This is a genomic window from Alcaligenes sp. SORT26, assembly GCF_017377875.1.
Taxonomy (GTDB): domain Bacteria; phylum Pseudomonadota; class Gammaproteobacteria; order Burkholderiales; family Burkholderiaceae_B; genus Alcaligenes; species Alcaligenes parafaecalis.
Map to the genome: position 1 here is coordinate 3,672,200 of NZ_CP070975.1, position 54,930 is coordinate 3,727,129.

Consider the following 54,930-nt stretch of genomic DNA (forward strand, 5'->3'; position numbering starts at 1 on the left):
AGTCAGGCATCCCCTGTCTTGAAAGAGGCTCGTCATTACTTAGCGAGCTAAGCAAGCCGCCTTTTTTCATGGGCGGCTTCGCTCTGTTTGCTTTCTTGATAAGGGGGTTCTGTGCTTCAAGCTGTTTCGCTGACCTGTAGACGGGGCCAGCGTCGTGTGTTCTCCGAGCTGAGCCTACGGCTTGATGCTGGCCAATGTTGTTTGGTCAGTGGGCCCAATGGCAGCGGCAAAACCAGCTTGCTGCGTATCCTGGCCAATATCGCCCAGGCGGATGAAGGCCAGCTTATCTGGCGTGACCAGCCCGTGCAACGTAACGATAGCGACTACCGACGACAGCTTGTGTATGGCGGTCATGCGGCGGGGCTGAATGGCAGTTTGTCAGTACAAGAAAACCTGGACAGCTTGCTCTTGCAGGATCGTGTCCCGCTGGAACAGGACGCCTGTGATCAGGCGCTACGGGCAGGCGGTTTGCTGGCATACCGTCGTGTTCCTGTGCGGCAGTTATCCGCTGGACAGCGCCGTCGCGTGTTTCTGGTGCGCTTGTCTCTAAGCAATCGCCCTTTGTGGATTCTGGATGAACAGTTAACCGCGCTCGATAGTGCCGGTCAGAAGTTTCTAGGCGAGCTGATCGCACAGCATTTGCAAAAGCAGGGCGCCGTTATTTTGACCAGTCACCAGACTTTGCCGTGGGATCTGGATGTGCAGCACCTGGATCTGGGGCAAGCATGTTGAGTCTCTTTGCCGCCTTGATGAAACGCGAGTGGCGCTTGGCGATGCGTCGCCCCGGTGATGTTCTGATTCCTCTGGTTTTCTTTCTGGTGGTGTGCAGCCTGTTCCCTTTGGGCGTCGGAGCCGATGCGGCCCTCTTGTCCAAGATGGCTCCTGGCGTGCTGTGGGTGTCGGCCTTGCTGGCTACCATGCTGTCGCTAAGCCGTTTGTTTGAACAGGACGAACAGGACGGTGCGCTGGAACAGGTTCTGTTTTCCCATCTGCCACTTAGCCTTTGGGTCTTGGGCAAAGTGCTGGCGCATACCTTTTTAACCGGCGTGCCTTTGCTTTTGCTGGCTCCGATTCTGGGGCTGCAATTCAGTTTGCCCATGTCCAGCCTGGGCGTGCTGATGCTGTCTTTAGCGCTGGGGCTGCCTGTTCTGACCTTGCTGGGTGCGATTGGTGCCGCGTTGGTGCTGGGCCTGCGCTCGGCAGGTGTGCTATTGGCTTTATTGATTTTGCCCTTTTACGTGCCCGTGCTGGTCTTCGGGGCGGGGGCGGTGCAAGCGGTTCAGGCCGGATTGGGTGCGCAAGCGCATCTGTCCGTTCTGGCCGCTTTTTTACTGTTGGCTTTGTTCTTTGCGCCACCTGCTACGGCAGCGGCGTTGCGCCTTGCTCTTGAGTAAATTCCATGAACTTTTTGTATCGCTACGCCGCTCCTCAAAACTTCTATGTCCTGGCCGGTCGCATCGTGCCTTGGGTTGCCACCCTGGCATTTCTGCTGTTTCTTGTGGGTGCTTATGTAGGCTTTTTTCTGGCCCCCACTGATGCCCAGCAAGGCGAAGGCTATCGCATCATTTTCCTGCACGTTCCTGTGTCCTGGATGTCCATGCTGATCTATCTGGCGATGGGCTTCTGGTCCTTGCTCAGTCTGGTGTTCAACAGCCGCACTGCTGCCATGATGGCCGCCGCCCTGGCTCCTACTGGCGCGATCTGTACGGTGCTGTCGCTGGTCACCGGAGCCCTGTGGGGCAAGCCCATGTGGGGGGCCTGGTGGGTCTGGGATGCCCGACTGACTTCCGAATTGTTGCTGCTGTTTTTGTACATGGGTTTCATGGGCTTGCGGGGCGCGATTGATGACCCGCGCCGCGCGGATAAAGCCGCATCCATCCTGGCCCTGGTCGGGGTGGTGAATGTGCCCGTTATCTATTTCTCGGTGCAGTGGTGGAACACCTTGCATCAGGGGGCTTCGGTATCGCTGACCAGCTCGCCGTCCATGGCCACCGTCATGTTGACGGGCATGTTGCTGATGAGTCTGGCCATGTGGTGCTACAGCATTGCCATCGCACTGTATCGGGTGCGCAATTTGATTCTTGAACGTGAGGCGCATACCGCCTGGGTTCGCAACTTGACGGAGGGCTGATGATGCATTGGTCGAGTGTGGGCGATTTTTTCGCTATGGGCGGCTATGCCGTGTATGTGTGGGGCTCGGTGCTGGCCTGTACCGTGTTGATGCTGGGCGAAGTGCTCAGCGTCCGGGCAGGGCGGGCAAGGGCCTGGCAGCGGGTGCGTGATGAGCGTGCTTTGGGAGAAAGCCGTCATGACTAAGCGACAGAATCGTCTGGCCCTGATTCTGGGCGCTTTGGTGGTGCTGGGTGCAGCGACCGCCCTGATCCTGAATGCTTTTCAAAGCAGCCTGGTGTTCTTTTTCACCCCTACCGAAGTCAGTCAGGGGCAAAGCCCCGAGAACCGAACCTTCCGAGTTGGCGGCATTGTGCAGATGGACAGCATCCGCCGTGGCGGTGATCAAGGTATGGCCGTGAACTTTGTGGTGACGGACGGTGCCGCGCAAGTGCCCGTTAGCTACACCGGTATTTTGCCGGACCTGTTCCAAGAGGGGAAAGGGGTGGTTGCCCAGGGCCGTTTGAATGAAAAAGGTCATTTTGTGGCTGAAGAAGTGCTGGCCAAGCACGATGAAAATTACATGCCGCCCGAGGCCATGCACGCCATGGAGCAGGCCGAGCGCGCGAAACAAGGAGCCCAGCCATGATCCCGGAACTTGGGCACTTTGCCCTGATCCTGACTTTTGTGCTGGCGCTGGCGCAAGGTGTGGTGGCTTTATACGGTGCCTGGCGCGGCAATCTGGCCTGGATGGCGTTTGCCCGTCCGGCCGCACGCTGGCAGTTCGGCCTGGTGGCCTTTAGCTTGTTGTGTCTGGCCTGGTCTTTTGTCAGCTTTGATTTCTCTGTGGCTTATGTGGCGCAGAACTCCAGTACCAAGCTGCCTTTGTTCTACCGCATCGCCGCAGTGTGGGGCGGGCATGAAGGCTCGCTGTTGCTGTGGATGTTCATGCAAACGGGCTGGGCCTTTGCCGTCAGTATCTATTCGCGTTCTCTGCCTGAAGCCATGCTGGCTCGAGTGCTGGGCGCGTTGGGCCTGATCACCGCCGGTTTCCTGCTGTTTGTGCTGATCAGCTCCAACCCCTTTGAGCGCATGTTCCCGGTGCCAGCAGAAGGCCTGGATCTGAACACGCTCTTGCAGGACATTGGCCTGATTGTTCACCCGCCCTTGCTGTATATGGGCTATGTGGGTTTTTCGGTCGCTTTTGCTTTTGCGATTGCCGCTTTGCTGGCCGGTCGTCTGGATGCCAGTTGGGCGCGCTGGTCCCGCCCTTGGACAACCTCTGCCTGGCTATTCCTGACCTTGGGTATCGCCGTCGGTAGCTGGTGGGCTTATTACGAGCTGGGTTGGGGCGGCTGGTGGTTCTGGGACCCGGTAGAGAACTCGTCTTTTGTGCCTTGGCTGGCGGGTACGGCCTTGATCCACTCTTTGGCGGTTACTGAAAAACGCGGCAGCTTCAAGAACTGGACTGTTCTGCTGGCGATCAGCACCTTCTCCCTGTCTATTCTGGGTGCCTTCCTGGTGCGTTCGGGGGTTCTGACTTCCGTCCACGCTTTCGCAACTGATCCTGCCCGTGGCGTCTTTATTCTGGCCTTGTTTGCAGTCATCGTCGGCAGCTCTCTGATCCTGTTTGCCTGGCGTGCTCCACGTGTCGGTGCAGGTGGGCAATTTGCCGTGGTGTCGCGCGAGTCCTTGCTACTGGTGAACAACGTCCTGTTGGTAGTGGTTACCGGTACGGTTTTGTTGGGCACCTTGTATCCCTTGATTATGGACTCCCTGGGGCTGGGCAAGATTTCGGTAGGCCCGCCTTATTTCAATAAGGTTTTTGTCCCCCTGATGATCCCGGCCCTGGTCTTGATTGTCTTTGGTGTCATGGCCAACTGGAAGCGGGCCAGCTTGATGGATATGGTGCGGCAACTGGCGCTGGTCATTGTGTTCAGCGTGGTGCTGGGTGCGGCTGTCCCTCTGCTTTATGGTCAATGGCAGGGGACGGCAGCCTTGGGGGCGGGCCTGGCGATCTGGATTGTGCTGGGTAGCCTGTTTGATGTGGTCAAGCGTGTGCGCGCTACCCGTATGGGTGTGTTTGCGCAGCCGCGTAGCTGGCTGGGACAGCACCTGGCGCATATCGGGGTGGCCGTCTTTGTGTTGGGGGTGACCATGGTCAGCCATTACGAGACGGAAACCGATGTCTTGTTAAAGCCAGGCCAAACCGCGCAAGTGGGTGCTTATGACGCTCGTTTCCAGGGTGTACGCATTGTGCCCGGCCCGAACTACTCTGCTGAACGTGGCACGGTAGAACTGCTGCAGGATGGCAAAGTCGTCTCCACCTTGTACCCGGAAAAACGTACCTATCTGTCCTCGGCCTTGCCGATGACAGAGTCGGCCATCAATGCCAATGGCTTGCGTCATATCTATGTGGCTTTGGGGGACAACTTCGATCAGGGCGGCTGGAGCGTGCGTTTGTACTACAAGCCTCTGGTGGACTTTATCTGGCTGGGTTGTTTGTTGATGGCTTTCGGGGGCGGATTGGCTATTAGTGACCGACGCTACCGTGCCAAACAAACTCGCACTGCGGCACAAAACAAAACTTTGGATACGCAGGTGCAGGCATGAACCGCTTTACCGTTCCCTTGATCGGCTTTGTACTGCTGCTGGTTTTTCTGGGTATTGGTTTGACCCTGAAGCCCAGCGAAGTACCGTCGCCTTTGCTTGACAAGCCTGCTCCGGCTTTCAGCCTGCCTCAATTGCACAATCCCGAAGCCAGTTTTTCGGGCGAGCAAATGAAGGGCCGTGTCTGGTTGCTGAACGTCTGGGCTTCCTGGTGCTACCCATGTTTGACTGAGCATCCCTTTATCAAGGAATTGTCTACCAAGCACAAGGTGCCGGTGGTGGGCTTGAACTATAAGGACGTGCCCGAGGAAAGCCGTGAGTGGTTGCTGCGCAATGGCAACTCTTACGAGGTTTCTGTCATGGACAGGGATGGCCGTGTGGGCATCGATTTTGGTGTGTACGGCGTGCCGGAAACCTTTGTGATCGACAAGCAGGGTATTGTGCGTTTCAAGCACATAGGTCCTGTATCGCGCGAATCCATGGAGGAAACCTTGTTGCCTTTAATTCGTCGTTTGGAGCAGCAGCCATGATGATGCGTCAATGGATGCTCGCCTTGGCGGCCAGCTTCTGGTTCCTCCTCCCGTCCGCTCAAGCCCAGTCGGGAGCACAAGGTGCCCAGGAGTCGGTGATGCTGGAAATAGCGGCCGAGCTGCGCTGTCTGGTGTGCCAGAACGAATCAATCGCAGCCTCGCGTGCCGAACTGGCTGTGGACTTGCGCCATCAGATCATGGAGCAACTGGGGCAGGGGCGTAGTCCGGACCAGATTCGGACGTATATGGTGGATCGCTACGGTGACTTCATCTTGTATCGCCCGCCCTTCAAATCCACCACCTTGCTGCTCTGGTTCGGGCCAGCCCTCTTGTTGCTGACGGGCTTTCTGATCTATGCCCTGACCCTGCGCCGCCGCCGCCGTGCGGGTGAGGACACGGCGCTGACCGAGCAACAACGCCGTCAAGCCGATGCCCTGTTGCAGGGCTCTTCTCGGGATGAACAATCGTGATTATTGCTTTTTATATCGTGGCCGCGCTACTGGTGCTGGCGTGCGCAGCGTATTTGATGTTGAGCGTCAAACGCAAACCCGCCTTGCAGCGGGTGGTGGAACACAAGCAGGCCAATCTGGCGATTTTGCGTGAGCAGCTCAAGGAAATTGAACGCGACAAACAGGCGGGTGTGCTCTCTGAGCAGGACTTCGAGCAGGCGCAGATGGATTTGCGCCAGCGCGTGCTGGAAGAGAACGAAGGGTTGAAAACGGAATCCGTGCAGCAAACAGGTGCGCCCAAGCTGGCCTGGACCCTGATGGTCAGCATTCCGGTCGCGGCTGTTGCGCTGTACTTTTACCTGGGGAATCCGGCCATGCTGGACCCGGCGGCCTTGCAGCAGCAGGCCAACGCACAGCCTGTGGATATTGAGGCTATGGTCGCCCGTCTGGAACAACGTCTGAAAGAAAACCCGGATGATCCCGGTGCCTGGTTGATGATGGCTCGTTCACATCGTTATTACGGTCGCCATCAGGAAGCAGCGCAGGCGTATGCCAAGGCCATGCCGGTAGTGGACGGCGACCCGACCGCCTTGGCGGAATATGCGGAGTCCATGCTCCTGGCCGGGGTCGACACCCTGGATGGTTTGCCAGGGCGTCTGGTCAAGCGTTCGCTGGAGCTGTATCCCGAAGAACCTTTGGGCCTGATGTTGGCTGGAGCGGCTGCCTTGCATAAAGAGCAGTACCCCGCTGCTATCGACTACTGGCAGCGTTTGCTGGCACAGTTCCCGCCGGATTCCGAAACCGCCAAGGTCGTCAACCAGGGTTTGCAATTGGCGCGTGAGCGTATGCGTCTGCCCGCCAACGCTGCACCGGAACCTGCCACGGCCCCCTGATATGGAAATTGTGTCTTTGGATTTGGGCATGATTGCCCTGATAACCGCGTTTCTGGCGGGGATGGCGTCGTTTTTGTCCCCGTGTGTCTTGCCTCTGGTCCCCGGCTATTTGTCTTATCTGGCGGGGGATGGGCAGGCGTATACGGAAGTCAAACGCAGCCATTTGCTGGGGCGCAGTGTTTGCTTTGTAGCTGGTTTTTCGCTGGTTTTCATTGCTCTGGGAGCCAGCTTGTCCTATCTGGGACAAATGCTGCTGTCTTATCGCTATCAGCTCAATATCGCCGCCGGGATTATGGTGGCCTTGGCAGGCCTGAGTGTGATGGGGGTACTGCGCATGCCCATGAGCCTGCAACGCTACTACCGCTTTGAGTCCGGCAAGGCGGCGGGCCCTGGCGGAGCAACGGTGATGGGGCTGGCGTTCGGTTTTGGCTGGACGCCCTGCATTGGCCCGATTCTGGCGGGCATCCTGATGATGGGGGCCAGTACCGCCAGTGCAGGCAAAGCCAGTATTTTGTTGTCCGTCTATGCCTTGGGCCTGGGTGTTCCTTTTATTCTGGCTGCCTGCTTTGTGACGCCGTTTTTGCAGCGCATGACACAGATCAGGAAGGTCGGGCGCTATATGCGTTGGGGCGCGGGTCTGGTATTGATTGTGATGGGCTGGGCCATGGCAACCGGCGAGCTGGCGCGTTTTGCTATCTGGGTACTCAAGACCTTCCCGGTGTTAGGGCAACTGGGCTAATACGCTTCAGTCTTCGCCTGCCATTAGTGCGGTGCTTCATCGACTATCAGGAAGCACCGCATGCTTATTTCACGGCCGCATTGCCTCCATCCGCGAACAGGGCGGAGCCGGTCACAAAACTGGACATGGGGCTGGCAAGAAAAAGTGCAGCGGACGCAATTTCTTCAGGTTTGGCGATTCGCTTCATGGCGTGCAACCCCGCCGCCCAGTCCTTGGTGCTCTGGTCCCCTGCGATGTCTGTATCGGTTCCACCAGGTAAAAGGGCGTTGGCCCGTATGCCTTTAGCCGCATAGTCCGCCGTGATGCCTTTGACCAATCCCATGAGTGCCGCTTTAGAAGCACCATAAGCACTCATGCCGGGCAGGCCGACACTGGTGCCCACAAAGCTCGACGTGAAAACAATCGAACCGCCACCGCGTTTGAGCATGGCTGGAATCTGGCTGCGGGCACCCAGAAAGGCTGCCCCAAGATTGGTATCCAGTGTTGCTTGCCATTCATCTGGCCTCAGCTCGGCCAGTGGCTTGAGGGCACCGACAATACCGGCGTTATTGATCGCAATATCCAGCCCTCCGAATTTGCGTGTCGCGACCTCCATCGCCTGCTCATGGGTTTCAGCTCGTGTGATGTCCCCCGCCACACACTCAGCACGGCCACCATGCTGCCGGATCTCCTTGGCGACCTCGTCAAGCAGGGCGCTGCGCCTTGCCGTCAGGACAATGGCTGCCCCGTGTTCGGCAAACATCAAGGCTATGGCGCGTCCAATACCGGAGGATGCGCCGGTAATTAGAGCAACCTTTCCATCAAGCAAAGCCATGAGTGAAATCTCCTGCGGTTTCTTTGAGAATTCACATCGTATTTGTCCCGGCCTGAGGGGGAACTCCGTTTCTTGCCCTCAAACCCGTTCTTGACGATTGGGCAGTCAGCCGATCATCAGTCTTGTACTTCGCGGCGTAGCAGTTCACGTTTGCGGTCTATACCCCAGCGGTAACCAGCCAGATCGCCATCACGCCGCACGACGCGGTGGCATGGAATGGCTACCGCAATGTGGTTGTTGGCGCAGGCCTGGGCCACGGCGCGCACTGCTTTGGGTGAGCCTATGCGTTCAGCGATCTCGGTGTAGCTGACGGTGGTGCCTGGCGGGATCTCGCAGAGCGCACGCCAGACACGTTCCTGGAAGGCTGTGCCTTGTACGTCCAGAGGCAGGTGCAAGCCAATTGAGGGGCTTTCGATAAAGCCTACGACTCGGGCGATCAACTGCTCGAAATCACCGTCGCAGCCGATGATTTCGGCCTTGGGAAACTGATCCTGCAAGTCGCGCAGCAGTTGATCGGGGTCCTCACCAAGCAATATGGCGCAGATACCACGTTGGCTCTGGGCGACCAGAATTGCTCCCAGCGAACACTGGCCTACCGCGAAACGGATAATCGCACCGGCACCACCGGCCCGGTAGTCGCGTGCACGCATGCCCAACAACTGTTCAGAGGCTTCGTAAAACCGGCTGTTGGAGTTGAATCCACTGTCGTAGATCGCATTCGTGATGGAGGTATCGGGCCTGCTGCTCAGTTCCTCGCGCAGTCTGCGAGCCCGGTAGGCCGAGCTGTATGCCTTGGGCGTCAGGCCGGTTTCAGCCTTGAACAGTCGATGAAAATGAAAGGGACTCTTGCCCACCTCGGCTGCCAGCTTGTCCAGCGATGGCTGCGTCTCCGAGGTCTCGATCAGTCGGCAGGCGCGCGCCACGATTGCGGCCCGTTCGGCTGCGGCGCTGGTCTGATCTCCATGGGCGCGACGGCTGTAACGGTAGCCCGCTGCTTCAGCGTCCTGGGGCGAATTGAAAAACTCGACGTTCTCACGCTTGGGAAGCCGGGTTGTCGAACTGGGCTGGCAGTACACGCCGGTGGTACGTACCGCATAGACGAACAGGCCGTCGGCAGCGGGGTCTCGCGCTTGCACGGCTGCCCAGCGTTGATCGTCGGTTTCGTAAGCACGGTTCGCAGTCATGAGGCAAAAGTCCTGACAACATTAATTACGAAGCCAGAATACGCTGGTCTTTCATCGCAAGCACTCCGATTCTTGCGGTCAATATCGACAGTCTGGGCTGGGACGGTATCGAGACCGGACGGCCACTGCAGGTAAGGGCATCAAGGTATCGATAAAAAAAGGCCGGTTGATACCGGCCTTTTTATTTTCTCTGTCTGACTGACGCCTTGGCAGGCGTGTCGTCCTTACAGGGCGCTGGGGGTGTAACCCGCTTCTTCAATCACTTTCAGGGCTTGCGCGCCATCCAGACCTTGAACGGTAACCTGGTGTTTTTCCAGATCCGTGCTGACGGTAGCTTGAGGGGCGACAGCCTGAATGGCTTCGGTGATGCTGCGCACGCAATGGCCGCAGGTCATGTCGGGTACGGAGAAGGTGGACATAGCTGACTCCTTTGATAGAAACAATGGAGTCAGCTTAAGGCTTGCCACGGGGGCAAGGTCAAGCGCTGTTTTTTTTAAAACAGGGCAGGTGACATCAGGCGGATCTGGTCGAACTCGGGATTCCCCAGCCATTGAATCTGGCTGCTGGCCAAACCTGGGCCTGATTCCTTGTTTTCCACAAAAGCGCCATAGGTAATGGTCTGCTTTTGGGTATCCAGCAGCACCACATAGCTGGAGCTGGTGCAGTCATGGGGCTTGCAGCCCTGGAACACTTGATAGTTGCGACCATCCAGAGAAACGGTCTCGCCCGGCGAAGCCGTACCGAAGTCCTTGACCCAACTCGCGTTTTTGGCGACGTCCTGCATCAGGCTTTGATATTGCTGGGCCACTTGCTTGTTGGACTTGGCCAGATCGGCCAGATAAACGGATTCCGAGGACTGTGCATTGCTCAGGAAAGGAACGAGCAGGGCGCTGCCAAGGACAAGGCGGCACAGAGAGTGGGAAATACGCATGGGATCTCCAAGATTGAGGCGAGCCCCCAGTTTAGCAGCGCGTCTGGCGCGGCATTGTTAACAAAATCAAGGAAAACGTGCATAAACGGCTATCTCTACAGTCGTTATAGTGCTTATCCGTCTATGGGATTGGCACAGGGGTGTGTTTCCTGTCGAATTACCAAGGCATTTAAGGGGTGTAGGTAAAAACCACAGCTTGCCAGCAAAATTGTTTCATAACTAAACTATTTATAAATGAATGGTTGGCATAGTTGAATTTGTAGTTCGATCTGCTGTGCATCTTATTTAAAGACAGCCTATAAGCGCGGTGGCGCAAGGAGATAACATGAAACGTATTGCATTGACTGTAGCTTTGGCTGCGGCTTTTGGCGGTTCTCTGGCTCACGCCGATACCATCAAGGTGGGGATGGCAATGGACACATCCGGTCCGTTTGCTGCCGTTGGTGGTGAGGTTCGTGATGGCTTTAATCTGGCCATCAAACAACTGGACGGCAAGCTGGGTGGTTTCCCGGCCGAGTTCATCGCGCAGGATATGGCCGGTAACCCCGACCAGGCCCGCCAATTGGTCAATCGCTTCGTGCAGCGTGACAAGATCGACTTCTTTACGGGTCCAGTGGGCTCCAACGTAGCCCTGGCAGTGGCGCCCGCCCTGTTCTCGGCCAAAGTGCCTTACCTGACCAGCAACCCAGGTCCCAGCCAGTTGGCCGGTGCCGGTTGTAATCCGTACTTCTTTGGCGTGTCCTACCAGAACGACGCCTTTGACGAAGCTGCCGGTAAAGTGGCTGCGGATCGCAACTACGAAAAAATGTTCATCCTGGCCCCGGACTACCCGGCCGGTAAAGATCACCTGAACGGCTTCAAACGTGGCTACGGCAAACCTGTTAGCGAAGAGCTCTACACCAAGCTGGGCCAGATCGATTACTCGGCGGAATTGGCACAGATTCGCGCTGCCAAGCCTCAGGCCGTGTTCTTCTTCCTGCCCGGTGCCATGGGCATCAACTTCATCAAACAGTTTGTGGCCGCTGGCCTGAACAAGGATGTGGTTCTGCTGGGCCCAGCTTTCTCGGGTGACGAGGACATTATCCCCGCCGTGGGCGAGCCTATCCTGGGCATGTTGAACACCGCCCAGTGGTCGCCTGACTTGGATATTCCTGCCAACAAGACCTTTGTGGAAGAGTTCCGCAAAGCCTACGACGGCCGCTACCCTTCGGTGTACGCCGCCCAGGCTTATGACGTGATTCTGGCTATCGACGCCGCCGTCAAACAAGTGGATGGCAAAGTGTCCGACCGCGAAGCTGTGCTCAAGGCATTGAAGGCCGCCGACTACAACTCGGTTCGTGGCCCATTTACCTACGGCAACAACAACTTCCCCATTCAGGCTTACTACCTGCGTGAAGTGGTCAAGGATCAGGACGGACGTCTTGTGAACCGCATGGTCAGCAAGGTGTTCGACTCCTACCAGGACGTCTACGCCAAAGAATGCAAACTTAATTAAGATTCACAGGTGGTAAAAGCATGTCGCTCATTCTGATTAGCGAGCAATTGCTGAATGGTTTGCAGTTTGGTTTGATGTTGTTTCTGATTGCCGCGGGCCTGACTCTGGTCTTCGGCATTATGGATATCATGAACCTGGCCCACGGCTCCCTCTATATGGCGGGAGCCTATGTGGCCGCGGAAACCATGCAGCGTACAGGGTCTTTTACCGCCGCCATTGTGGTGGCGGTGGCAGTGACAGCCCTGGTCGGTATTGCCCTGGAAATTCTCATTCTGCGCAAGCTGGTCACTCGTGATCACCTGGCTCAGGTACTGGGAACCTATGCCGTTATTTTGATCGCCAATGATCTGGTCAAAATGATCTGGGGCCCAACTCCCGTAATGTTGAATATGCCTGCCTTGTTGTCCGGGCCGGTAGAAATTTTGCCTGATTTCCTCTATCCCGCTTTCCGCCTGATGATTATCGCGGTCGGTCTGGTGATGGCGCTGGCCCTGTATGCCTTCGTGACTAAAACACGGGCTGGGGTGCTGGTGCGAGCAGGTGCCTCCAACCGACAAATGGCGACCCTGATGGGGGTGCGTGTGCCTATTCTGTTCCTGGGTGTGTTCACCTTGGGTGCTGCTCTGGCTGCGCTGGCCGGTGCCTTGCTGGGCCCGATTACCGCCGTTCAGATTGGTATGGGCGAGGACATTCTGATTCTGGTTCTGGTCTGTATCGTGATCGGTGGGATTGGCTCGATTCGTGGTGCGTTTGTAGGTGCCTTGCTGGTGGGTATGGTCGACACCGCTGGCCGTGCGTTCCTGCCCATGTTGCTGCGTAACGTCTTCCCGGCTGATGTGGCTTCCAGCGTCGGTCCTACGATTGCTGCCATTTCGATCTATGTCCTGATGGCTGTTGTTCTTGTTTTCCGTCCTTCGGGCCTGTTCCCGGCGCGAGGTTAATGTATGTCTACTTCGCGTATTTTGTCGGCCCTGGTGCTGGTAGCCTTATTGGCTTTCCCATTGATTGCACCGATGTACGGGCTTGAGTTCTACATTTCGTTTGTACGCCGTATCTTCATCTATGCCCTGGCTGCCAGCGCCTTGAACCTGGTTCTGGGTTATGGCGGGATGGTGGCCTTGGGCCATGCTGCGTTTTTCGGGGCAGGAGCCTATACCGTCGGTATTCTGGCTACTGAAGGCGTGCAAAGCGGCCTGATCGCCTGGCCTGCTGCCATGCTGATTTCCGGCTTGCTGGCTTTCCTGACCGGTGCGGTGTCGCTGCGTACTCGCGGTGTGTACTTCATCATGATCACGCTGGCCTTCGCACAGATGATCTTCTACCTGTTCATCTCCTTGCGCCAATACGGTGGTGAGGATGGCCTGAACATGTACAGCCCATCTACCTTGCCCGGAATTGATCTGGGTAATGACCTGAGCTTTTACTACCTGGTTCTGGCCATTCTGATTACGGTTCTGTTCCTCTTCAATCGCCTGGTTAATGCTCGTTTCGGGCAGGCCTTGATGGGTACCCGTGAAAACGAAAGCCGCATGACGACTTTGGGTTACCCCGTCTACCGCATTCGTTTAACGGCTTACACCTTGAGCGGTGCCATCATGGGTCTGGCCGGTGCTTTGCTGGCCAATCACAATCTGTTTGTCTCGCCTAGCCTGATGAACTGGACCCAGTCGGCTGACCTGATCATTATGGTTCTGGTAGGTGGTATTGGCTTGCTGTATGGCGGTGCCCTGGGCGCGTTTGTCATGCTGGTGCTGGAAGAGATGCTGCGTAACTGGACCGAGTACTGGCACATGCCTTTGGGTATTTTGTTGCTGCTGGTGGTGTTTTTTGCACCCAAGGGGCTGGCTGGACTGGTGCGTATCCGTTCGGCTGCCGATCCCGCTACTGCCGCCAAGGAGCAAGCATGACGAACACGATAGCAGCCGCCTCCACGGCGGGCAGCGGCACGGCCGCGTTGCAGGCCCGTGGTCTGATGAAGCGCTTTGGTGCTTTGCAGGCCACCAACGATGTGTCCCTGGATCTGGTGCCGGGTGAAATTCATGGTTTGATCGGTCCTAACGGCGCGGGCAAATCCACACTGATTCACTTGTTGTCGGGCACCTTGACCCCGGATTCGGGACAGCTCTTGTTGGGTGGGCGTGATGTGACTTCCTTGTCGGGTCACCAGCGCGTTGCCGCCGGTCTGGCACGTTCGTTCCAGATCACCAATATCTTCAAGAACTACACGGTGCTGGATAACCTGGTGCTGGCCTTGCAGGCATGCAGTGGTAGCAGTTTCCGCTTCTGGCGTGCTCGTCAGGCTGAAACCGAGCTGTACGAGCAGGCCCGTGCCTTGGCCGCTGAATGCGCCATTGATCCCACGCTTTTGCATACTCAGGCCGGTGTCTTGCCTCATGGCGAGCAGCGCAAAGTGGAGTTTGCATTAGCCTTGGCCAGCCGTCCGCAAGTCCTGTTGCTGGATGAGCCGATGGCAGGGATGGGGCCGGATGAAACGCTGCGTCTGACTGAATTGATTGAAACCATGCGTGGCAAAGCCACCATGTTGCTGGTCGAGCACGATATGGAAGCCGTTTTCCGTCTGGCTGACCGGATTTCTGTATTGGTGGCAGGTCATATTATTGCGACCGGTACGGCTGCCGAAATCCGCGATAACGAGGCCGTGCGTCAAGCCTATCTGGGTGATGACGACACGCCAGTTCCAACCAAGGTGGAAAGCCATGCTTGAAACGACTCAATTACAAAGTGGCTATGGTGCCAGCCAGGTGCTGTTTGGGGTAGATCTGTCCATTCGTAGTGGGCAGGTAGTGACGGTGCTGGGCCGTAATGGCATGGGCAAGACCACCTTGCTGAAAACCATTCTGGGCCAGTTGCCGGTGCGCGGTGGCGATGTGAAGTTCGACGGCCAGTCCATTGCGGGCTGGAACCCGGACCGTATCGCCCGAGCCGGGATTGCCATTGTGCCCGAAGGGCGTCAGTGCTTTCCTAACCTGACGGTGGCCGAGCACTTGACGGCCTTTGCCTGCAATCGCAATCCCAAAGCCAACAAGACCTGGACGCCCGAGCGTGTCTATGACTTTTTTCCGCGCTTGCGCGAGCGTGCGTCCAATATGGGCAACCAGCTCTCGGGCGGTGAACAGCAAATGCTGGCCATTGGCCGTGCGTTGGTCACCAATCCCAAGCTGCTGATTCTGGACGAAGCTTCCGAGGGTTTGGCACCCAAGGTTCGTGAAGAGATCTGGAACTGTCTGGCTGTACTGCGCGAAGAAGGACAGACCATCTTGCTGATCGACAAATACGTCGAGCGTTTGATGGCCTTGTCGGATCACCACATTATTCTGGAACGTGGCAAATTGGTCTGGCAGGGGAATTCTGAAGCTTTAGGGGCAGACCGCACCTTGTGGACACGCTATTTAGGCGTCTAAAAAACACAATTTGCAATAAATCTGACATGCCGCCTGTTTGAAAACAGGCGGCATTTTTTATGCCTTTCGTCAAGGCGCTATAGGCGATTGTTGCGGGGTAGTTGCACTTTCACCCGAAAGTTCCCTAAGGATCTCAGGAAAGATTCTTTCCTTGCGATGTATCAATGTGTAATGAAATGGCATTCCTTACGATGTCCATAAGGCCAGCAGGGTTATGGGTCCTACCCGGACCTCTTACTGGCAGGAAGCTCTGTCATCCCATAAGGAAGTTGTTATGAAATTACGCCTGTTCACTCTCTCTGCTCTGGCCGCCGGTTTATTGCTCGGCACCGCCGCGCAAGCCCAGGAAAATGAGCCTGTACAGCCGATCCCCGCTGCGGTTGTCACCGACCCGGCACGCGTTGAACTGGGTAAAAAGCTGTGGTTTGAACCCCGCTTGTCCCGTTCGGGCTTTATCTCCTGTAATTCCTGTCACAACCTGAGCATGGGTGGCACGGACAATATCCGTACCTCCATTGGTGACCGTTGGCAGGAAGGTCCCATCAACTCGCCTACCGTCTTGAACTCCAGCCTGAACGTGGCCCAGTTTTGGGATGGTCGTGCCAGCGACCTGAAAGAGCAGGCCGGTGGCCCGATTGCCAACCCCAAGGAAATGGCGTTCACGCACGAACTGGCCATGGAGTTCCTGAGCTCCATCCCCGAATACAAGGCCGAGTTCAAGCAAGTCTTTGGCAAGGCTGACTTTGGTATTGATGAAGTCACCACCGCTATTGCCGCCTTTGAAGAAACCCTGGTGACGCCGGATTCGCGCTTTGACCTTTGGTTGAAGGGCGATAAAAAAGCCATTACCGATCAGGAATTGGCGGGCTACCAATTGTTCAAGGGTAGTGGTTGTGTGGCGTGCCACAACGGCCCCAACCTGGGCGGTACGTCCTTCCAGAAAATGGGTCTGATCGAGCCCTACCAAACCAGCAACCCAGCCGAAGGCCGTGTCGCTGTCACAGGCAAGGACGCTGACCGTTTCAACTTCAAGGTTCCTACCTTGCGTAACGTCGAGCTGACCTACCCCTACTTCCACGATGGCGCGGTCAATACCTTGACCGAAGCCGTGGATACAATGGGTCGTCTGCAGTTGGGTCGCAGTTTCTCTGCAGAGGAAAATGCCCAGATCGTCGCGTTCCTGAAAACGCTGACGGGCAAACAGCCTGAAATCATGCTGCCAATCCTGCCACCTTCGCGTGACAACACACCACGTCCGGTGCCATTTGGTTCTTGATAGCAGACTGTTCAGGCGGCTTGTCATGAGCTAGGCCGCCTTGAAGTGACCCAGGTCCTGGATTTTATTTTCCAGGCCTGGGTTTTTGTATTTGGCTTTGGATTCATGGCCTTGCTTTGTTTTCAGGACACGAATCCCCTGCTGCTATTGTTGATGCTCGATCAGGCGGGCTAAAAAAATAGTACCATTTAGATACTATTTCAATGACTGGAACCATCATGAGTCGCATTGTCCTGTTTGAGAACATTCATCCTAGCGCCCGTGAAGTTTTTGAGGCTGCTGGTTTGACCGATATTCAGACCTACAAGGGAGCCTTGTCGGGTCAGGAGCTGCTGGACGCTGTCAAAGGCGCCGAAGTTGTCGGAATTCGTTCCCGTACCCAGTTTGACAGCCGGGTGCTGGAGCACGCAGACCAGCTCAAAGTGCTGGGATGTTTTTGTATCGGTACCAACCAGGTGGATCTGGATCAGGCCCAGAACCACGGTGTGCCGGTCTTTAATGCGCCGTTCTCCAATACCCGCTCCGTTGCCGAACTGGTGTTGGGCGAAGCCATCTTGTTGCTGCGTCGTATCCCCGAGAAGAACCTGCGTGTACACCAGGGCTTCTGGGACAAAAGTGCCGATGGCGCTTTCGAGATCCGTGGCAAGACTTTGGGTGTGATTGGTTACGGCAATATTGGTTCTCAGGTCGGTACTCTGGCCGAAGCGTTGGGTATGCGCGTGCTCTACCACGATGTGGAATCCAAACTGCCACTGAGCAATGCCCGTGTTTACGGTAGCCTGAAGCAGATGCTGGCCGAGTCCGATGTGGTCACCTTGCACGTACCAGGCGGGCAGGGCACACAGAACATCATGAATGCCGAGACGATTGCGGCCATGAAGCCAGGTTCCATCCTGATCAACGCTTCGCGCGGCACAGTGGTAGATATTGAGGCCTTGCACCAAGCTCTGGTTAGCGGTCATTTGGCCGGTGCTGCCTTGGACGTGTTCCCGACCGAACCGAAGAGCGTGGATGAGCCGTTGAAGAGCCCGCTGATCGGTATGCCTAATGTGATCCTGACGCCGCACATTGGCGGTAGCACTCAGGAGTCGCAAGAGAATATTGGCCGTGAAGTGGCCGAGAAGATGGTCAGCTACTTGCGTAGCGGCGCGACTAAAGGCGCGGTGAATTTCCCTGAAGTGTCGTATTACGATATTCAGGGTGCGGTTCGTCTGCTGCATGTACATCGCAACGTACCCGGTGCGATGGGTGGGCTGAACAATATCCTGGCGCAGCACGGCATCAATATCACCCGTCAGCAATTGCAGACGCAGGGCGAGCTGGGCTATGCCATGACGGATTTGGATCGTGTTCCGGCCCAGGACTTGCTGGATGCGGTGCGTGCCCATCCTGGTACAGTCCGTAGTGATCTGATCTTCCCGGCTTAAGGCCAGCGTCAGACCGTAAACAAACGGCCCCGGATTCAAAAGAATCCGGGGCCGTTTGCTATCCGTCCGTTTGCTATCCGTCCGTTTGCTATCCGTCCGTTTGCTATCCGTCCGTTTGCTATCCGTCCGTTTGCTATCCGTCCGTTTGCTATCCGTCCGTTTGCTATCAGGCCGAATGCATGGACTTGGTAGGCCAGGCAATCGTCTGTTCCGGGCTGCTGCCTGGAACAATAATATCCTGCAGGGTGTAGTTGTCCAGATAGCTTAGAAACTGAACCAGAGCCTGTTTGAGAATATTGCTCAGATTGCAGCGTCCGCTCAGGATGCAGTGGGTGCCGCTGCCCAAGCACTCCACCACGGCCAGATCGGTTTCGGTATAACGCACCAGTTCGCCCAGATTGATTTCTTCAGGGGCGCGAGCCAGCCGCATGCCGCCGTTTTTCCCCCGTTGCGTCTGAATCCACCCGCCTTTGGCGAGCAGGTGGGTGACTTTCATCAGGTGGGCTTGGGAAATCTGGTGGTACTGGGCAATTTCCGCGATGGTACAGAGCCTGTCTTCGTTCTGGCCCAGGTACATCAATTGACGCAGGGCGTAGTCGGTCAGATTAGTCAGGCGCATGATTAAGGCAGTTGCAGCTCGCTGGCCACTTTGGTGGGGTTGTGCTGAAACTGGTAACCAAACCAGAAGCTGCGGGCGATACGTTGAGCGTACTCCAGCGCCAGCTCGGCCATTGCCTGGTTCTCGCGTTCCTGACAGGTTTCCTTGAACAGACGCAGCCATTGTTCAAAGTGGCTGGCCTGGATGTGGCTAAGCGACAAGTGCTTGGCCATCGGGTTGCCGTTAAAGCCGTCTGTCTTGAGCAGCAGGGAGGACCAGAATTCCTCCATCACGCCCAGGTGCGTATCCCAATCCTTGATGCGCTCGGAGAAAATGGGGCCAAGGACTTCATCCATGCGGATGCGATCATAAAAGTCCCAAACCAGATCATGAATTTCCTGGCGGGTACACAAAGCATTGAGAGCCATAATATTTTGAATTTAAAGATATATATTTTATCTATCTTATTGGCCTGGCTCTTTGGGGTCAAGCCGGAAAGAAAATGGCTGAAAAACCTGCGGCTTTTACGTCTGATTTCACGCAGATTCAACGCGCGCCTTCCTACACTGGCTGCGAGTTTCAGAGTATCGATGTTGCGTGTTCAAGTAGGTGGCCCGTCTTGCGGCGTGCAAAGGTCGCAACGGTGGTCCGAGGCGTTCTTTATGAAAGATAAATATCACGGAAGGTAAATTGCACTAGGCGGTCTGGCGGGCTACGATTACTTTTTGTTGGCTGGATCCTGATTTTGTTACAGCATGGTGCTCAAGAAATAATGATTACAAAAAGACAGGCCCAAACGCTTTCCTGCGTCATCCCTGGTTTGAATGAAGCAGAAAACCTGCCCGCTTTGTTGCCGGTCCTGGTGGCAAAGCTGCGCGAACTGGTCCAGGATTTTGAAATCATTTTCGTTGACGATGGCAGCACTGACGCGACGCCGTTGGTTGTTGAGCAATTGCGTCAAACCTATCCTCAATTGGTCTATCTGCAGTTGTCGCGCAACTTTGGTAAAGAAGCGGCGTTGACAGCAGGGCTGGAGGCCAGTCGCGGGCAGGTGGTGGTGTGTATGGATGCGGATTTGCAGCATCCTCCTGCCTTGATTGAAGCCATGCTGGAGCGTTGGTCTACAGGCCTGGAAATGGTCTATGCCGTGCGGGAAACCCGCGACGACGAGACCTGGATGAAGCGGGTAGGCACCAGCTTGTTCTACAAGTTGATGCGCACCTCCAATGGCCTGCGGGTACCCCGGGATGCGGGCGATTTTCGTTTGATGGATCGCTGCGTTGTGGATGCCTTGCTGGCTTTGCCCGAGCGCAGCCGTTTCATGAAGGGGCTGTTTGCCTGGGTGGGCTTTCCTTCCGAGCCTATTTACTATTCACCTGCCGAGCGCCTGCATGGTGTCAGCCGCTTCAAACCCGCCAAGCTGTTGCGCTTTGCGGTAGACGGTTTGACTGCATTTACGACCTGGCCGCTGCGTTTGCTCAGTCTGGCTGGCGCTGTGTTGGCCATGCTGTCTTTCAGCTACGGCTTGTTCATCATCTTCAAGCATTTGATCTATGGGGATGCGGTCCGGGGATGGGCGACCCTGATTACGGTTGTTCTGTTCTTTGCGGGCGTGAACATGCTGTCGCTGGGGGTGGTAGGCGAGTACGTTGCCAGCATCTTTGCCGAGGTTAAAAACCGGCCTTTGTATCTGGTGCATCGTCGCCGGGGGCAAGGCTTGGCTCAGAGCGCTACATTGGCCTCAGACCAAGAGCAGAGGGCGACGTCTGGTCCGGCCCAGCAGCAGGATTGAAAGCAAATCCCGCCGTTTAATTGGCAGTTTGCTCTTAGTTGTAATTGAACGCTACATCGATACTCTGAATCGTTTTTTGACAGCCACGCGGGTGGCTGCCTAACCCTATTGGTTTGGCTTTGAACGATGAGTATCGAGAATTCCTATTCCCCTTCTGTAGCCACCTTGCCGCTGGGACAGCAGCGAGGCCCGGTCTATTGGCTGCGACGCTCTGTGCAGGGTCTGGGCACGCTTTCCAGTGTGTCGGTGGGCCTGTTGGCGTTGCTGTGGTTTGCGCTGACCTTGGGGGCCTACCCCTTGTTGATCCCGGATGAAGGGCGCTACGTTGGTGTGGCTTTGTCCATGCTGGAGTCGGGCGATTATCTGGTGCCGCGTCTGGACGGTCTGCCGTTTTTTCATAAACCTCCTCTGCATTACTGGCTGAGTGCGCTAAGCCTGAAAGTGCTGGGTGTGAATTTTGTCGGTGCCCGTTTGGTGCCTGCCCTGATGGCGGCCTTGCTGCTGGCCGGGATGCATGCATTTCTGAAGCGTCACGCCAGCCAGCAACATGCGGGCTGGACGGCTCTGATTCTGATCAGCAGCCCTTTGCTTTTCGGCGCCTCTCATTACGCCAATCTGGATATGACGGTAGCGGCCTTGATCAGTAGCTGTGTGTTGCTGGGCGGGCACGCTGCCTTGCAGATGGAGCAGGGGCGTCCGTACCGTTTGGCCTTGATGGGTCTGTATGCCACAGCAGGCTTGGCTTTCCTGGCCAAGGGCTTGATCGGGATTTTGATACCCGGTGGCATTCTGGTGTTCTGGTTGCTGGGTCGTGCCCAGTGGCGCATTTTGCTGCGTATGTTTTCTGTCACCGGTTTGGGGGTTTTGCTGTTGGTGGCCACTCCCTGGATGTGGGCCATGCAGGCGCGCTATCCCGGTTTTTTTGATTACTACATTGTTTATCAGCACTTTCAGCGTTTTCTGGAAACGGGCTTCAATAATCCCCAGCCTTTCTGGTTCTACTTTGCCCTGATGCCTGTCGCCACCTTGAGCTGGACACCTTTCTTGTTCCGGCGTGTGCGTGGAGTGGCTAGTGCCCCTGATGGCTTGGGTGCCGTGCGTGGCCTGATGCTATCTGCGCTGTTGACCGTGCTTGTGTTCTTTTCTATCCCCACGTCCAAGCTGGTGGGCTATGTGTTGCCTGCTATTGGCCCTTGGGCCTTCTTTCTGGCGGATGTCGTGTTACGTCAAAGTCAGCGCGAAGGTGAGCCCGCAGTGGGACGCCGTGCCATCTGGAGCCTGGCTATCGGCGTGTTGTTATGTCTGGCTGCTGTGGTGACGATGGTGCTTCGCCCTCAGGTGAATAGCCGTGAGCTGGGCCGGGTTCTGGCGGCAGAATATCAGCCCGGTGATCGTGTCGTGTTTCTGAATAACTACCGCTACGATCTTGGTTTTTACGTTCCCGGTTTGCAGAGTATCAGCGTCATGGGACGTTGGGATGACCCTGACATCATGCGTACCGACAGTTGGCGTAAAGAGCTGCTGGAAGCGGCTCGTTTCGAGCCGCAGCGTGGGGCTTTGACCTTGATTGATCGGGAGACCTTACGCAAGCAGCTTTGCCAGGACAGCAAGGCGGTTTTCTGGTTGATCGGCGGGCCCGATGCGGTACGTCAAAGTCAGGTGCTGAATCATGCTCAGCGCCTGTACGAAGATCAGCGCATTGCGCTGTGGCGCTTTGATCAGGACGATCACGAGCTTATGTGCGGCGGAACGCCCAAAGCCGCCCAGCCACAAAGGTCAGTACTGCGAGACCAATAAGAATCAGGCCCAGCAGCAGGTCGTAGCGCAGGCCGGAGTGATTCAGTAAAAACGCATAGCTGGCTTCGTTGACCGCGAAGCCAGCGGCTGACACCAGAAAAAAACGTGACAGTGCAGGCAGAAAACGGGCATTCTGGGATCGGAACGTCAGCCAGTAATGGCCACCAAAGGACACCAGAAACGCAATCAGCCAGCCAAAAAGATTGGCCAGCAGCGGAGACAGGCTCAGCGTTTGCACCAGGGCGATTACAATGCCCCAGTGCGTGAAGGCGGCCAGGGTGCCGACCAGAATGAACAGAATGATTTGACGAGACATAAAGAGAAAGCGGAGCGAGCAGTGGCCAAAGACAGGCAAATCAGTATATGCGCGGATGATTTTGGCATGGCCCCTGCCGTGGACGAGGCCATTCTGAAATTGGCCCAGGCCCGACGCCTGACAGGAACGTCCTGTTTAGTGGATGGGGACAGCTTTGAACAAAATGCACCGGCACTGCGCCAGAGCACGCTGCAAAAAGGTTTGCACCTGAATTTTACCGAGTTTGCCTCGCAAGCGGGCGTCTATGCCATGCCGCTCAAGCAGGTGATTCTTCGTAGCCTGCTGCATCGCCTGGATAGTGACAGAGTTAAGGACAGCGTGGCTCGTCAGCTCGATCGTTTTGAGGACGTCATGGGGCAGGGCCCGGACTATATCGATGGGCATCAGCACGTGCATCAACTGCCCATGATTCGCGAGGCCTTGCTGGCGGAAATGGAATGCCGTTATGCCGCTTCCATGCCCTGGTTGCGCTACACGGGAGCTCAGCGTCTGGCAGCGGGTTTTGCGTTTAAAGACAGATTCAAGGCGCAGATTATTGCTGCCCTGGGTTCCAGGGAGTTGCTGCGTCAGGCCAGGGCCAAGGGCGTGACCTTGAATAGCAGCTTTACCGGTGTTTACGACTTCCAGGGCGGCAAGGAACGCTATAGCGCCTTGGTACAGGCCTGGCTGGCCGTGATGCAGCACGGTGACAGCATGATGTGCCATCCGTCCTTGAGCAGCGTGCAGGACGATCCTGTGGGCATACAGCGTCTGGCGGAGTATGAGGTGTTGGCAGGCAATGACATGCAGCACTGGCTGGATCAATACAGCCTGCGCATTGCCTGAGAGAGACGCTTAGGCCGATTGGGCAGGCTGGCTGTGGCTGCCTTCGCCCAGACTGCGCTGCATGATGACCACATCAATCCACTGCTGGAATTTATAGCCCACGGCTGGCTGGGTGCCCACATGGGCAAAGCCCAGCGAACGGTGCAGGGCAATGGAGCCTCGGCTGTCATGGCCGGAGATGATAGCCACCATTTGCCGCCACGGACCTTTTTCACATTCCAGCAGTAATTGCTCCAGCAATGCTTTGCCCAGGCCTTTGCCAATCTGACCCTGAGCCAGATAGACGGAATCTTCCACGGTGAAGCGATAGGCGGGACGGGAGCGATACGTGCCTGCGTAGGCATAGCCCACGATTTGCCCGTCCAGTTCCGCGACCAGCCAGGGCAGATTCTGTTCGCGCACTTGTGCATAGCGCGCACGCATCTCCTGTTCGTCCGGCGGGCTTTGTTCAAAGGTCGCCGTACTGTGCAGCACGTGATAGGCATAGATGTTTTGCACCGCGGCCATATCGTCCACGGTGGCGTGACGGATCAGCAAGGCACTGGCGTGATTGCCTTGTGGCAGGGACGCAGAGAAAGGGGCTTGCGTACTCTCGGGGGGGAACATACTATTTTTCCTTTGAACTGATTTAGTTTATCCCGATTCCAGGAGTTTCTATGCCCTTCCCACACCAGTTTTTGACCGAGCAATTGGCCGTCGCCCCTCAGTTATCGGGAGAGGATATGCAAGCCGTGGCCGATGCCGGTTTTAAAAGCGTCATTATCAACCGGCCCGATATGGAAGGTGGTCCCGACCAGCCTTTGTCCGCCGACGTAATGCAAGCAGCCCAGGCGGCCGGTTTGCAGGTAGAGTATCAGCCAGTAGTGGGTAGCGCTATTACTTCTGCTGATGTTGCCCGTTTTGGCCAATTACTTGAAGCCTTGCCAGGCCCGACTCTGGCTTACTGCCGCACGGGCACTCGTTGTGCCGTATTATTCCGTGCATTGAACGAATCCTGACCTGGCTCAAGGTTCAGGTCTGTACTAGCTTGTCCTGTGCTGGTATGCAGCGGTAAGCTATCTGTCTCCATTCAAAGGGGTTATGCCATGTTCAAGAAAATTCTGATTCCAACTGACGGTTCCGAGCTCTCCTCCCAAGCAGCCAACAAAGGCGTGACCTTTGCCCGCCAAATTGGTGCCGAGGTTCTGGCTTTGCACGTGACGCAGCCATTTGCTGCCACAGTTGGCTTTGATGGTATGGCGGCTGCCTACGCCATTACCGACGAGGACTACGACAAGACCGCCAAAGAACAGTCGCAGAAATACCTGCAACAGATTCTGGACCGTGCCGAGACCGCTGGCGTCAAGGCAACCGGTAAATCCGTATCGAACTTCAACGTAGCCGACGGTGTGGTTCAGGTAGCCGAGCAAGAAGGTTGCGACCTGATCTTTATCGGTAGTCACGGCCGCAGTGGTCTGTCTCGCCTGTTGCTGGGTAGCGTGACTATCAAGGTGCTGAATATGGCCAAGAACACCGTGCTGGTGTACCGCGTTAAAGAACACGATTAATCGTTGTTCAGCCCAAAGAAAAAACCCGCCTAGGCGGGTTTTTTTTTGTGTCTGCGCTGTGTCTTACTGGCTGCGTGGTTCCAGTTGCTGCTTGTGGGCGACGACCGCCTGCAAAACAATGGGCAAGAGCTCGCCATCAGCGCTTTTGCCACTGGGGTTCTCTGCAACGAAATCCAGCAGGGAACGGCGCATGCGCGGGTCCCAGAACTTCTGGATATGTTCCGCAATCTCGCGCAGGCCTTGTTCCCGATTGCTCAGGATTTCAAAGAACTGGCCGATCTGGTTGGCCATAGGAATCAAAGGAACAATATTCATGGTGATGTGGCCGAGCGGGACTCGGCAGAATTCAGGTAGTGGGGATGGCTGTACAGCGTAAAGCTGCGGTCACGGGCAAAGGCGGCCAGCATGACACCGAGTTCATCGGCAATCTGCACGGCATAGGCGGTGGGGGCGGAGACGGCCACCACAAAGTTGATGCCCATGGCAGCGGCCTTCTGGACCATCTCGAAGCTGGCACGGCTGGAGATCAGCACCATGCCAGAGCGGGGATCAATATCGTTGCGCAACATGTGGCCCAGCAGCTTGTCCAGCGCGTTGTGGCGGCCTACATCTTCGCGCACGGCCAGGATGTTGCCTTGCAGATTGCACCAGGCGGCGGCATGGGTAGCCCCCGTCAGTCGATGCAAGGGCTGGCTGGAGCGCAAAGCATCCAGCGCCTGGAAGATGGCGGCAGCATCGGGACTGTGCTCGGGAGCATCCAGACGAGGTAGCTGTCGGCGTACCTCGTCCAGACTTTCCAGACCACATAAACCGCAGCCTGTGCGACCGGCCAACTGGCGGCGACGGGCTTTGAGCTGATGCTGGCAGGCACTGGCAATTTCGATTTGCAGCAGGCTGCCGCGCTCGCCTTCCAGCACATCCACGCCGCGTATATCGTCAGCCGTACGGATGATGCCCTCGGTCATGGAGAATCCGTAAGCCAGATCCTCCAGATCGCTGGGGCTGCACAACAAGGCGCTATGGCTGATGCCGTTGAATTCCAGGGCAACTGCCTGCTCGCGCGCCAGCGCATCCTGATCCTCTTGGGGCAGGTTCTCAGCTTGTGCTTCAGCTTGGGTACGCGCCTGCCGCCATACGGTGGCAGGGGCGCTGGCATCACGAAAATCTGCCTGGCTCACGCGGCAACTCCTTAAGGCCTGTTTAGACGCATCATACTTTCGCGACGGCCTCGTCAGGCTCATGCTGGTGGCTGTGATCCGCATGGGCCAAATCTTCGGCCGATAGGGTCTCGCCTTGCAAGAGACGCTGCTGAATATCGTGGAAACGGTTCCAGCGATTTTGCCAGGCCGACTCGGACGTGACGCGCTGAATCTGTACCGCTGTCACCTTGTACTCGGGGCAGTTGGTTGCCCAGTCCGAGTTATTGGTGGTGACCACGTTGGCACCCGACTCGGGAAAGTGGAAAGTAGTATAGACCACCCCTGGCTGCACTCGTTCGGTCACCGTCGCACGCAAGGCGGTCTCGCCCGCACGACTCTTGACCGAGACTTTGTCGCCACTGCGAATGCCACGATCTTCGGCATCCACCGGGTGAATTTCCAGCAAGTCTTCCGCATGCCAGGCCACGTTGTCGGTACGGCGGGTTTGTGCACCCACGTTGTATTGCGACAGGATGCGGCCAGTCGTCAGCAACAAGGGGAACTTGCGGCTGCTGCGTTCCTCGGTGGGCACGTATTGGGTCAGCATGAAGCGGCCCTTGCCACGCACGAACTCGTCGATGTGCATGGTGGGGGTGCCTTCAGGGGCTTGCTCGTTACAAGGCCATTGCACGCTGCCACCCAGTTCCTGGATGCGATCGTAGGACACGCCGGTAAAGGTCGGTGTCAGGCGGGCGATCTCGTCCATGATCTGGCCGGGATGCTCGTAGCTCATGGGGTAGCCCAGAGCACGGGCCAGGGCGCAGGTGACTTCCCAGTCAGCCATGCCAGCTTTGGGCTCCATCACTTTGCGTACGCGCGAAATGCGGCGCTCGGCGTTGGTGAAGGTGCCGTCTTTTTCCAGGAAGGAGGAACCGGGCAGGAACACATGGGCGTACTTGGCGGTTTCGTTCAGGAACAGGTCCTGCACCACCACACACTCCATGGCGGCCATGGCGGCGGCCACGTGCTGGGTGTTCGGGTCGGACTGAACAATGTCTTCGCCCTGGCAGTACAGACCCTTGAAGCTGCCACTCAGGGCGGCGTCAAACATATTGGGAATGCGCAGGCCGGGTTCGGATTGCAGAGGCACGCCCCAGGCTTGTTCAAACAGCGAACGAACCTGATTGTCCGAGACGTGACGGTAGCCAGGGAACTCGTGCGGGAAGGAGCCCATATCGCAGGAGCCTTGCACGTTGTTCTGACCACGCAGCGGGTTCACACCCACGCCTTCGCGGCCCACGTTGCCGGTGGCCATGGCCAGGTTGGCAATGGCCATCACGGTGGTGGAGCCCTGGCTGTGTTCTGTCACGCCCAGACCGTAGTAAATCGAACCGTTGCCGCCGGTGGCGTACAGACGGGCTGCGCCACGGATGTCGTCGGCGGATACACCGCAGATCTCGGCCATGGTTTCTGGCGAGTTCTGGGGCTGGCTGACAAAGCTGCGCCATTCATTGAAGGCAGCAGTATCGCAGCGCTCGGCCACATAGGTTTCGTTCACCAGATTTTCGGTGACGATAACGTGGGCCATGGCGGTGAGCATGGCGGTGTTGGTGCCTGGACGCAGGGGCAGGTGGTAGTCGGCCTGGATGTGTGGCGAGCTGACCAGTTCGGTCTGGCGCGGGTCGATCACGATCAGGCGGGCGCCTTGGCGCAGGCGGCGTTTCAGGCGCGATGCAAACACGGGGTGGGCGGCGCTGGGGTTGGCACCCATCACGATCACCACATCGGTGTGCATCACCGAGTCAAAGGTTTGCGTACCGGCGGACTCACCCAGGGTCATCTTCAGGCCGTAGCCGGTAGGGGAGTGACACACGCGGGCGCAGGTGTCCACGTTGTTGGTGCCAAAGGCGGCGCGAACCAGCTTTTGCACCAGATAGGTTTCTTCGTTGGTGCAACGCGAGGAGGTAATACCGCCTACGGCGTCACGACCGTGTTGGTCCTGAATGCGACGGAATTCGGAGGCGGCGTAGTTGATGGCCTCGTCCCATGACACTTCCTGCCAAGGGTCCGTAATGCTCTTGCGGATCATGGGGCTCAGGATACGGTCCTGGTGAGTGGCGTAACCCCAGGCAAAACGGCCTTTCACGCAGGCGTGGCCACGGTTGGCCTTGCCGTCTTTCCAGGGTGTCATGCGAATGACTTTGTCGCCCTTCATCTCGGCCTTGAAGCCACAACCCACACCGCAGTAAGCGCAGGTGGTGATGACGGCGTGTTCGGGCTGACCCAGATCGATGACGGATTTTTCCATCAGGGAAGAGGTCGGGCAGGCTTGGACACAAGCACCACAGGACACGCAATCGCTGCCCAGGAAGCCATCGTTCTGACCGGCGGTAACACGCGATTCAAAACCGCGCTTGTCGATAGTCAGTGCAAAAGTGCCTTGAACTTCCTCACAGGCACGTACGCAGCGATTGCAGACAATGCACTTGCTGGAGTCGTAGGCAAAATAAGGGTTGGAATCGTCGGTGGTGTCGTCCAGGTGGTTGGCACCATCAAAGCCATAACGCACGCTGCGCAGGCCCACGACACCGGCCATGTCTTGCAGTTCGCAATTACCGTTGGCAGGACAGGTCAGGCAGTCCAGCGGGTGATCGGAGATGTACAACTCCATCACGTTGCGGCGCAGCTTGTGCAGGGTGTCGTTTTCGGTTTGGACAACCATGCCTTCTTCCACCAGGGTGGTGCAGGAAGCAGGGTGGCCGCGACGGCCTTCAATGTCCACCAGGCACAGGCGGCAGGAGCCAAACGCTTCCAGCGAATCGGTGGCGCACAGCTTGGGAATATTGATGCCGGCCAAGGCGGCCGCGTGCATCACGGAAGTGCCAACGGGCACTTCAATCAATTTGCCATCAATGGTCAGGTTGACCATCTCGGTCTGGGTCGAGGCTGGGGTGCCCAGGTCACGTTCGCGTACGGCGACTGTTTCTTTCATGGTGATCTCCGTCTTAGACCTTGGCCAGGTCCTGCTCGGTTTGCGGGGCCAGTCCAAAATCCTGGGGGAAGTGTTCCAGCGCGGACAGGACGGGATAAGGGGTCATGCCGCCCAAGGCGCACAAGGACCCGGAGAACATGGTGTCGCACAGGTCGCGCAGCAGCTCGACATGGTTGTCCATATCTTCGCGGCGACGGATCTTCTGAATGGTCTCCACGCCACGCGTAGAGCCAATGCGACAGGGGGTACATTTGCCACAGGATTCAATGGCACAGAACTCCATGGCGTATTGCGCCATGTGAGCCATGTCCACCGTATCGTCAAAGGCCACCAGACCACCGTGGCCGACCATGGCATTGATCTTCATGTAGGCTTCATAGTCCAGCGGGACATCCCACTGGTGCTCGGGCAGATAGGCACCCAATGGGCCACCTACTTGCACCGCACGCAAAGGACGACCACTGGCGCTGCCGCCACCGTAGTCGTACAGCAATTCGCGCAGGGTGACGCCAAAGGCTTTTTCCACCAGGCCACCGTTTTGCAGATTGCCGGTCAACTGGAACGCCAGGGTGCCACGCGAACGGCCCATGCCGTAGTTCTGGTAGTAAGCACCGCCTTTGGCCAGAATGACAGGCACGGAGGCCAGCGACACCACGTTATTGATCACGGTGGGCAGGCCAAACAAACCCTTGATGGCGGGCAGAGGCGGCTTCACACGCACCACGCCACGCTTGCCTTCCAGGCTGTCGAGCAGGGCGGTTTCTTCGCCACAGATATAGGCACCGGCTGCCTTGCGTACTTCCAGATCGAACTCGCAGCCGCTGCCCTGAATGTTCTTGCCCAGCCAGCCTGCTGCGCGCGCCGCCACAATGGCTTCGTTCAGCGCTTGCACGGCCAGTGGATATTCGGAGCGTACGTAGATGTAGCCGTAGGTCGCCCCGACGGCCAGACCGGCAATCGCCATGCCTTCAACCAGACACAGGGGATCGCCTTCCATCAGCATGCGATCAGAAAATGTGCCCGAGTCGCCTTCGTCGGCATTACAGACAATGTATTTCTGTGGAGCCGGTGTGTTCAGTACCGTGTTCCATTTGATGCCGGTCGGGAAAGCCGCACCACCACGACCACGCAGGCCGGAGTCAGTGACTTCTTTCACAATCGCGGCTGGCTCCATGGCCAGCGCTTTGCTCAAACCTTCAAAGCCGCCACAGGCCTGGTAATCGGCCACGCTGATTGGATCAATAATCCCCACGCGGGCAAAAGTCAGGCGTTCCTGGTTCTTCAGGTAGGGGATGGCGTCCGTCAGGCCGTGGCTCAACTTATGTGCACCGCCTTGCAGGAAACCGGCGTCAAACAGACCGGGCAAATCTTCGGTCTGGACAGGGCCGTAAGCCACACGGCCTTCTGCCGTCTGGACTTCGACCATGGGCTCCAGCCACAGCAAACCGCGCGAGCCATTGCGCACAATCTGTACATCCAGACCACGCTCTTTAGCCTGCGCTGCCAGTTGCTGGGCAACTTGATGGGCGCCCATTGCAACGGCCGCGGTATCGCGCGGAACATAAACGGTAATCGTGCTCATGACTGGGCCTCCTGGCTGCTTAGCAGGGCGTCCAGTTTTTCCGGGGTGACGCGTGCATGGGGTACGCCATCGAGCATGACGGCGGGGGACTGGGCACAGAGGCCCAGGCAGTAGACCGGCTCCAGGGTGTACTGGCCGTCATTACTGTTTTCATGGAAGTCGCAGTTCAGGCGGCGACGGGCATGAGCCGTCAGCTCCAGCCCGCCCCGCGCCTGACAGGCTTCAGCCCGGCAGATTTCCAGGGTATGAGTCGCGTGGGGCTGGGTACGGAAGTGGGCGTAAAAGGAAATAACGCCATGGATTTCCGCCCGGGACAGGGCTAGCTGTTCGGCCAGCACCGGCACCACGGACTCGGGAATACAGGCGAGCCGGTCCTGGATAGTGTGCAAAATAGGCAACAGGTTACCTTTTTGGCCGGCATGTTCCTGCACGGCTTGCAAGGTGACCTCTTCAGGAGTCAGACCGGACAGGTCCTGCTCCTGGGCATGAGGGATTGTGTGCATGTCCTGTGTGCGCGGTGCCCGGGTTGGGAGCCTGCGCCTCCATGTTTTTTTATGCACGGCTGTGCATATTATTTGACTATGTTTTCTCCCGTAATCTAACGACTTAAGTCCATAACTTCAATAAGCAATATTTCGCATATATAATGTTTGGTACATGCAGTGCAAAACATAAATACGAAAACACACTGGTCTTAAAAACACATGACCAAACAGAAATTCAAAGCCCGGCTGCGCTCTGAATGGATTCTGGAAAATGCCGACGGCGTGGAGCTTCCCATGGGGGATGTCCTGCGTCTGTTGGGTGCCATCGAGCGACTTGGGCACCTGGCGGGAGCCAGCAAAGAATGCCAGTTTTCCTACCGACACGCCTGGGGCTTGTTACGTAATGCCGAAAAACAGTTTGATGCGGCCTTGCTGGAAACCTCGCGGCGCAAAGGCACCAAGCTGACCGAGTTTGCCCAACGCTTATTGTGGGCCAACCGGCGTCTGGATGCGCGTTTGACGCCGACCCTGGAAAGCATGGCTTCCGAGCTGGAAGAGGAACTGGGCCGCTTGTACGCCCAGCCCCTGGATCGTTTGCGCTTTCAGGCCAGCCACGGGTTTGCGATTGAAGGCCTGATGCGCTTTGCCAACGAGCACGAAGGCTTGCCGCTGGAACTGCGTTATCGCACGGCCATTGAAGCGCTGGCTTCGCTGGAGCGCGGGGACTGCGATCTGGCAGGCTTTCAGGTTCCGGTGGGCGAGTTCGAGGTGGCTGCCATGCGTCGTTATGGACAGTGGTTGTCGCCGTCGCGTCACAGGCTGATTTTCCTGTCTACCCGCAGAACCGGCCTGTTTGTGGAGAAGGGCAACCCCAAGAACATCACGGGCATGGCGGATTTGTTGCGGCCGGATGTGCGCTTTGTGAACCGGCAAATGGGTTCCAGTACCCGCTTTCTGGCGACTTTGCTGTTGGGCCAGTTAGGGGTAAACACGAATGCGGTGTTGGGCTTTGAAACAACAGAATTGACGCATATGGCGGTGGCGGCTCATGTGGCCAGTGGCATGGCCGATACCGGCCTGGGTGTGGAAACAGCGGCCAGCCGATGCGGGCTGGAGTTCATTCCCCTGGCTCAGGAGCGTTATTTCATTGCGGTCGAGCAAGAAGCGCTGGATAAGGCTCCTATGCAGCAACTGATGAACGTGATTGGCGGTTCCGCGTATAGTCAATTCATGGAAGATCTGGTGGGTTACGATCCACGGGGATTGGGTCAGATCATGACCTTGGAGCAGGCCTTCGGGCAGGCTGCCGATCTGCTCTGGCGTTAGTCTCCTTAGCTTGACGAAAACACACATACACCATGAGACGGGGCCAACCCTGTCCTTGAACGAAAGAGAACACCATGAGCGATGATCATGGGCCAAAACGTGAACCGCTGTCTGTAGACGAGGTTCAGGCCAGGCCATATCAAGAAGCTGCTTCCCCAGGCTCCGAGGCTTTATCTGCGGGGCGGACTGACGCGGCGCCTGCTGGATCGGGGCTTGTACCGTCAGGCATTGAACAGGGGATTCAAACGAGTGCTGCTGAACCTGCGCGCCGTCCAACGGTGCGCATTGCTGCTGTGTCCGGGCAACCCTTGGACAAACGCCACCGTCCGTTTCGTGACCTGCGTATTTCCCTGACCGACAAATGCAATTTCCGCTGTACCTACTGTATGCCGCGGGAAGTGTTTGGCACGGACTACGAGTTCCTGCCTCATTCTTCCCTGCTCAGTTTTGAAGAGATTGAGCGCGTGGCACGGCAAGCGGTTGCCCTGGGCGTGCGCAAGCTGCGCCTGACGGGCGGCGAGCCGCTCTTGCGTCGCAATATCGACGTGCTGATTGCCATGTTGGCCAAGCTGCGCACACCGGAAGGTAATCCGGTGGAGCTGACCCTGACGACCAATGGCACCTTGTTGGGCCGCAAAGCCCAGGCTTTGAAAGACGCGGGCCTGCATCGCGTCACCGTCAGTCTGGATGCTTTGGATGATGCCCGCTTTACTCAACTGAGCGATAGCGGTGTTTCTGTCTCCACCGTGCTGGATGGCATTGCCAAAGCCCAAGCTGTGGGTTTGAGCCCGGTGAAGGTCAATATGGTGGTGCGCAAAGGTCTGAACGACGATCAGATTTTGCCTATGGTGGAGCACTTCAAAGGCTCGGGCCAGATACTGCGTTTTATTGAGTACATGGATGTAGGCACCAGCAATGGCTGGAATCTGCAGGAAGTGCTTAGCGGCGCAGACATTGTGGAACGCATTCAGTCGCGTTTTGAGCTGGAGCCGGTGGCCGCTCAATATAAAGGTGAAGTTGCCAGCCGTTGGCGTTTCAAGGATGGTGCAGGCGAAGTGGGCGTAATTACCAGTGTGACCCAGCCCTTCTGTGGGGACTGTTCGCGTATGCGTCTTTCCCCGGAGGGACGCCTGTTTCTGTGCCTGTTTGCTTCTCAAGGTTATGATGTGCGGGCGCAATTGCGCTCGGATGCTTCCGACGAACAGTTAGCCGCCTATATGCATGGCGTCTGGACAGGTCGGCAGGACCGATATTCCGAGATTCGGGGCGAGCAGACCACGAGTCGTGAGCGTATAGAAATGAGTTACATCGGCGGATGATAAGCACACAGGACATCAGCGGTATTGTGTTGGCAGGCGGTCGGGCCCGGCGTTTTGATTTGTCGGGTCAGATCGATAAAGGTTTGCTGCTCTTGCAAGGCCAGCCTTTGGTTCAGCACTTGGTGCGTCGCCTGCGCCCACAGGTGGGCCCTATGTTGATCAGTGCGAACCGTAACCCTGAACAGTATGTCCATTGGGGCCGTGTGGTCCCCGATGCGCTGGAACTGGAGGGCTATCTGGGCCCCTTGGCCGGTCTGGCCAGTGTGCTGGATCAGATCTCTACCCCGTGGGCCTTGTCCTGTCCCGTGGACTTGCCCTTTGTACCCGTGGACTTGGGCAAGCGCTTGATCAAGGCGGTAGAAGAGCAGGGCGCTGTCGCTGCCTATGCGCAAGCTGAACGCAGCCATCCCCTATGCCTGCTGCTGCGTACCGACCAGGCTGCTAGCCTGAAAGAGTATCTGCTGAGCGGCGAACGCCGTGTCATGACGTGGCTGGAAAGCATAGGTGCGGTGGAAGTGGATTTTCGCAATGCCCCTGAACGTGCTTTCTTCAATATCAATACCCCTCAGGATCTGGACCAGGCGCAAAGCTGGCAAGTTAGTTCCTGATCGGTGGTTTGAGAAGAAACTCAGATTTGAGGGGCTGAACTGATTGGTTCTAACCATGTGTCTGCATGATTTTTATCTTTCCTTCCAGTCACGGATAGCCCATTAAAAAACCGCCCTGATCAGGGCGGTTTTTTTATGGCCAAGTTAAAGCCTGGATGACTGTCCGAGCTTATGCCTGCCACTGGCTGTATTCATACAGACGCACCACATCGCCGGGGGCGACATGGGAGTCGGCAGGGATGCGGGCCAGTGCCTGTGCCCAAGGCAGGGAGCTGATCACGCCCGAGCCCTGATTATCGAATGGGCGCGCCAGCAGGCGGCCTTGCTCGTCGTTATCCACTTGTACTCGGATGAACTCTTCGCGGTCACCTTCAAAGTGGCGCTCGCCTTGCAGAATGCCGTAGCGAATCGTGGGCAGTACTTGATTGCGACCTTGCAGACGACGAATCAGCGGCGACACCATCAAGGAAAACACGGCGTAAGAAGACACCGGGTTGCCGGGCAGGCAGACCAGGGGCTTGTTGTCTATGTACGCCAGTGCCAGCGGTTTGCCGGGCTTCATGCGCACTTTCCACAGATCTAGCTGACCGCCTATACCTTCGATGGCAGGCTTCACGAAGTCTTTTTCACCTACCGAGACACCGCCTACCGTCAGCACCAGATCGCAGCGTTGCAGCAGTTCTTTCAGGGCGTCCTGAATGGCTTCCAGTGTGTCTTTGGCATGAACAGCATGGACGGTTTCAACCCCTAGAGCTTGAAGCTGTGCACGCAGCATGGGGGCGTTGGAGTTGTAGATCTGGCCGGTTTTCAGAGGCTGACCGGCGGGTGTCAGCTCGTCACCTGTGGTCAGGATGCCCACCGTCAGGCGAGGGTAGACCTGCAACTGGGCGTGGCCCTGTGCGGCCAGTTGGGCAATATGGGCCGCCGTCAGTTTGGTGCCTGTGGTAATCAGTACTTCACCAATACGCATGTCTTCACCACGACGGCGGATGTTCACGCCTGCCACGGGCATTTCCAGAATGCGCACGCCTTGTTCGTCTTCCTGGCAGTTCTCCTGAATGACCACGGTATCGGCACCGGGCGGCAACATGCTGCCGGTAAAGATGCGGATCGCCATGTTTTCTTTCAGCGTCTCAGGAATATCACCGGCATAGCAGCGCTGCTGAATAGGCAGAACCTTGCCATCGACGATGTCGGCCAGGCGCAAGGCATAGCCATCCATAGCGCTATTGTCGGAAGGCGGCATGTCTAGTTGAGCTTGAATATCCTGGGCCAGAATGCGTCCCAAGGCCTGCGACAAATCGCAGGTTTCGGTTTGGGTGGGAACTTGTCCTGCCTGGGCCAGCCGTTGCTGTGCTACGTCAAATTCGATCATAGGATGGATAAATTCGATAAAACAATTCGTGGCTCAGGAGATGAGGTCACGGTGTAAAAGGGGGCGTTCCGAGGTCCTTGCCGCTTTGCCTTGTGCAGGCATCAGGGTTTGGGTGGCTCCAGATACTCGGAGGCAAAATTGCAAGGGCGATGACGGCTGTCCAACTGCTCTTTCAGGATTTTTTCCCAGGCTAGTTTGCAAGCGCCGCCCGAGCCGGGAATGCAAAATAGCAAGGTTCGGTTGGCGGTCCCGGCCAGCGCATCGGACTGCAGCGCCGAGGAGCCGATGTCCTGATAGGACAGGTAGCGAAACTGTTCGCCAAAGCCGGTAATGACCTGATCGAGCAAGGGGGTCACCGCCGCAATCGTGGACTTCTTATGGCTGAAGCCCGTACCGCCATTGCAGATGATGGCGTTGATTTCCGGGTCCAGAATCCATTGGCTGAGCAGGGCGCGGATCGCGTAGATATTGTCCTTGCTGATGGCACGCTGGACGCAGTAATGGCCGCTGTCGGTCAAGCTGTCTGCCAGGTAGTCGCCCGATGTGTCTTCATCTGGGCCACGGCGGTCTGAAATGGTCAGGACGGCCACATTCAATCGGGCAGCGGGTAAATCGCTCTTGGCTTTAGACATGCTTGTTGGTGTCCGCAGAAGTATTCCAGGCATCGGTTTTCTGGGCATCGCTATCGCGCTGCTGCACCCAGAAACGCTTGCCGTCCGCCAAGTTTTCACGTTTCCAGAAAGGGGCGCGGGTTTTCAGCACATCCATGATGAATTCGCAGGCGCGAAAAGCGTCGCCACGGTGGGCGCTGGTGACGCCGACATAGACGATTTGTTCGGTCAGGTGCAGCTCGCCCACGCGGTGCACGACCAGCGTATCCAGAATGGGCCAGCGTTGGCGGGCCTGGTCGCAAACGGCTTCGATCTCGCGTTCGCACATGCCAGGATAGTGTTCCAGGAACAGGGATTCGGTGGCAGTGCCATCGGCCTGATCGCGCACATAGCCGGTAAAGGTCACCATGGCACCGGCCTTGCCGCCTGCCGTGGTGCGCAGCTCGGCGTTCAGGGCGGCAACATCAAAGTCTTCGGTCTGGATGCGAATCATCTCAACCTCCGGTGACGGGCTCGAACACAGCCACTTCATCGCCAGGGCGGACAGGGTCGGTGGGCTTGGCGTGAAACTGGTTGACCGCCACATGCAGGCGGCCTGCCATATCGCTCAAATTTGGGTGGCGTTGCAGCAGGGCCTCCGTCCATTGCTGGACAGTGCTTTCTTGTGGCCATTCCCAGTTTTCCTGGCGCTGGCCTGTGCGTTCGGCCACTTGGGCGAAGTACAGGACGCGCAATGTCAAAGGGCTTGTCATGATATCTCCGTGAAAGGGCTTAGACCGAGGCTGTCCAGGTGCCGCTTTTACCGCCGGTTTTCTCCAGCAGGCGGGTCTGTTCGATCACAATGCCTTTGTCGGCGGCTTTGCACATATCGTAAATAGTCAGGGCGGCAATGGAGCAGGCTGTCATGGCTTCCATCTCGACACCGGTGGTGTAGCGGGTGCGGCAGGTGGCCAGCACGGCAATGGTGCCAGCAGCAGCATCGCTTTCAAAATCAATGCCGACAAAATCCAGTGGCAGGCTGTGGCACATGGGAATCAGCTCGGCGCAGCGTTTGGCGGCCAGAACACCCGCCACACGGGCGGTGTTGAGCACTTCGCCCTTGGCATTGTGCTGGGCCGACAGCAATTGGTAGGCAGCCGGGCTCAAGCGCACCACGGCGCGGGCAGTGGCAGAACGGGATGTTGCCGATTTGTGGCTGACATCAACCATCTGAACTTTGCCATCTTCATCCAGATGGGAAAGGTGCAAATCGGTGTTTTCGGTAGTGGTGCTCATTATCGCTCCGGGGACCGGGCCTTGGGCGCGGTTCTAATAGTTTATGGCTGCATTATATACACCCGTCCCGGTGCCTTTGCCTAAGGCCCCGGCGGGCTGCGGTCTTCCCGCAGGCGGGCCGGGTCCAGCATGCGTGCCAGTTCGATCAGGGTGCGGGACTGCATTTTTTCCAGTGCCCGCGCACGATGAACTTCGACCGTGCGCATGGTAATGCTCAGATCCTGGGCAATCTGTTTGTTCAGCCGCCCCTCCAGGGCCAGAGCCAGCACTTCCCGTTCACGTTGGGACAGTGTTTCCAGCCGCTCTTCCAGAGCCTGCTCATTGGCGCGTTCGGCCTGACTGGCCTCGTAAGTGCGCAGCACGTCCAGAACGCGGTCCACCAGATCATTATCGTTAAAGGGCTTTTCGATGAAGTCTGCAGCGCCTTGTTTCAGGGCCGTCACGGCCAGGGGCAGGTCACCGTGGCCAGTCAGAAAAATGACGGGCAGGCAGGATTGGCGCTCGCGTAACTGTTCAAACACTTCCAGGCCGGACAGGCCGTCCATGCGGATGTCCAGCAAGATGCAGCCCTGACTGTCGGGCCCCAGTGCATTCAGAAAGGCCTCGCCGCTGTCCCACAGCTCGGTATTGACCTGTCGGGTGGCAAAGAGCCAGGACAGGGCATCTCGGATGGCGGGGTCGTCGTCCACGATGTGGACCAAAGGAGCGCGCTTAGTCATGTTCGATCAAGGGTAGGGAAAACAGGAAAGTGGCACCGTGGGGAACCCCGTTTTCAAACCAGAGTTTGCCATGGTGCAGCTCCACAATAGAGCGGCAAATATTCAAGCCTATGCCCAGGCCCTGGGCTTTGGTGGTGGTAAAAGCCTGGAATACTTCACCCATGATCGTGGCGGCCACGCCGGGGCCCTGATCAGCCACCATCACCAATACCACGCCATTGCTGGCCTGCATGCTGACTTCCAGGATACGGCGTTCGGCCTCCAGGCCAGACATGGCTTCGGCCGCATTACGCAGCAAATTGAAGATCAGTTGCTCCAGCAAGACCTTGTCGCCCATGACGGGCAGATCCTCGGGGTGGGCTGGAGTCACCAATTGGATTTGATGATGGCGCAATCCGGCCTTGGCCATGGCGAGTGCCCCTTGCAAGGCATCGGGCAGATTCAGCGGGCTAAGCTGAGGGTCCCGTTTGCGAACAAAGTCGTGAATTCGGTGAATGATCTGTCCGGCCCGGCGGGTTTGCTCGGCCAGACTTTCCAGCCCGCGACGTAGTTGTTTGGGGTCCAGCGGCTCGTTGCTCAAGAGGTTCAAAGAGCCTGCCGCATAGCTGGCAATGGCGGATAGTGGCTGGTTCAGTTCGTGGGCCAAAGTGGATGCCATCTCGCCCATGGTGACCAGCTTGGCCGTGTGGTGCAACTGTTCGGATTGCGAACTGGCCAGGGCTTCGGCCTGCTTGCGGGAACTGATGTCGATGATGGAGCTGATCCAGCCCACATGCTGCTTTTGAGCGTCAATCAGTGGCGACTCAAACACCTGCACATCAACACGGGAGCCGTCCGGCCGTTGAAACAGGGTGTCAAAGACCTGCACGGCGCGGGAGGATTTCAGTCGATCCCGGCGCTCCAGTGTTTCATCCATCATTTCCGGCACCCACCAGGGCATGGGTGGGGCCAGTCCAATAATCTCTTCGCTGCGGCGGCCCACCAGCTCGCAAAAAGCCGGGTTCACGTACAGCACTTTGCCATCCAGATCGCGGGCACGCATGCCGGTGACCATGGAGTTCTCAATGGCGCTGCGAAAGGCTTGCTCTTGCATCAGGGCCAGTTCGGCATCGCGCCGCTTGCGGGCGTAGTGATGCTGCATAGCCAGGTTCACCACGGCCAGCAAGGCCAGACCGGCAATCACGGTGAGCAGCAGGGTAAAGGTGGGGATGTTTTTTTGCGGATAGGGTGTCATCAACAGACGCACGCCATGCAAGGGCGGGTCTACTGACATGGCGTAGCGTAGTTCGCTCTCGCCCGGTTCGCCTTTGGAGCGCATGGCGAGTGTCTGGTCGCCTTGATCAATCAGGGAAACATGGTATTGCTCGGCAATCCACCAGGGCACGTTTTCCATCAGGATGGTGGCCAGGGAAAAAGTGGCGCGCAAAGTGCCGACAATATCGTTTTCTTCGTAAATGGGAACGACCAGATCCAGCACACTTTCCTGATGCTCATTGGAGAAGTACGCAGGTAACCAGGTGGAGGTACGCGGTGTGCTGACGTGGGCAGCAATTCGGGTGTCGGCACCGGGTGGGCGCACCAGCAAGGTCGTGCCAAAGCGATCCTGCACGGCGACTTTCAGCAGATCCGGGTGAATGGTCTTGAAGTGCTGTAGCTGCGTAAGTGCCGTTTGGGTACTGATGGGATTGGAGTTGACTTCAATTTCGCTGGCAATGCGGCTTAAATTATTTTCATGCGAGCGTAACTGGAAGGATAAGGACTGTTCCACCCACAAGGCATTGCGGATCAGTTCGTTGGACTGTTCGTCATCCCGTTCCTTATTGACGGCCCAGGCAAACACCCCCATCAAGAGCACAATAATCAGGATGGCCAGGATAGGCACATAGGTGCTGATCGGGTGGGCGGCCAGGGTGCGCGAGGCAGCCTGGCGTATGAATCCGGACGGACGGGCAAGACGCATCATGACAAATGGTTTCGGATTTCCACAATAGATAATTTGGGGCTGCTTTTTTAAGCTACACGCTTTCACGCAAATCAATCAATAAAACGTGTCGGCTCTTAACCGACCGGAGGCAAACATGAAAAAGACCCTTGTGGCCAGCTTGCTGGCGTCCGTATTCCTGTCCGCGCCTGTTCTGGCTAACCCCATGATCATCAAGTTCAGCCACGTTGTATCGCCAGATACACCCAAGGGCAAGGGCGCTGTGCGCTTTAAAGAACTGGCCGAAAAGTACACCGAGGGCAAGGTGGTTGTCGAGGTCTACCCGAACTCGCAACTGTACAAGGACAAGGAAGAACTGGAAGCCCTGCAACTGGGCGCGGTTCACATGCTGGCTCCTTCGCTGGCCAAGTTTGGTCCTTTGGGCGTGCGCGAATTTGAAGTGTTCGACCTGCCTTTCATCTTCAACGATCGCACCGATCTGCGTAAGGTTACCGAAGGTCCTGTGGGCCGCATGTTGCTGGACAAGCTGGAGCCCAAGGGCATCAAGGGTCTGTCCTACTGGGATAACGGCTTCAAGGTCATGAGTGCCAACAGTCCCCTGAAAAGCGTGGACGACTTCCTGGGTCTGAAGATGCGAATCCAGTCCTCCAAGGTTCTGGAAGCCCAGTTCAAGGCACTGGACGCGGTGCCTCAGGTGATGGCGTTCTCCGAGGTGTACCAGGCGCTGCAAACCGGCGTTGTGGATGGCACCGAGAACCCGCCGTCCAATATGTACACCCAGAAAATGCACGAAGTGCAAAAGCACGCCACCGTGTCCAACCACGGTTACCTGGGCTACGCCGTGATCGTGAACAAGAAGTTCTGGGAAGGTCTGCCTGACGATATTCGCCAAGGCATGGAAAAAGCCATGGACGAAGCCACGGTTTACGCCAACGACATTGCCGAGCAAGAGAACAACGATTCCATGAAAGCCATGGAAGAGTCCGGCAAGACCCAGTTCTATCAGCTTAGCGATGCCGAGCGTGAAGAATGGGTCAAGCAGTTGCGTCCCGTTCACAAGGAAATGGCCTCTCGTATCGGTCAGGACGTGATCGACGCGTTCTACAAAGCAACCGAATAAAGCCTGCTGCATCTGATTGTCTTGTACAGGTCTGACTCAGACCTGTTCTCTTTTCTTCCCGCTACATGCTTGTGTCTGCCCGGCCCCCGGGCGGGCAGACTGTAGTCTGGAGCTACCCATGTTTTTACGATTTCTGGACCGCTTTGAGGAAATGCTGATCTCATTTCTGATGGTGGCCGCCGTAGTGATTATTTTTGTAGCGGTCTGCCAGCGCTACTCGGTCAGTCTCTTGGCTGATCTGGTGTCCTGGTCGCGGGCTCAGGGTTACGAGTCCGTCACTGCCATGGCCCGTTCTACCTATCGAAGCGTTGCGGGCATCAACTTGCTCTGGGCACAGGAGCTGTGCATTTACCTGTTTGTCTGGATGGCCAAGTTTGGTGCCGCTTACGGCGTGCGCGTTGGCATCCACGTGGGTGTGGACGTGCTGGTGAACTCCGTGGGCCCACGCTGGCGTCATCTGCTGATCGTGATCTCCCTGTTCGCGGGTGCCTTGTTCACGGCCATTGTTGCCTGGATTGGCGGTCGCTTTGTATACGGCATCGCCCAGACCGCCCAAGTGTCGGCTGACCTGGAAGTGCCGGTATGGATCGTGTATCTGGCGGTGCCTGCGGGCTCCTTGCTGATGTGCTTCCGCTTCCTGCAAGCCTTGATGAATTTTATTCAGACTGGTCATTTGCCCCATCACGAGCCTGCGGCTGATCTGATCGCTGAAACAGAGCGCGGTGTGTCTGAATCCGAAGGAGCGCGCGCATGACCGCCCTGATTATTTTTGCCTTGCTGGCTATCCTGTTGCTGACAGGGATGCCCGTATCGATTGCCCTGGGTCTGACGGTGATGGGTTTCCTGTTCACCATGACCGAAGTGCCGATGGACAGTATTGCGCTCAAGCTGTTCACCGGGATTGAGAAGTTCGAGATCATGGCGATTCCGTTCTTCATCCTGGCCGGTAGTTTCCTGACGCATGGCGGGGTTGCGCAGCGCATGATTCGCTTTGCCGCTTCCATGGTCGGCCACTTGCCCGGCGGCATGGGTCTGGCTGCGGTGCTGGCTTGCGCCCTGTTTGCGTCGATTAGTGGCTCCTCGCCTGCTACCGTGGCGGCCATCGGTTCCATCATGATTCCGGCCATGGTCAAACAAGGCTACCCCGTGCAGTTCGGGACCGGCATTGTGGCTACCTCCGGCGGTTTGGGTATTTTGCTGCCACCGTCGATTGTGATGGTGATGTATGCCGTGGCTACCAGCGGCATGATGGTTGAAGGCCCTGATGGTGCCAAAGTGGGCACCGCCTCGATCGGGCAGTTGTTTATTGCTGGTGTGGTTCCAGGTCTGATTCTGGCCTTCTTCCTGGGCGCCACCACTATGTACCGTGCCTGGAAGCTGGACTACCCCCGTATGCCGCGTGCTTCTTACAAAGAGCGCTGGCGTGCCTTCATGGACTCCATCTGGGGCCTGATGCTGATCGTTATCGTGATGGGTGGTATCTACTCCGGTATTTTCACACCTACCGAAGCAGCAGCCATCAGTGCGGTCTACGCCTTTGTGATTGCGGTCTGGGTCTACAAGGATGTGAAGCTGCGCGAGGTCAAACGCATTGTGCTGGAATCGGCAGCCATGAGTGCCATGCTGCTGTACATCATCACCAACGCAGTCATGTTCGCCTTCATTCTGACTTCCGAGCAGATTCCCCAGGCGATTGCGGAATGGATTGTGTCGCAAGGCATGGGCCTGATTGCCTTCCTGCTGTTCGTGAACGTCCTGCTACTGGTGATCGGCATGGTGATGGAGCCTTCGGGCCTGATCCTGATCATGGCACCGATCCTGTTCCCCGTTGCCATGAAGCTGGGTATGGACCCGGTTCACTTCGGCATCATGCTGGTGGTGAATATGGAGATTGGCTTGGCGACACCGCCGGTGGGGCTGAACTTGTATGTGGCGTCCAGCATATCGAAGTTGGGCCTGACCGAAGTCACCAAATCCACGGTGCCGTGGTTGCTGACCGGTCTGGCCTTCCTGTTGCTGATTACCTTTGTACCTGAAGTTACGCTTTGGCTGCCCCGCATGATGGGATGGCTGTAGGAGTCCTGAACGCTATCCGTGGTCAGGGCGGGGTGAGCCCATGATGTGGCAGTACGGCTTGATGCAATCTGCGCAAGACGTGAATCACCTTGAAGGCCGGGCGACAAGCCCGGCCTTTTTTGTGGGTGATCGGTTTGGGTACTGGCCGGTTTTTTGCTGTATGGGCTGTGTTTTTCTGAGTGCCGGAACTGGCTGATTCCATAGCCCACTACAGGTTGCTGCCTACGTGTGCTTGTCGGATTGCCCTTTAGCGCCGAATGGTTTTTTCCTGGCTGTGTAGGCAAGTGAAACGTACTGATAAGTATTATTTGCCTATTAGACAGGCCAGTCTATTAGTATCATAGGTAGTTCGGGCCGCCATGCTGGCGGTATTTATTCATACGGAGACCTTATGTCCATTTCAGTCGGTGCGCGCGTTCCAGACGCGACCCTTAGCGAGTACATTGAAACCGCCACAGAAAGCTGCCCTCTGGGCCCCAACAACTTTCAGGTGGCTGATCTGGTTAAAGGCAAGAAAATTGCCGTGTTCGCCGTTCCAGGCGCATTCACCCCTACCTGCTCCGAGCAGCACTTGCCTGGCTTTATCGCCAAGGCAGACGAGTTCAAGGCCGCTGGCGTGGACGAGATCTGGTGCGTGGCTGTGAACGATCCTTTCGTGATGGGCGCTTGGGGCAAGTCCCTGAACGTCAATGGCAAAGTGCGTTTGCTGGCTGACGGCAGCGCCATCTGGACCAAAGCATTGGGTCTGGAATTTGACCTGACTTCCAAAGGCCTGGGCGTGCGCTCCAAGCGTTTCTCCGCCTTGCTGGAGGACGGCGTTGTCACACAATTGAACATTGATAACGACGGCGGCCTGCATACATCGGATGCAGACACCCTGTTGAAACAGGTAAAGTCGTAAGTATCTGATCCCGCGCCTGTCCGGCGTGGCGTGGGATAGAAGGATTACGAAGCGCTGGCTGCAAGCTGGCGCTTTTTTTTACCGTCTTCCCGGCTGGACCCTTGCTGGAAATCAGGGCGATAGCGGGAGCGGTGCCGCAGTTTTTTTAGGATGTGTGGATGCTGTCATCGGTGGGTGCGTTTTCGTCCCTGTACTTTGCGACCCTGATGCTGTTGTTGAGCTCGGGCCTGTTCAATACCTTCATGGGGGTGCGCCTGACGGCCATCTCGGTGTCAGAGGTATGGATTGGCGGGCTGATCGCAGTGTATTACCTGGGTCTGGTATTTGGTGCCCGTATGGGTCACCGCCTGATCATGGGCGTGGGCCATATTCGGGCGTACGCTGCCAGTGCTGCCATCGTCACCATCTGTGTGCTGGTTCAGATTCTGGTCGACTCCATGTACGTCTGGCTGCTGCTGCGCTTTTTGGCGGGCGCGGCCATGGTGGTGCAGTTCATGGGCATCGAAAGCTGGCTGAACGAGCAAAGCGACAATAGCCAGCGCGGCACTATTTTTGCCTTTTACATGGTGTTCTCCAGTCTGGGCACCGTGCTGGGGCAGTTGTCGCTGACTCTGTTCCCGCATCTGAATTACGAGCCGCTGGTCTTTGTGGCCATCTGTTCGGCCTTCAGTCTGGTGCCGGTGGCGATTACCCGTCGCAGTCACCCGCCTTTACAAGTACCTGCGCCGATTAACGCACGCTACTACGTGGACCGGGTGCCCTTGTCCATGATGGTGCTACTGGTGGCGGGTATGTTGACTGGGGCCTTTTATGGCCTGGCACCGGTGTATGCGGTGCGCGTCCATTTGAGCAATGAGCAGGCCGCCTTGTTTGTCGCGGTGTCGGTGGCTGCCGGGGTGCTGGCGCAGTGGCCGGTGGGCTGGTTGGCTGACCGTATGAATCGCGTCAAACTGATCCGTATCAACGCGATCTGTTTGCTGGCCCTGGCCATCCCTTTGTGGGGTTGGTTCGAGGCGCCGTTCTGGTTCTTGCTGGTCTTTTCGGCCATGTTCGGTGTTCTGCAATTTACGCTCTATCCCTTGGGCGCGGCCTTTGCCAACGACAACGTGGACCCGGAACGGCGGGTGGGTTTGAGCGCCATTCTGTACATGGTGTATGGCCTGGGGGCCTGTGTGGGACCGCTGCTGGCGGGCGGTCTGATGTCCTATGTCGGCAGCAATCTGTACTACATCTTTGTGGCGGCCTGTGGCCTGGCCCTGGTCTTGCTGGTTCGTCCGCAGAAGGTTCTGGGCGATCACTTGAGCCAGGATGCACCTACGACCTTTGTTCCTATGCCGGATAGCTTGCAAAGCTCGGCAGCGGCGGTGGCGCTGGACCCACGAGTGGATATCAGCTCTGACGTATCGCATGACCCGGTGTTTGAGGATCTGCCCCCGGTTGAAGAGCGTGTGCCTGCCGGTGCGGAAAGCGCGCCTGTGGAGAGCGAGGCAGAGGAGGCGACGGATACGCTGGCAAGCCTTGATAAAAGCGCCGATCCTGGCCTGGGAAGCTCAGGAAGCCCACAGAGTGCAGCAGCTTCAGGGCAAGTGGCGAATTCAGAGAGCCCGGCAGAGTCAGGTGGCTTGGGCGGTTTGGATGATGCAAAGGAAGGGCGCAAACCATCGGACCCTAGTCGCTAAGTAGCCGGCTGCATTCGTAGCGTTGTACTGCTACGAGTCTCATCAGAAACAAGCATTGCAAACTGCCCCCGAAAGCTGGATATCAATCCACGCTTCGGGGGCAGTTCGTTTGACTCAGGGTTTTGATTTCCAGGCAGATGCTTGTTTGGAGTCAGGGCTTAGATCTGGAACTCAGGCCCGCTGAACTCTGCTTCAACCTCAATCTTGCCCGCCAGAATGTCCTGTTGCAGCGCTGCAATTCGTTCGCGTACTTGTGTGGGCGTATCGGGGGCCATAATCAGACGTACCGCCTCAGGCTGCTGCAGGCCAACCTTGAAGATCTTGCCAGACTCAAACTTGTTTTCGCTCAAGTCCTTGCAGGCTTCAAATACGCCAATGCCCACATCGGCCCAGGCTGAGCCGACAAAGACATCCGGCTCACGGGCGACCCAGTCGATCACATTGCCAATCTCTTTGATGCCCAGTTCACGGCAGGCTTGCGTCGTGCCGCTACGGCCTTTGTTCAGCATGGTGTAGATGATGTCGGCCCCCGCTTTGGCCTGGGCCTGGGTGACGCGTGCGGCCAGCTCTATATCGTCCTGATTGCCGGAGAAGTTGGTCAGTAGTTTGACATCTGGATTGGCGTGTTTGACACCCGCCGCATAGGAGGCACGGGCGCGCAAACCCGGTGGCACCCGGATGCCGGACTGGTGGGCGACCACGCCGGTTTTGGTCATGAAGGCGGCATACGCACCGGCCAGCCAGGCCGATTCTTCCTGACGTACGTCATAGCTGCTGAGATTGCTGGAGGTGACGGCACCTTGGGTGATCACAAAGCGAATATCAGGGAATTCTTTGGCCACAGTCAGAGCGGCGTCGGTATTCTGGCCACCATGGGCGATCAGTAAAGTGGGTTTGTGCTTGGTGGCCAGCTCGCGCAGGGCGGTGATTTGCGCTTGTGTTTCGTTGGCAACCTGATCTTTGTAATGACCGGTGATGGGCAGTTGAGCGACGGCTTTTTTAAAGCCCTGGTATCCGGCTTGCATAAAGCCGTTGTCGTCGATGTGGCCGCAGAATAAAGCGGCCACAACAGGCTTTTCTGCAGCCAGAACGCTACGGCTTAGCCAGGGGGCGGCCAGTGTGCCCACTCCGGCGGAAGCGGCAGCGAGCAGTAATTGTCGGCGGGTAAATCCGGTCATGGTCTTGTCTCCTGTGTAGTCTCCGACGTGAGCGTCGGTAAACGGTTTTTTTTCTAATCTACAGGAGATGAAACGCAGCGGTGCCTCGAAGTTTTAAATGTCAAATATACGAATCCTCGTATAGTGCGTTTGGCTGGGCGTGTATGAGCTACGCCCAGCGTTTTTTGTCTTTAACGCGGAATCAGGGCCACGATCGCGCCAATTGCCAGAGCCACACCCACCATATTGAGGGCGCTGAGCTTTTCTTTGAAGAAGCCCGCGCCAATTATGGCACCTAGAGCAATGACGCCAATGTTCATGGCCGAGAACACCAGGGTGGGGTTCTCCGGGAAGATCTGGTGGGCACGAATATAAAAGAAAATATTCCCGAAGTTCAGGGAGCCCAGAACCAGACCGGCTAAAAGACTGCCTTTATGCCAGCGGGTGCGCTTGGCCAGGAGCCAGCACAGCATCAGTACACCGGCCAGCGAAAAGGACACGACCAGGCTGCTGGAAAAGGCGGCGCCCGCTTTGGAGAGCTGTTTGAACATGATGTCGATCACGCCATAACCCAGCCATACCGCCAATAGCATCAGGGCCGGATGCCCGGTGCCTGAGTCCTGGCTGCTGGCTTGGCGGGGACGCATCAGCAAGCACAGCAAGGCGGTCAGTGCCAACGCTATGCCCAAGAGTTTCTGGCCACCCAGGTGTTCGCCAAACAGCAAAAAGGCGGCCAGCAAGGGGAGGAACAAGGACAGGCGTTGGGCAGCGTCGCTGAGAACAATTCCGGCCTGCCGTACCGCTGCGGCCATGAACAGAAAGACGCTGGGCAATAACACGCCCAAGGCAATCAGGATCCACCAGGGTGTGGCGGGATTGAGCAGGCTGCTGGGGTGCGGCTGCAGCAGCACCAGGCTAAGCGTGACGGCCACGCCGTAGTTGACCATGATGGCCTGGGCCACATCGATCTGCCGCTGGCGGGCAACTTTCAGCAAAATGGAAACAGCAACACTGCACAGAATGCTGGCGATCAGGGTAAGCATCTTAAAGGGCCTCGACCATAGCGCGGGGACGGGTTTGTTCCAGAGACAAGGGAGGCTCGGAGACGGTGGTTTTTGCGGCTTCTAATTGCAGGCGGGCAAACAGATCCTGATCCGCGACAAATTGAGGGTTGCCGGTCGTCAGCAATTGTTCGCCATAGAAAATGGAGTTGGCACCAGCCATAAAGCACAGCGCCTGAGTGCTGTCGTCCATGGTTTCGCGGCCAGCCGACAGGCGCACGGCACTGGTCGGCATCAGGATACGGGCAATGGCAATAGTGCGGACAAACTCAAAAGGGTCCAGATCATCTACCTGATCCAGAGGGGTGCCAGGCACTTTAACCAGTTGGTTAATAGGCACGGACTCGGGGTAGGGGCGCATATTGGCCAGTTGAGCCAGCAGGCCAGCACGTTCACGACGGCTTTCACCCATGCCGATAATGCCGCCGCAGCAACTGTTCAAACCGGCAGCGCGTACGCGCTCTAAGGTGTCCAGACGATCCTGGTAGGTGCGCGTGCTGATGATCTGGCCGTAGAACTCCGGCGAGGTGTCCAGGTTGTGATTGTAGTAATCCAGCCCAGCCTGTTTCAGGCGCTCTGCCTGACCATCTTTCAGCATGCCCAGGGTGACACAGGTCTCCAGGCCCATTGCTTTGACAGCGCTGACCATATCAATAACCTGGTCCAGTTGTTTTTCCGTGGGTGAACGCCAGGCCGCACCCATGCAAAAGCGCTGTGCACCTTGTGCTTGAGCCGCGCGGGCGGCTTCCAGTACCTGATTCAAGGGCATCAAGGGTTCTGGCTCCAGCTCGGTCTGATACTTGGACGATTGCGGGCAGTAGGAGCAATCCTCAGGACAGGCGCCGGTCTTGATGGACAGGAGGCTGGAGAGCTGAATTTGATTGGCTGGGTGATGCTGCCTGTGTACGGTCTGCGCCTGGAACAGGAGGTCCATAAAAGGGAGCTCGTAAAGCTCGGTGATGCGGCGGATTGTCCAGGGGGCAGAGGAATGTACAGACATGGCAGGCTACCTTATTCAGTGACGCGGCTATGCTAGGTTTTCTGCCTGTGAAAGACGACTGTTGCGCCTGCTCAGTGTTGGCCTGCTTTGTTCCTGAAATGCTTATTTCGGCGATAGTTAAGCGAAGATGCTGCTAACTTCTCTTAATCGGAGTCGTTCCGTGCGATACAAATTGTTTCTCTGTTGATGTTTGCTAAATGTTTCAAGCATTGCTTATGCGCCTGATGACCGTGGCTTCAGCCTTTTTATCCGAGGTAAACTGACGGGCGATTTTGCGAAAGGATAAACATGCACGCGTTCGAGCGCCGCATCACCGTGGAATGGGGTGATTGCGATGAGGCCGGGATTGTTTTCTATCCCAATTATTTTTATTGGTTCGACTGCACGTATCAGGCCTGGTTGCGGCAGGTGGGTTTAAGCCAGCGCGTTTTGCGGCAAGAATACGATGCAGTCACTCCATTGGTCGATGTGGGGGCCAACTTCCGTGCGCCCGTCACCTATGACCGTGATATTCGCGTTTGCGTACAGGTAGCTCAATGGCTGGAGCGACGCTTCAAGCTGGAGTATCAGGTCTTCAATATGGATGGTGTGCTGGTTGCGACCGGCCATGAGTGGCGTGCCTGGGCACAGGTCTTGCCGGAAGGGCGGCTGAAAGGTGCCGCCATTGCCCAGGGCTTCCGTCAGCGTCTAGAAGGGAATGGGGCTGTTTAAGTCCGCCTGATCCGACACCGGCAGGCGCTGCTGCACCTGATGCAGTTGTGGCTTGCCATTGGCCGGGATATACACAAAGGCCAATTGCTTGAACAGGCGTGCTTGCCAGCGCGCTTGTTGCAAGCTGATATCCAGCACCAGCAGGCTGGGTTCATCTGGCCATTTGCCTCTGGGGTCCAGGTTGGTTGCGGGCCACCAGCGCAGGTCCAGCTTCTGCAAATCGCGCAGCAGACTTTCCTGAACCGCATCGTTAAAGGCGCGGCTGCAAATTTGTGCGCCTGGATTGCAGGCCGTCAGAATGGCCGCGCCACGGCTGTTTTCTTGCTCCAGCAATTTATTCAGCGGGCGGTTGAGCTGGCCGATGCGCACATCTATATCGCCCTGCGGGCTATGGACACGGTAGATCGCCTTCTCGAAAGCGTGAGACAGGGCGGCGGGCAGGTCTTTCTGTGTAGACATAAGCTATCTTGCGTCGTTCTGTTCTCTAGACCCACAAGACTAGCAGTGGGATGCATGGTTTTTAAGCCATGCAACCATTATTTACACAGTTTCAGCCCTCAAGCAAGTTAAGCGGTACGTGGGTCCTGGATTCGATTCCAGATCGCGTACAGGCTAGGCAAGAACAAAAGCGTCAGGATCGTGCCAATGGCCGTGCCACCGATCAGTGTCAGGGCCATGGAGCCCCAGAACACCGAAAAGGACAGGGGGATGAAAGCCAGCACCGCTGCCAGGGCCGTCAGAATGACAGGCCGGGCGCGCTGCACGGTGGCTTCAATCACCGCATCGTAAGGGGATGCGCCTTCGGCCCGGTTGGTCTTGATCTGCTCGATCAGGATGAGCGTATTGCGCATCAGAATCCCCGCCAGACCGATCAGACCCAGAATGGCCGTAAAGCCAAAGGGCTGCTGGAAGATCAGCAGGGCGGGCACACTACCAATCAAGCCCAGGGGAGCGGTCAGGAACACCATGATCATGGACGACAGCGAGCGAACCTGAATCACAATCACCAGCAGCATCAGGGCAATCATCACCGGGAATACGGGCAGCAAGGCATCGTTGGATTTCTTGGCCTCGGCGGTAATACCGCTCATCTCGATCAGATAGCCTGGCGGCAGTGTGGCCTGCAAAGGCGCAAACTCTTTCATGACGCGATTGGCGACCTCAGCCGGTTGCACGTGCGGCGCAATATCACCGCGCACCGTCATGGTTGGCAGGCGGTTGCGGCGGGCCAGCTTGGGCTCTTCCTGAATAATCTCCAGCTTGCCCACTTGCTCCAAAGGCAGGTTCTGACCTTGTTCATTCATCACCGTCAGGCCGGATAAGCGTGTCGGATCGTGGCGGTTGATGGCGGAGCTGCGTGCCACAACCAGGACATTGCGCAAGTCTTCGCGGTATTCAGCAACCGTGCTGCCATCCAGTTGTAGCTGGATTTGCTCGGCCAGGCTTTGGCGGTTCAAGCCCAGTGCTTGCAGGCGTTGGGGATCAACGTCCAGCTTTAATACCGGCACGCGTGAGCCCCAGTCCACGTTGACCTGACGCATATCCTTGTCAGCACGCATGATGCTCATGGCTTGCTCGGAAATGCTGCGCAGCTTGTCCAGATCAGGGCCGCGTACCAGGAACTCAACGGGGTATTTGGTGGAGGGGCCGAACACCAGTTGGGTTGCGCGCACGCGCGCTTCCGGGGTCAGGCCATCGGCCACCACTTGGCGAAAGCGTTGCAGCAAGTCGTCCCTGTCGTGCTGGTTGGCTGTCAGAACAACCAGACGTGCAAACGATGGATCAGGGAGTTCAGGGTTATAAGACAGGAAAAAGCGGGGAGCGCCTTGTCCGGCATAACTGGTGACCAGCTTGGTCTCCGGCTGCTCACGTAACCAGCTCTCTACCTTGCGAGTCACCATCTGGGTGGACTGTATGCTGCTGCCCTCCGGTAGCTGCACTTCCACCAAAAGTTCGGGGCGATCAGAAGTAGGGAAAAACTGCTGTTTGACGAAACCCATGCCCACCACAGCCAGCACGAAAGCCAGGACCACAATGCCAGTCACCATGAACTTATGGTGCACCGACCAGGCAATCATGCGACGCAGACGCATGTAGTTAGGGGTGTCGTAGATGGCTTGATGGCCGCCCGGGCGTGCTGGAATGGCAGGCAGGAGCTTGACGCCCATGTAGGGGGTGAAGGCTACAGCAACCAGCCAGGAAGTCAGCAGGGCAGCGGCTAGAATCCAGAAGATATTGCCTGCGTATTCCCCGGCAGAGGAACGGGCAAATCCCACAGGCAGGAAGCCGATAATGGTTACCAGCGTGCCGGACAACATGGGGGCGGCGGTATGGTTCCAGGCATAGGCAGCCGCTTTCAGGCGGTCCATGCCTTCTTCCATTTTCACGATCATGATCTCGATCGCAATAATGGCGTCGTCCACCAGTAGACCCAAAGAGATGATCAGTGCGCCCAGCGTTACCCGGTCAAAGACCTTGCCTGTCATCATCATGATGACGAACACCATGGCCAGTGTCAGGGGAACAGCCGCCGCCACCACAATGCCCACACGCCAGCCCATGCTGACCAGACATACCAGCAGCACTACGCTAAGCGCAGCGAAGAACTTGAACATGAACTCGCCAACGGCAGAGGCAATATTCACCGACTGGTTGGTGACGGTATCCAGCGAGAAGCCCAGGGGCAGGGCAGCCGCAATGTCTTCACGAGCTTTTTCCAGATCCTTGCCCAGATACAGGCCGTTATAGCCTTCCTGCATCACCACATCCAGCAGCATGGCGAACTGGGCATTATGGTGAATCTCGAAGCTGGGCGGGTCCTCGTAACCACGGCTGATGGTGGCGATATCGCCCAGACGCAGGTTGTGGCCTTGAACGTAGATATAGGTATTGCTGATGGCCTCCACATCATCCAGCCCAGCGCTGATGCGCATATGAATGCGTGGGCCGTCTGTGCTGATCGCACCGCTGGCCGCCATGGCGCTGCGCTTGGACAGGGCTTGCAAAATCTGCTGGGGATTGAGCTGCAGATTGTGCAGCTTGGCCTCGTCCAGATCGACAAAAATGCGTTCGCTTTGTTCGCCCAGAATATTGACCTTCTTGACGCCGGGAACTTGCAGCAACTGGCTGCGTACCTTCTCGGCCTCACGGGTCAGCAGGCGTGGGGGCAGGCCGGGCGCCTGGAGCGCAAACAGGCTGAAGGAGACATCTGAGTACTCATCGTTCACGAAAGGCCCCTGCACGCCTTTAGGCAAGCGGGGAGCCTGGTCCTGCAGTTTCTTGCGTAGTTGATAAAACTCGCTTTGGACGTCGGCAGGCGGCATGGTGTCTTTCAGGGTCACCACCATCAGCGCGGTGCCGGGCCGGGTAACGGTCTCGACCTTATCGAACCAGCGCAGTTCCTGCATGCGCTTTTCCATGGGCTCGGCCACCAGATCCTGCATTTCCTGAGCGGTGGCACCGGGCCACATGGCCGTTACCGTCAGGACTTTGACCGTAAAGGCCGGGTCCTCGGCTCGTCCCAGTTTGACGAAGGAATAAATACCGGATGCAGCCAGGGCAATAATCAGAAATAGCGTAATGGCCCGTTCGCGTACCGCCAGTGCGGAGAGGTTAAAGCGGCCTGTCATTGCTTGGCCTCGCGTGTTTCAGGGCGAATTTCCTGGCCTTCATGCAAAAGATTGGCCCCTAAAGCCACGATAGGTGTGCCGGCTTCCGGTCCTTCGGACAAGTAAGCGTGTTCCTGCGCCAGCTTGGCGATGGTCACAGGCTGCCAATGCACGGTTTTTTGATTATCAATCACCCATACGCCAGGGCCTTTGCCCGCATCGTAAAGTGCGGTCAGCGGGATTTGATTCAAGGCATTGGCGTCGGGAGGCGTCAAATGCACGATGGCGCTGGAGCCCAATCGGGCTGTGACGTTTTCATTCGCAAAAGAAAAGCGGGCCTGATAGCTGCGGGTGGCCGGGTCGGACGACTGGGCCAGCTCCCGTAATTGGGCGGGCAGACTTTCCTGGGAGTCGGTCAGTTCAATGGTGGCACGTGTGCCAAGGGGAATATCCCATTGCTCGGGCAGGCTGACAATGACATCGCGCGGGCCGTCCTGGGCCAGACGCAGCACGGCTTGTCCGGCGCTGACCACTTGCCCTACATCACCCAGTTGGGCCGTGATAATGCCGCTGGCTTCTGCCTTCAAAGAGCTGTATTGATCCGCATTGTGGGCGATCTCGGCCTGAGCCTGGGCGGACTTCAAATTAGCCTGGGCGCTGCGTAATGCCTGTTTGCTCTGCTCGTGAGCCTGACGGGATACGCCACCTTGCTCGACCAGCAGGGACAAGCGTTTGTAATCGGACTGAGCCTGCTCAGCCTGGGCCGTGGCGGCTTGTACGGCGGCCAGACGTGCTCGATGATCCAGTTGCAGGTCTTTTGGGTCCAGCGTCATCAGGAGCTGGCCTTTCTCTACGTGCTCGCCGTTCTGAACCTTGCGTGTATCAATCTTGCCGCCTACTCGGAAGGCCAAGGGGCTTTCTACCCGTGCACTGATCAAACCCAGAAAACGTCGCTGTTGATCTGCTTTGGGTTGAATCACGCTTTGAATGACCAAAGGAGCCTGAGTGCGAGGGTCGGCCTCCTGCGTCTGCTGGCTGCACCCCATCAGTACAAGGGCGGCAGACAAACTCAAAACAGGGCTAAGAGAGCGGAAAAGAGCCATTCAGGACTCCGGGTAAGTAAATGGTTGGATGAACTGTAACTTGGGGCTGGATGCTCAAGGCATCAGGCTGCGCAGGATAAGCTGCGTCACCACCAGCAAACCTTGGCGGGTTTTTTCAGGTGGATGTATTTCCAGCAAGACAGGGTGCAGACAGGCGGTCAAGGCAAACAGGATGCCTTGCACTACTTCGTCCAAAGGCGTGCGACGCTCGAAGTCGCCGCTTTCACGGCCTGCACGCACCAGAGCGGTGATCTGGGTCAGCAAGTCTTCTCTGTGCTGGTCTACCGTTGCCCAGTTGTTTTGCAAGGCTTCAATTACCACTTCCTGCATGCGGCCTTCTTGCAAGAACAGCTCCAGGCTTAGATTGCAGGCAGTTTCCGTGAAATG

At 57.2% G+C, this 54,930-nt stretch carries 58 protein-coding genes (1 of these 58 running past the window's edge); 31 read left to right on the forward strand and 27 right to left on the reverse strand.

The window, feature by feature from the left end; translation table 11 throughout:
• Nucleotides 1-111 precede the first annotated feature (111 nt).
• The 10 genes from ccmA to JYG33_RS16775 are packed head-to-tail and all read left to right on the forward strand — an operon-like array spanning nt 112 to nt 7,330.
• Entirely contained in the window at nt 112-732 is a 621-nt protein-coding gene (ccmA, locus tag JYG33_RS16730; protein WP_207873279.1) for a cytochrome c biogenesis heme-transporting ATPase CcmA, read from the forward strand.
• Entirely contained in the window at nt 726-1,394 is a 669-nt protein-coding gene (gene ccmB, locus JYG33_RS16735; RefSeq protein WP_207873280.1) for a heme exporter protein CcmB, read from the forward strand. The genes ccmA and ccmB overlap by 7 nt, the downstream gene beginning before the upstream one ends.
• Before the next feature lie 5 nt (nt 1,395-1,399).
• Entirely contained in the window at nt 1,400-2,131 is a 732-nt protein-coding gene (ccmC, locus tag JYG33_RS16740) for a heme ABC transporter permease CcmC (RefSeq protein ID WP_207873281.1), read from the forward strand.
• Nucleotides 2,131-2,316, forward strand: a complete 186-nt coding sequence (gene ccmD / locus JYG33_RS16745; RefSeq protein ID WP_243430211.1) for a heme exporter protein CcmD — start codon at nt 2,131-2,133, stop codon at nt 2,314-2,316. Before ccmC ends, ccmD begins: the two co-directional genes overlap by 1 nt.
• The gene (ccmE, locus tag JYG33_RS16750) at nt 2,309-2,758 is read left to right on the forward strand and encodes a cytochrome c maturation protein CcmE (RefSeq protein ID WP_207873282.1); all 450 of its coding nucleotides are present in this window, start codon (nt 2,309-2,311) and stop codon (nt 2,756-2,758) included. Before ccmD ends, ccmE begins: the two co-directional genes overlap by 8 nt.
• Nucleotides 2,755-4,722, forward strand: coding sequence for a heme lyase CcmF/NrfE family subunit (locus tag JYG33_RS16755; RefSeq protein ID WP_207873283.1), 1,968 nt, complete (start codon nt 2,755-2,757; stop codon nt 4,720-4,722). Before ccmE ends, JYG33_RS16755 begins: the two co-directional genes overlap by 4 nt.
• Nucleotides 4,719-5,249, forward strand: coding sequence for a DsbE family thiol:disulfide interchange protein (locus JYG33_RS16760; protein WP_207873284.1), 531 nt, complete (start codon nt 4,719-4,721; stop codon nt 5,247-5,249). The genes JYG33_RS16755 and JYG33_RS16760 overlap by 4 nt, the downstream gene beginning before the upstream one ends.
• On the forward strand, nt 5,246-5,719 hold the full coding sequence (locus JYG33_RS16765; RefSeq protein WP_207873285.1) for a cytochrome c-type biogenesis protein: 474 nt from the start codon (nt 5,246-5,248) through the stop codon (nt 5,717-5,719). Before JYG33_RS16760 ends, JYG33_RS16765 begins: the two co-directional genes overlap by 4 nt.
• Entirely contained in the window at nt 5,716-6,591 is an 876-nt protein-coding gene (gene ccmI / locus JYG33_RS16770; protein WP_207873286.1) for a c-type cytochrome biogenesis protein CcmI, read from the forward strand. The genes JYG33_RS16765 and ccmI overlap by 4 nt, the downstream gene beginning before the upstream one ends.
• A 28-nt stretch (nt 6,592-6,619) precedes the next feature.
• Entirely contained in the window at nt 6,620-7,330 is a 711-nt protein-coding gene (locus tag JYG33_RS16775) for a cytochrome c biogenesis protein CcdA (RefSeq protein ID WP_222667713.1), read from the forward strand.
• A gap of 64 nt (nt 7,331-7,394) precedes the next feature.
• Here JYG33_RS16775 and JYG33_RS16780 read toward each other — a convergent pair whose 3' ends face one another.
• From JYG33_RS16780 to JYG33_RS16795, 4 genes are all read right to left on the reverse strand, one after another.
• Nucleotides 7,395-8,144, reverse strand: coding sequence for an SDR family oxidoreductase (locus tag JYG33_RS16780; protein WP_207873288.1), 750 nt, complete (start codon nt 8,142-8,144; stop codon nt 7,395-7,397).
• 116 nt (nt 8,145-8,260) lie between these two features.
• On the reverse strand, nt 8,261-9,328 hold the full coding sequence (ada, locus tag JYG33_RS16785) for a bifunctional DNA-binding transcriptional regulator/O6-methylguanine-DNA methyltransferase Ada (protein ID WP_207873289.1): 1,068 nt from the start codon (nt 9,326-9,328) through the stop codon (nt 8,261-8,263).
• Between the two features lie 224 nt (nt 9,329-9,552).
• Nucleotides 9,553-9,747 carry a heavy-metal-associated domain-containing protein gene (locus JYG33_RS16790; RefSeq protein WP_022983238.1) on the reverse strand — a complete coding sequence of 65 codons (195 nt, stop codon included), beginning with the start codon at nt 9,745-9,747 and terminating at the stop codon, nt 9,553-9,555.
• A gap of 74 nt (nt 9,748-9,821) precedes the next feature.
• Nucleotides 9,822-10,259 carry an Ivy family c-type lysozyme inhibitor gene (locus tag JYG33_RS16795; RefSeq protein WP_207873290.1) on the reverse strand — a complete coding sequence of 146 codons (438 nt, stop codon included), beginning with the start codon at nt 10,257-10,259 and terminating at the stop codon, nt 9,822-9,824.
• Between the two features lie 325 nt (nt 10,260-10,584).
• On the opposite strand from JYG33_RS16795, the gene JYG33_RS16800 reads away from it, so the two are divergent.
• The 7 genes from JYG33_RS16800 (at nt 10,585) to serA (ending at nt 17,879) form a co-directional block, all read left to right on the forward strand.
• Nucleotides 10,585-11,754 (forward strand): ABC transporter substrate-binding protein, encoded by a 1,170-nt coding sequence (locus JYG33_RS16800; RefSeq protein ID WP_207873291.1) that lies wholly within the window; start codon nt 10,585-10,587, stop codon nt 11,752-11,754.
• Between the two features lie 20 nt (nt 11,755-11,774).
• Nucleotides 11,775-12,695, forward strand: coding sequence for a branched-chain amino acid ABC transporter permease (locus JYG33_RS16805; RefSeq protein ID WP_207873292.1), 921 nt, complete (start codon nt 11,775-11,777; stop codon nt 12,693-12,695).
• A 3-nt stretch (nt 12,696-12,698) separates the two neighbouring features.
• Nucleotides 12,699-13,661, forward strand: a complete 963-nt coding sequence (locus tag JYG33_RS16810) for a branched-chain amino acid ABC transporter permease (protein WP_207873293.1) — start codon at nt 12,699-12,701, stop codon at nt 13,659-13,661.
• Nucleotides 13,658-14,479, forward strand: coding sequence for an ABC transporter ATP-binding protein (locus tag JYG33_RS16815; RefSeq protein ID WP_207873294.1), 822 nt, complete (start codon nt 13,658-13,660; stop codon nt 14,477-14,479). Before JYG33_RS16810 ends, JYG33_RS16815 begins: the two co-directional genes overlap by 4 nt.
• On the forward strand, nt 14,472-15,176 hold the full coding sequence (locus JYG33_RS16820) for an ABC transporter ATP-binding protein (RefSeq protein ID WP_009462239.1): 705 nt from the start codon (nt 14,472-14,474) through the stop codon (nt 15,174-15,176). Before JYG33_RS16815 ends, JYG33_RS16820 begins: the two co-directional genes overlap by 8 nt.
• A gap of 274 nt (nt 15,177-15,450) precedes the next feature.
• Nucleotides 15,451-16,452 carry a cytochrome-c peroxidase gene (locus JYG33_RS16825; RefSeq protein ID WP_207873295.1) on the forward strand — a complete coding sequence of 334 codons (1,002 nt, stop codon included), beginning with the start codon at nt 15,451-15,453 and terminating at the stop codon, nt 16,450-16,452.
• A 218-nt stretch (nt 16,453-16,670) separates the two neighbouring features.
• Nucleotides 16,671-17,879 (forward strand): phosphoglycerate dehydrogenase, encoded by a 1,209-nt coding sequence (gene serA, locus JYG33_RS16830; protein WP_207873296.1) that lies wholly within the window; start codon nt 16,671-16,673, stop codon nt 17,877-17,879.
• A gap of 166 nt (nt 17,880-18,045) precedes the next feature.
• Here serA and JYG33_RS16835 read toward each other — a convergent pair whose 3' ends face one another.
• A complete protein-coding gene (locus tag JYG33_RS16835; protein ID WP_207873297.1) occupies nt 18,046-18,498 on the reverse strand; it encodes an Rrf2 family transcriptional regulator in 453 nt (150 codons plus the stop codon).
• Between the two features lie 2 nt (nt 18,499-18,500).
• Nucleotides 18,501-18,905, reverse strand: coding sequence for a group III truncated hemoglobin (locus JYG33_RS16840; protein WP_207873298.1), 405 nt, complete (start codon nt 18,903-18,905; stop codon nt 18,501-18,503).
• Nucleotides 18,906-19,249: 344 nt separating this feature from the next.
• Here JYG33_RS16840 and JYG33_RS16845 point away from each other — a divergent pair, with 344 nt between their 5' ends.
• Nucleotides 19,250-20,269 (forward strand): glycosyltransferase family 2 protein, encoded by a 1,020-nt coding sequence (locus tag JYG33_RS16845; RefSeq protein ID WP_207873299.1) that lies wholly within the window; start codon nt 19,250-19,252, stop codon nt 20,267-20,269.
• A gap of 126 nt (nt 20,270-20,395) precedes the next feature.
• The gene (locus JYG33_RS16850) at nt 20,396-22,066 is read left to right on the forward strand and encodes a glycosyltransferase family 39 protein (RefSeq protein WP_243430212.1); all 1,671 of its coding nucleotides are present in this window, start codon (nt 20,396-20,398) and stop codon (nt 22,064-22,066) included.
• Here the strand turns inward: JYG33_RS16850 and JYG33_RS16855 are convergent.
• Nucleotides 22,005-22,382, reverse strand: coding sequence for a GtrA family protein (locus JYG33_RS16855; RefSeq protein WP_207873300.1), 378 nt, complete (start codon nt 22,380-22,382; stop codon nt 22,005-22,007). The two genes, JYG33_RS16850 and JYG33_RS16855, sit on opposite strands and share 62 nt — an antisense overlap.
• Nucleotides 22,383-22,448: 66 nt before the next feature.
• On the opposite strand from JYG33_RS16855, the gene JYG33_RS16860 reads away from it, so the two are divergent.
• Nucleotides 22,449-23,207 carry a ChbG/HpnK family deacetylase gene (locus JYG33_RS16860; protein ID WP_243430213.1) on the forward strand — a complete coding sequence of 253 codons (759 nt, stop codon included), beginning with the start codon at nt 22,449-22,451 and terminating at the stop codon, nt 23,205-23,207.
• 9 nt (nt 23,208-23,216) lie between these two features.
• Here JYG33_RS16860 and JYG33_RS16865 read toward each other — a convergent pair whose 3' ends face one another.
• Nucleotides 23,217-23,813, reverse strand: coding sequence for a GNAT family N-acetyltransferase (locus JYG33_RS16865; RefSeq protein ID WP_207873302.1), 597 nt, complete (start codon nt 23,811-23,813; stop codon nt 23,217-23,219).
• Nucleotides 23,814-23,863: 50 nt separating this feature from the next.
• On the opposite strand from JYG33_RS16865, the gene JYG33_RS16870 reads away from it, so the two are divergent.
• Both JYG33_RS16870 and JYG33_RS16875 read left to right on the forward strand, forming a co-directional pair.
• Complete coding sequence (locus JYG33_RS16870; RefSeq protein WP_207873303.1) at nt 23,864-24,205, forward strand: TIGR01244 family sulfur transferase; 342 nt, start codon at nt 23,864-23,866, stop codon at nt 24,203-24,205.
• A gap of 87 nt (nt 24,206-24,292) precedes the next feature.
• Nucleotides 24,293-24,754 (forward strand): universal stress protein, encoded by a 462-nt coding sequence (locus tag JYG33_RS16875; RefSeq protein WP_207873304.1) that lies wholly within the window; start codon nt 24,293-24,295, stop codon nt 24,752-24,754.
• A gap of 63 nt (nt 24,755-24,817) precedes the next feature.
• Here the strand turns inward: JYG33_RS16875 and JYG33_RS16880 are convergent, their stop codons facing one another.
• Genes JYG33_RS16880 through JYG33_RS16900 form a run of 5 tightly spaced genes read right to left on the reverse strand, consistent with a single transcriptional unit; the run spans nt 24,818 to nt 30,970 of the window.
• Entirely contained in the window at nt 24,818-25,069 is a 252-nt protein-coding gene (locus tag JYG33_RS16880; RefSeq protein WP_199265411.1) for a formate dehydrogenase subunit delta, read from the reverse strand.
• Nucleotides 25,066-25,932 (reverse strand): formate dehydrogenase accessory sulfurtransferase FdhD, encoded by an 867-nt coding sequence (fdhD, locus tag JYG33_RS16885; protein WP_207873305.1) that lies wholly within the window; start codon nt 25,930-25,932, stop codon nt 25,066-25,068. The genes JYG33_RS16880 and fdhD overlap by 4 nt, the downstream gene beginning before the upstream one ends.
• A gap of 31 nt (nt 25,933-25,963) precedes the next feature.
• Nucleotides 25,964-28,885 carry a formate dehydrogenase subunit alpha gene (gene fdhF / locus JYG33_RS16890; protein WP_207873306.1) on the reverse strand — a complete coding sequence of 974 codons (2,922 nt, stop codon included), beginning with the start codon at nt 28,883-28,885 and terminating at the stop codon, nt 25,964-25,966.
• A 13-nt stretch (nt 28,886-28,898) separates the two neighbouring features.
• Nucleotides 28,899-30,467 carry an NADH-quinone oxidoreductase subunit NuoF gene (locus JYG33_RS16895; RefSeq protein WP_207873307.1) on the reverse strand — a complete coding sequence of 523 codons (1,569 nt, stop codon included), beginning with the start codon at nt 30,465-30,467 and terminating at the stop codon, nt 28,899-28,901.
• Nucleotides 30,464-30,970, reverse strand: coding sequence for a formate dehydrogenase subunit gamma (locus tag JYG33_RS16900; protein ID WP_207873308.1), 507 nt, complete (start codon nt 30,968-30,970; stop codon nt 30,464-30,466). The genes JYG33_RS16895 and JYG33_RS16900 overlap by 4 nt, the downstream gene beginning before the upstream one ends.
• Nucleotides 30,971-31,171: 201 nt before the next feature.
• Here JYG33_RS16900 and JYG33_RS16905 point away from each other — a divergent pair, with 201 nt between their 5' ends.
• From JYG33_RS16905 to mobA, 3 genes are all read left to right on the forward strand, one after another.
• Nucleotides 31,172-32,278 carry a substrate-binding domain-containing protein gene (locus tag JYG33_RS16905; protein WP_207873309.1) on the forward strand — a complete coding sequence of 369 codons (1,107 nt, stop codon included), beginning with the start codon at nt 31,172-31,174 and terminating at the stop codon, nt 32,276-32,278.
• Nucleotides 32,279-32,352: 74 nt separating this feature from the next.
• The gene (gene moaA / locus JYG33_RS16910; protein WP_243430214.1) at nt 32,353-33,597 is read left to right on the forward strand and encodes a GTP 3',8-cyclase MoaA; all 1,245 of its coding nucleotides are present in this window, start codon (nt 32,353-32,355) and stop codon (nt 33,595-33,597) included.
• A complete protein-coding gene (gene mobA / locus JYG33_RS16915) occupies nt 33,594-34,205 on the forward strand; it encodes a molybdenum cofactor guanylyltransferase MobA (protein WP_207873310.1) in 612 nt (203 codons plus the stop codon). Before moaA ends, mobA begins: the two co-directional genes overlap by 4 nt.
• 169 nt (nt 34,206-34,374) lie before the next feature.
• Here the strand turns inward: mobA and glp are convergent, their stop codons facing one another.
• The 7 genes from glp to JYG33_RS16950 form a co-directional block, all read right to left on the reverse strand.
• Nucleotides 34,375-35,580, reverse strand: coding sequence for a gephyrin-like molybdotransferase Glp (gene glp / locus JYG33_RS16920; RefSeq protein ID WP_207873311.1), 1,206 nt, complete (start codon nt 35,578-35,580; stop codon nt 34,375-34,377).
• A 101-nt stretch (nt 35,581-35,681) separates the two neighbouring features.
• The gene (moaB, locus tag JYG33_RS16925) at nt 35,682-36,212 is read right to left on the reverse strand and encodes a molybdenum cofactor biosynthesis protein B (RefSeq protein ID WP_207873312.1); all 531 of its coding nucleotides are present in this window, start codon (nt 36,210-36,212) and stop codon (nt 35,682-35,684) included.
• Nucleotides 36,205-36,684 carry a molybdenum cofactor biosynthesis protein MoaE gene (locus JYG33_RS16930; RefSeq protein WP_207873313.1) on the reverse strand — a complete coding sequence of 160 codons (480 nt, stop codon included), beginning with the start codon at nt 36,682-36,684 and terminating at the stop codon, nt 36,205-36,207. The genes moaB and JYG33_RS16930 overlap by 8 nt, the downstream gene beginning before the upstream one ends.
• Nucleotide 36,685: 1 nt before the next feature.
• The gene (gene moaD / locus JYG33_RS16935; RefSeq protein WP_207873314.1) at nt 36,686-36,943 is read right to left on the reverse strand and encodes a molybdopterin converting factor subunit 1; all 258 of its coding nucleotides are present in this window, start codon (nt 36,941-36,943) and stop codon (nt 36,686-36,688) included.
• A gap of 19 nt (nt 36,944-36,962) precedes the next feature.
• Entirely contained in the window at nt 36,963-37,466 is a 504-nt protein-coding gene (gene moaC / locus JYG33_RS16940) for a cyclic pyranopterin monophosphate synthase MoaC (RefSeq protein WP_207873315.1), read from the reverse strand.
• 80 nt (nt 37,467-37,546) lie between these two features.
• A complete protein-coding gene (locus JYG33_RS16945) occupies nt 37,547-38,185 on the reverse strand; it encodes a response regulator (RefSeq protein ID WP_207873316.1) in 639 nt (212 codons plus the stop codon).
• Nucleotides 38,178-40,148 (reverse strand): PAS domain S-box protein, encoded by a 1,971-nt coding sequence (locus tag JYG33_RS16950; protein ID WP_207873317.1) that lies wholly within the window; start codon nt 40,146-40,148, stop codon nt 38,178-38,180. The genes JYG33_RS16945 and JYG33_RS16950 overlap by 8 nt, the downstream gene beginning before the upstream one ends.
• A 115-nt stretch (nt 40,149-40,263) precedes the next feature.
• On the opposite strand from JYG33_RS16950, the gene JYG33_RS16955 reads away from it, so the two are divergent.
• From JYG33_RS16955 to JYG33_RS16975, 5 genes are all read left to right on the forward strand, one after another.
• Nucleotides 40,264-41,247 (forward strand): TRAP transporter substrate-binding protein, encoded by a 984-nt coding sequence (locus JYG33_RS16955; RefSeq protein ID WP_207873318.1) that lies wholly within the window; start codon nt 40,264-40,266, stop codon nt 41,245-41,247.
• 118 nt (nt 41,248-41,365) lie between these two features.
• On the forward strand, nt 41,366-42,001 hold the full coding sequence (locus JYG33_RS16960; protein WP_207873319.1) for a TRAP transporter small permease: 636 nt from the start codon (nt 41,366-41,368) through the stop codon (nt 41,999-42,001).
• Nucleotides 41,998-43,323 carry a TRAP transporter large permease subunit gene (locus JYG33_RS16965; protein ID WP_207873320.1) on the forward strand — a complete coding sequence of 442 codons (1,326 nt, stop codon included), beginning with the start codon at nt 41,998-42,000 and terminating at the stop codon, nt 43,321-43,323. Before JYG33_RS16960 ends, JYG33_RS16965 begins: the two co-directional genes overlap by 4 nt.
• Nucleotides 43,324-43,714: 391 nt before the next feature.
• The gene (locus tag JYG33_RS16970; protein ID WP_207873321.1) at nt 43,715-44,224 is read left to right on the forward strand and encodes a peroxiredoxin; all 510 of its coding nucleotides are present in this window, start codon (nt 43,715-43,717) and stop codon (nt 44,222-44,224) included.
• A 158-nt stretch (nt 44,225-44,382) separates the two neighbouring features.
• Nucleotides 44,383-45,903 carry an MFS transporter gene (locus tag JYG33_RS16975; RefSeq protein ID WP_243430215.1) on the forward strand — a complete coding sequence of 507 codons (1,521 nt, stop codon included), beginning with the start codon at nt 44,383-44,385 and terminating at the stop codon, nt 45,901-45,903.
• Between the two features lie 158 nt (nt 45,904-46,061).
• Here the strand turns inward: JYG33_RS16975 and JYG33_RS16980 are convergent, their stop codons facing one another.
• The 3 genes from JYG33_RS16980 to bioB form a co-directional block, all read right to left on the reverse strand.
• A complete protein-coding gene (locus tag JYG33_RS16980) occupies nt 46,062-47,081 on the reverse strand; it encodes a BMP family protein (protein WP_207873322.1) in 1,020 nt (339 codons plus the stop codon).
• Nucleotides 47,082-47,251: 170 nt separating this feature from the next.
• Nucleotides 47,252-48,103, reverse strand: coding sequence for an EamA/RhaT family transporter (locus JYG33_RS16985; RefSeq protein ID WP_207873323.1), 852 nt, complete (start codon nt 48,101-48,103; stop codon nt 47,252-47,254).
• Nucleotide 48,104: 1 nt separating this feature from the next.
• Nucleotides 48,105-49,121, reverse strand: coding sequence for a biotin synthase BioB (bioB, locus tag JYG33_RS16990; protein ID WP_207873324.1), 1,017 nt, complete (start codon nt 49,119-49,121; stop codon nt 48,105-48,107).
• Between the two features lie 288 nt (nt 49,122-49,409).
• Between bioB and JYG33_RS16995 the strand changes: the two genes are divergently transcribed.
• On the forward strand, nt 49,410-49,832 hold the full coding sequence (locus JYG33_RS16995; protein WP_207873325.1) for an acyl-CoA thioesterase: 423 nt from the start codon (nt 49,410-49,412) through the stop codon (nt 49,830-49,832).
• Here JYG33_RS16995 and JYG33_RS17000 read toward each other — a convergent pair.
• The 4 genes from JYG33_RS17000 to JYG33_RS17015 all read right to left on the reverse strand — a co-directional run.
• Nucleotides 49,809-50,291, reverse strand: a complete 483-nt coding sequence (locus JYG33_RS17000) for a DUF3293 domain-containing protein (RefSeq protein ID WP_207873326.1) — start codon at nt 50,289-50,291, stop codon at nt 49,809-49,811. The two genes, JYG33_RS16995 and JYG33_RS17000, sit on opposite strands and share 24 nt — an antisense overlap.
• Nucleotides 50,292-50,398: 107 nt before the next feature.
• Nucleotides 50,399-53,461: an efflux RND transporter permease subunit gene (locus JYG33_RS17005; RefSeq protein ID WP_207873327.1), complete on the reverse strand. Its 3,063-nt coding sequence runs from the start codon at nt 53,459-53,461 to the stop codon at nt 50,399-50,401.
• On the reverse strand, nt 53,458-54,543 hold the full coding sequence (locus JYG33_RS17010; protein ID WP_207873328.1) for an efflux RND transporter periplasmic adaptor subunit: 1,086 nt from the start codon (nt 54,541-54,543) through the stop codon (nt 53,458-53,460). Before JYG33_RS17010 ends, JYG33_RS17005 begins: the two co-directional genes overlap by 4 nt.
• Before the next feature lie 54 nt (nt 54,544-54,597).
• Nucleotides 54,598-54,930: the 3' portion of a TetR/AcrR family transcriptional regulator gene (locus JYG33_RS17015; protein WP_207873329.1), read on the reverse strand. Its footprint extends 279 nt past the window's final position; 333 of the gene's 612 nt are visible here — the last part of the coding sequence; its start codon lies off the right edge, out of view; its stop codon occupies nt 54,598-54,600.

Bases quoted from the DNA above. Each gene is read 5' to 3' on its own strand.
- JYG33_RS16810 (WP_207873293.1), top strand. From the start codon at position 12,699: ATGTCTACTTCGCGTATTTTGTCGGCCCTGGTGCTGGTAGCCTTATTG.
- bioB (WP_207873324.1), bottom strand. From the start codon at position 49,121: ATGTCTGTACATTCCTCTGCCCCCTGGACAATCCGCCGCATCACCGAG.
- JYG33_RS16980 (WP_207873322.1), bottom strand. From the start codon at position 47,081: ATGACCGGATTTACCCGCCGACAATTACTGCTCGCTGCCGCTTCCGCC.
- serA (WP_207873296.1), top strand. From the start codon at position 16,671: ATGAGTCGCATTGTCCTGTTTGAGAACATTCATCCTAGCGCCCGTGAA.
- JYG33_RS16760 (WP_207873284.1), top strand. From the start codon at position 4,719: ATGAACCGCTTTACCGTTCCCTTGATCGGCTTTGTACTGCTGCTGGTT.
- fdhF (WP_207873306.1), bottom strand. From the start codon at position 28,885: ATGAAAGAAACAGTCGCCGTACGCGAACGTGACCTGGGCACCCCAGCC.
- JYG33_RS16975 (WP_243430215.1), top strand. From the start codon at position 44,383: ATGCTGTCATCGGTGGGTGCGTTTTCGTCCCTGTACTTTGCGACCCTG.
- JYG33_RS16850 (WP_243430212.1), top strand. From the start codon at position 20,396: ATGAGTATCGAGAATTCCTATTCCCCTTCTGTAGCCACCTTGCCGCTG.
- ccmD (WP_243430211.1), top strand. From the start codon at position 2,131: ATGATGCATTGGTCGAGTGTGGGCGATTTTTTCGCTATGGGCGGCTAT.
- moaD (WP_207873314.1), bottom strand. From the start codon at position 36,943: ATGACAAGCCCTTTGACATTGCGCGTCCTGTACTTCGCCCAAGTGGCC.
- JYG33_RS16985 (WP_207873323.1), bottom strand. From the start codon at position 48,103: ATGCTTACCCTGATCGCCAGCATTCTGTGCAGTGTTGCTGTTTCCATT.
- JYG33_RS16970 (WP_207873321.1), top strand. From the start codon at position 43,715: ATGTCCATTTCAGTCGGTGCGCGCGTTCCAGACGCGACCCTTAGCGAG.
- moaC (WP_207873315.1), bottom strand. From the start codon at position 37,466: ATGAGCACCACTACCGAAAACACCGATTTGCACCTTTCCCATCTGGAT.
- JYG33_RS16945 (WP_207873316.1), bottom strand. From the start codon at position 38,185: ATGACTAAGCGCGCTCCTTTGGTCCACATCGTGGACGACGACCCCGCC.
- JYG33_RS16775 (WP_222667713.1), top strand. From the start codon at position 6,620: ATGATTGCCCTGATAACCGCGTTTCTGGCGGGGATGGCGTCGTTTTTG.
- JYG33_RS16995 (WP_207873325.1), top strand. From the start codon at position 49,410: ATGCACGCGTTCGAGCGCCGCATCACCGTGGAATGGGGTGATTGCGAT.
- JYG33_RS16965 (WP_207873320.1), top strand. From the start codon at position 41,998: ATGACCGCCCTGATTATTTTTGCCTTGCTGGCTATCCTGTTGCTGACA.
- JYG33_RS16960 (WP_207873319.1), top strand. From the start codon at position 41,366: ATGTTTTTACGATTTCTGGACCGCTTTGAGGAAATGCTGATCTCATTT.
- JYG33_RS16820 (WP_009462239.1), top strand. From the start codon at position 14,472: ATGCTTGAAACGACTCAATTACAAAGTGGCTATGGTGCCAGCCAGGTG.
- JYG33_RS16805 (WP_207873292.1), top strand. From the start codon at position 11,775: ATGTCGCTCATTCTGATTAGCGAGCAATTGCTGAATGGTTTGCAGTTT.
- moaA (WP_243430214.1), top strand. From the start codon at position 32,353: ATGAGCGATGATCATGGGCCAAAACGTGAACCGCTGTCTGTAGACGAG.
- JYG33_RS16875 (WP_207873304.1), top strand. From the start codon at position 24,293: ATGTTCAAGAAAATTCTGATTCCAACTGACGGTTCCGAGCTCTCCTCC.
- JYG33_RS17010 (WP_207873328.1), bottom strand. From the start codon at position 54,543: ATGGCTCTTTTCCGCTCTCTTAGCCCTGTTTTGAGTTTGTCTGCCGCC.
- ada (WP_207873289.1), bottom strand. From the start codon at position 9,328: ATGACTGCGAACCGTGCTTACGAAACCGACGATCAACGCTGGGCAGCC.
- JYG33_RS16835 (WP_207873297.1), bottom strand. From the start codon at position 18,498: ATGCGCCTGACTAATCTGACCGACTACGCCCTGCGTCAATTGATGTAC.
- JYG33_RS16855 (WP_207873300.1), bottom strand. From the start codon at position 22,382: ATGTCTCGTCAAATCATTCTGTTCATTCTGGTCGGCACCCTGGCCGCC.
- JYG33_RS16845 (WP_207873299.1), top strand. From the start codon at position 19,250: ATGATTACAAAAAGACAGGCCCAAACGCTTTCCTGCGTCATCCCTGGT.
- JYG33_RS16800 (WP_207873291.1), top strand. From the start codon at position 10,585: ATGAAACGTATTGCATTGACTGTAGCTTTGGCTGCGGCTTTTGGCGGT.
- JYG33_RS17000 (WP_207873326.1), bottom strand. From the start codon at position 50,291: ATGTCTACACAGAAAGACCTGCCCGCCGCCCTGTCTCACGCTTTCGAG.
- JYG33_RS16900 (WP_207873308.1), bottom strand. From the start codon at position 30,970: ATGCACACAATCCCTCATGCCCAGGAGCAGGACCTGTCCGGTCTGACT.
- JYG33_RS17005 (WP_207873327.1), bottom strand. From the start codon at position 53,461: ATGACAGGCCGCTTTAACCTCTCCGCACTGGCGGTACGCGAACGGGCC.
- mobA (WP_207873310.1), top strand. From the start codon at position 33,594: ATGATAAGCACACAGGACATCAGCGGTATTGTGTTGGCAGGCGGTCGG.
- JYG33_RS16795 (WP_207873290.1), bottom strand. From the start codon at position 10,259: ATGCGTATTTCCCACTCTCTGTGCCGCCTTGTCCTTGGCAGCGCCCTG.
- JYG33_RS16790 (WP_022983238.1), bottom strand. From the start codon at position 9,747: ATGTCCACCTTCTCCGTACCCGACATGACCTGCGGCCATTGCGTGCGC.
- JYG33_RS16895 (WP_207873307.1), bottom strand. From the start codon at position 30,467: ATGAGCACGATTACCGTTTATGTTCCGCGCGATACCGCGGCCGTTGCA.
- JYG33_RS16950 (WP_207873317.1), bottom strand. From the start codon at position 40,148: ATGATGCGTCTTGCCCGTCCGTCCGGATTCATACGCCAGGCTGCCTCG.
- glp (WP_207873311.1), bottom strand. From the start codon at position 35,580: ATGATCGAATTTGACGTAGCACAGCAACGGCTGGCCCAGGCAGGACAA.
- JYG33_RS16860 (WP_243430213.1), top strand. From the start codon at position 22,449: ATGGCCCCTGCCGTGGACGAGGCCATTCTGAAATTGGCCCAGGCCCGA.
- JYG33_RS16955 (WP_207873318.1), top strand. From the start codon at position 40,264: ATGAAAAAGACCCTTGTGGCCAGCTTGCTGGCGTCCGTATTCCTGTCC.
- moaB (WP_207873312.1), bottom strand. From the start codon at position 36,212: ATGTCTAAAGCCAAGAGCGATTTACCCGCTGCCCGATTGAATGTGGCC.
- JYG33_RS16755 (WP_207873283.1), top strand. From the start codon at position 2,755: ATGATCCCGGAACTTGGGCACTTTGCCCTGATCCTGACTTTTGTGCTG.
- ccmE (WP_207873282.1), top strand. From the start codon at position 2,309: ATGACTAAGCGACAGAATCGTCTGGCCCTGATTCTGGGCGCTTTGGTG.
- JYG33_RS16840 (WP_207873298.1), bottom strand. From the start codon at position 18,905: ATGGCTCTCAATGCTTTGTGTACCCGCCAGGAAATTCATGATCTGGTT.
- JYG33_RS16815 (WP_207873294.1), top strand. From the start codon at position 13,658: ATGACGAACACGATAGCAGCCGCCTCCACGGCGGGCAGCGGCACGGCC.
- JYG33_RS16780 (WP_207873288.1), bottom strand. From the start codon at position 8,144: ATGGCTTTGCTTGATGGAAAGGTTGCTCTAATTACCGGCGCATCCTCC.
- ccmB (WP_207873280.1), top strand. From the start codon at position 726: ATGTTGAGTCTCTTTGCCGCCTTGATGAAACGCGAGTGGCGCTTGGCG.
- JYG33_RS16905 (WP_207873309.1), top strand. From the start codon at position 31,172: ATGACCAAACAGAAATTCAAAGCCCGGCTGCGCTCTGAATGGATTCTG.
- JYG33_RS16865 (WP_207873302.1), bottom strand. From the start codon at position 23,813: ATGTTCCCCCCCGAGAGTACGCAAGCCCCTTTCTCTGCGTCCCTGCCA.
- JYG33_RS16930 (WP_207873313.1), bottom strand. From the start codon at position 36,684: ATGATTCGCATCCAGACCGAAGACTTTGATGTTGCCGCCCTGAACGCC.
- ccmC (WP_207873281.1), top strand. From the start codon at position 1,400: ATGAACTTTTTGTATCGCTACGCCGCTCCTCAAAACTTCTATGTCCTG.
- JYG33_RS16880 (WP_199265411.1), bottom strand. From the start codon at position 25,069: ATGAATATTGTTCCTTTGATTCCTATGGCCAACCAGATCGGCCAGTTC.
- JYG33_RS16825 (WP_207873295.1), top strand. From the start codon at position 15,451: ATGAAATTACGCCTGTTCACTCTCTCTGCTCTGGCCGCCGGTTTATTG.
- JYG33_RS16765 (WP_207873285.1), top strand. From the start codon at position 5,246: ATGATGATGCGTCAATGGATGCTCGCCTTGGCGGCCAGCTTCTGGTTC.
- JYG33_RS16870 (WP_207873303.1), top strand. From the start codon at position 23,864: ATGCCCTTCCCACACCAGTTTTTGACCGAGCAATTGGCCGTCGCCCCT.